General features: G+C 51.3%; 78 protein-coding genes (2 of these 78 only partly in view). 64 read left to right on the top strand and 14 right to left on the bottom strand.

All coding sequences use genetic code 11. The features are described from left to right. The 3 genes in view from APU02_RS24565 to APU02_RS24560 are tightly spaced (at most 16 nt apart) and all read right to left on the bottom strand, a layout consistent with a single transcriptional unit that may run on beyond the window. Positions 1-68, bottom strand: the beginning of a protein-coding gene (locus APU02_RS24565) for an H-NS family nucleoid-associated regulatory protein (RefSeq protein WP_000651490.1). Its footprint begins 352 nt before the window's first position; only the first 68 of its 420 coding nucleotides appear in the window; the start codon lies at positions 66-68; its stop codon lies off the left edge, out of view. 1 nt (position 69) lies between these two features. Then, a complete protein-coding gene (locus tag APU02_RS25655; RefSeq protein ID WP_000919078.1) occupies positions 70-363 on the bottom strand; it encodes a hypothetical protein in 294 nt (97 codons plus the stop codon). 16 nt (positions 364-379) lie between these two features. Then, the gene (locus APU02_RS24560) at positions 380-1,363 is read right to left on the bottom strand and encodes a ParM/StbA family protein (protein WP_000077457.1); all 984 of its coding nucleotides are present in this window, start codon (positions 1,361-1,363) and stop codon (positions 380-382) included. 498 nt (positions 1,364-1,861) lie between these two features. Here APU02_RS24560 and mobI point away from each other — a divergent pair, with 498 nt between their 5' ends. Genes mobI through APU02_RS24545 form a run of 3 tightly spaced genes read left to right on the top strand, consistent with a single transcriptional unit; the run spans position 1,862 to position 3,778 of the window. Then, the gene (gene mobI / locus APU02_RS24555; RefSeq protein ID WP_001447712.1) at positions 1,862-2,401 is read left to right on the top strand and encodes a conjugative transfer protein MobI(A/C); all 540 of its coding nucleotides are present in this window, start codon (positions 1,862-1,864) and stop codon (positions 2,399-2,401) included. A 4-nt stretch (positions 2,402-2,405) separates the two neighbouring features. Further along, the gene (locus APU02_RS24550) at positions 2,406-2,693 is read left to right on the top strand and encodes a hypothetical protein (protein ID WP_000127321.1); all 288 of its coding nucleotides are present in this window, start codon (positions 2,406-2,408) and stop codon (positions 2,691-2,693) included. Next, positions 2,678-3,778 (top strand): RepB family plasmid replication initiator protein, encoded by a 1,101-nt coding sequence (locus tag APU02_RS24545; RefSeq protein ID WP_001348532.1) that lies wholly within the window; start codon positions 2,678-2,680, stop codon positions 3,776-3,778. The genes APU02_RS24550 and APU02_RS24545 overlap by 16 nt, the downstream gene beginning before the upstream one ends. 1,036 nt (positions 3,779-4,814) lie before the next feature. On the opposite strand, the gene APU02_RS24535 is transcribed toward APU02_RS24545, so the two are convergent. Together APU02_RS24535 and APU02_RS24530 are read right to left on the bottom strand one after the other, a co-directional pair. Further along, positions 4,815-5,249 carry a hypothetical protein gene (locus tag APU02_RS24535; protein ID WP_004201092.1) on the bottom strand — a complete coding sequence of 145 codons (435 nt, stop codon included), beginning with the start codon at positions 5,247-5,249 and terminating at the stop codon, positions 4,815-4,817. A gap of 17 nt (positions 5,250-5,266) precedes the next feature. Further along, a complete protein-coding gene (locus tag APU02_RS24530; protein WP_000946104.1) occupies positions 5,267-6,382 on the bottom strand; it encodes a phosphoadenosine phosphosulfate reductase family protein in 1,116 nt (371 codons plus the stop codon). A 267-nt stretch (positions 6,383-6,649) separates the two neighbouring features. Between APU02_RS24530 and APU02_RS24525 the strand changes: the two genes are divergently transcribed. The 18 genes from APU02_RS24525 (at position 6,650) to APU02_RS24440 (ending at position 16,249) form a co-directional block, all read left to right on the top strand. After that, complete coding sequence (locus APU02_RS24525) at positions 6,650-7,258, top strand: hypothetical protein (protein WP_000849069.1); 609 nt, start codon at positions 6,650-6,652, stop codon at positions 7,256-7,258. Positions 7,259-7,262: 4 nt separating this feature from the next. After that, a complete protein-coding gene (locus APU02_RS24520; RefSeq protein ID WP_000393783.1) occupies positions 7,263-7,784 on the top strand; it encodes a hypothetical protein in 522 nt (173 codons plus the stop codon). Between the two features lie 2 nt (positions 7,785-7,786). Continuing rightward, positions 7,787-8,308 carry a hypothetical protein gene (locus APU02_RS24515; protein ID WP_000648873.1) on the top strand — a complete coding sequence of 174 codons (522 nt, stop codon included), beginning with the start codon at positions 7,787-7,789 and terminating at the stop codon, positions 8,306-8,308. 96 nt (positions 8,309-8,404) lie between these two features. Then, positions 8,405-8,878, top strand: coding sequence for a hypothetical protein (locus APU02_RS24510; protein ID WP_000057876.1), 474 nt, complete (start codon positions 8,405-8,407; stop codon positions 8,876-8,878). After that, positions 8,844-9,182, top strand: a complete 339-nt coding sequence (locus tag APU02_RS24505; protein WP_342761341.1) for a hypothetical protein — start codon at positions 8,844-8,846, stop codon at positions 9,180-9,182. Before APU02_RS24510 ends, APU02_RS24505 begins: the two co-directional genes overlap by 35 nt. Before the next feature lie 4 nt (positions 9,183-9,186). Continuing rightward, the gene (locus APU02_RS24500) at positions 9,187-10,041 is read left to right on the top strand and encodes a hypothetical protein (protein WP_000539391.1); all 855 of its coding nucleotides are present in this window, start codon (positions 9,187-9,189) and stop codon (positions 10,039-10,041) included. Beyond that, on the top strand, positions 10,041-11,000 hold the full coding sequence (locus tag APU02_RS24495; protein WP_000829617.1) for a S49 family peptidase: 960 nt from the start codon (positions 10,041-10,043) through the stop codon (positions 10,998-11,000). Before APU02_RS24500 ends, APU02_RS24495 begins: the two co-directional genes overlap by 1 nt. Positions 11,001-11,015: 15 nt before the next feature. Continuing rightward, positions 11,016-11,876 carry a DsbA family protein gene (locus tag APU02_RS24490; protein WP_000139696.1) on the top strand — a complete coding sequence of 287 codons (861 nt, stop codon included), beginning with the start codon at positions 11,016-11,018 and terminating at the stop codon, positions 11,874-11,876. Between the two features lie 33 nt (positions 11,877-11,909). Continuing rightward, positions 11,910-12,338: a hypothetical protein gene (locus APU02_RS24485; RefSeq protein WP_000591076.1), complete on the top strand. Its 429-nt coding sequence runs from the start codon at positions 11,910-11,912 to the stop codon at positions 12,336-12,338. 57 nt (positions 12,339-12,395) lie between these two features. Then, positions 12,396-12,755, top strand: a complete 360-nt coding sequence (locus tag APU02_RS24480) for a hypothetical protein (protein ID WP_000422769.1) — start codon at positions 12,396-12,398, stop codon at positions 12,753-12,755. Continuing rightward, positions 12,755-13,201 carry a hypothetical protein gene (locus APU02_RS24475; RefSeq protein WP_000919343.1) on the top strand — a complete coding sequence of 149 codons (447 nt, stop codon included), beginning with the start codon at positions 12,755-12,757 and terminating at the stop codon, positions 13,199-13,201. Before APU02_RS24480 ends, APU02_RS24475 begins: the two co-directional genes overlap by 1 nt. Continuing rightward, positions 13,198-13,716, top strand: a complete 519-nt coding sequence (locus APU02_RS24470) for a nitrite reductase (protein WP_000210757.1) — start codon at positions 13,198-13,200, stop codon at positions 13,714-13,716. The genes APU02_RS24475 and APU02_RS24470 overlap by 4 nt, the downstream gene beginning before the upstream one ends. Further along, positions 13,716-13,946 carry a hypothetical protein gene (locus APU02_RS24465; protein ID WP_000972665.1) on the top strand — a complete coding sequence of 77 codons (231 nt, stop codon included), beginning with the start codon at positions 13,716-13,718 and terminating at the stop codon, positions 13,944-13,946. Before APU02_RS24470 ends, APU02_RS24465 begins: the two co-directional genes overlap by 1 nt. Beyond that, positions 13,933-14,790: a hypothetical protein gene (locus APU02_RS24460; RefSeq protein WP_001167036.1), complete on the top strand. Its 858-nt coding sequence runs from the start codon at positions 13,933-13,935 to the stop codon at positions 14,788-14,790. The genes APU02_RS24465 and APU02_RS24460 overlap by 14 nt, the downstream gene beginning before the upstream one ends. Positions 14,791-14,815: 25 nt before the next feature. After that, positions 14,816-15,007 carry a hypothetical protein gene (locus APU02_RS27055; RefSeq protein ID WP_001270409.1) on the top strand — a complete coding sequence of 64 codons (192 nt, stop codon included), beginning with the start codon at positions 14,816-14,818 and terminating at the stop codon, positions 15,005-15,007. A 2-nt stretch (positions 15,008-15,009) separates the two neighbouring features. Continuing rightward, positions 15,010-15,537, top strand: a complete 528-nt coding sequence (locus APU02_RS24450) for a thermonuclease family protein (RefSeq protein ID WP_004201083.1) — start codon at positions 15,010-15,012, stop codon at positions 15,535-15,537. Between the two features lie 57 nt (positions 15,538-15,594). After that, a complete protein-coding gene (locus APU02_RS24445; RefSeq protein ID WP_001043046.1) occupies positions 15,595-15,867 on the top strand; it encodes an HU family DNA-binding protein in 273 nt (90 codons plus the stop codon). An 88-nt stretch (positions 15,868-15,955) separates the two neighbouring features. After that, on the top strand, positions 15,956-16,249 hold the full coding sequence (locus APU02_RS24440; protein WP_001239998.1) for a hypothetical protein: 294 nt from the start codon (positions 15,956-15,958) through the stop codon (positions 16,247-16,249). Between the two features lie 26 nt (positions 16,250-16,275). On the opposite strand, the gene APU02_RS24435 is transcribed toward APU02_RS24440, so the two are convergent. Beyond that, complete coding sequence (locus APU02_RS24435; RefSeq protein ID WP_000124640.1) at positions 16,276-16,578, bottom strand: XRE family transcriptional regulator; 303 nt, start codon at positions 16,576-16,578, stop codon at positions 16,276-16,278. A gap of 4 nt (positions 16,579-16,582) precedes the next feature. Further along, positions 16,583-16,933 (bottom strand): type II toxin-antitoxin system RelE/ParE family toxin, encoded by a 351-nt coding sequence (locus tag APU02_RS24430; protein ID WP_000270043.1) that lies wholly within the window; start codon positions 16,931-16,933, stop codon positions 16,583-16,585. A 162-nt stretch (positions 16,934-17,095) separates the two neighbouring features. Between APU02_RS24430 and APU02_RS24425 the strand changes: the two genes are divergently transcribed. The 4 genes from APU02_RS24425 to APU02_RS24405 all read left to right on the top strand — a co-directional run bounded on the left by APU02_RS24425 (position 17,096) and on the right by APU02_RS24405 (position 19,024). After that, a complete protein-coding gene (locus tag APU02_RS24425) occupies positions 17,096-17,644 on the top strand; it encodes a hypothetical protein (RefSeq protein ID WP_001061573.1) in 549 nt (182 codons plus the stop codon). A 340-nt stretch (positions 17,645-17,984) separates the two neighbouring features. Then, complete coding sequence (locus tag APU02_RS24415) at positions 17,985-18,179, top strand: hypothetical protein (protein ID WP_000343597.1); 195 nt, start codon at positions 17,985-17,987, stop codon at positions 18,177-18,179. A 10-nt stretch (positions 18,180-18,189) separates the two neighbouring features. Continuing rightward, entirely contained in the window at positions 18,190-18,561 is a 372-nt protein-coding gene (locus tag APU02_RS24410; protein ID WP_000516918.1) for a hypothetical protein, read from the top strand. Beyond that, positions 18,554-19,024, top strand: a complete 471-nt coding sequence (locus APU02_RS24405; RefSeq protein ID WP_001281821.1) for a hypothetical protein — start codon at positions 18,554-18,556, stop codon at positions 19,022-19,024. Before APU02_RS24410 ends, APU02_RS24405 begins: the two co-directional genes overlap by 8 nt. Positions 19,025-19,038: 14 nt before the next feature. Here the strand turns inward: APU02_RS24405 and APU02_RS24400 are convergent, their stop codons facing one another. Then, on the bottom strand, positions 19,039-19,374 hold the full coding sequence (locus tag APU02_RS24400) for a hypothetical protein (protein ID WP_000683477.1): 336 nt from the start codon (positions 19,372-19,374) through the stop codon (positions 19,039-19,041). A 96-nt stretch (positions 19,375-19,470) separates the two neighbouring features. Between APU02_RS24400 and APU02_RS24395 the strand changes: the two genes are divergently transcribed. The 22 genes from APU02_RS24395 to APU02_RS24285 all read left to right on the top strand — a co-directional run bounded on the left by APU02_RS24395 (position 19,471) and on the right by APU02_RS24285 (position 34,389). Then, the gene (locus APU02_RS24395) at positions 19,471-19,959 is read left to right on the top strand and encodes a DUF1643 domain-containing protein (RefSeq protein ID WP_001273096.1); all 489 of its coding nucleotides are present in this window, start codon (positions 19,471-19,473) and stop codon (positions 19,957-19,959) included. 2 nt (positions 19,960-19,961) lie between these two features. Then, positions 19,962-20,459, top strand: coding sequence for a hypothetical protein (locus APU02_RS24390; protein ID WP_000062185.1), 498 nt, complete (start codon positions 19,962-19,964; stop codon positions 20,457-20,459). 561 nt (positions 20,460-21,020) lie between these two features. Further along, positions 21,021-21,953, top strand: a complete 933-nt coding sequence (locus APU02_RS24385; RefSeq protein WP_000434070.1) for a hypothetical protein — start codon at positions 21,021-21,023, stop codon at positions 21,951-21,953. A gap of 73 nt (positions 21,954-22,026) precedes the next feature. After that, on the top strand, positions 22,027-23,490 hold the full coding sequence (locus tag APU02_RS24380; protein WP_060571464.1) for an AAA family ATPase: 1,464 nt from the start codon (positions 22,027-22,029) through the stop codon (positions 23,488-23,490). Positions 23,491-23,551: 61 nt separating this feature from the next. Next, positions 23,552-23,944 carry a hypothetical protein gene (locus APU02_RS24375; protein ID WP_000018404.1) on the top strand — a complete coding sequence of 131 codons (393 nt, stop codon included), beginning with the start codon at positions 23,552-23,554 and terminating at the stop codon, positions 23,942-23,944. Between the two features lie 48 nt (positions 23,945-23,992). After that, positions 23,993-24,187 (top strand): DUF2997 domain-containing protein, encoded by a 195-nt coding sequence (locus tag APU02_RS24370; RefSeq protein WP_000757530.1) that lies wholly within the window; start codon positions 23,993-23,995, stop codon positions 24,185-24,187. A gap of 44 nt (positions 24,188-24,231) precedes the next feature. After that, a complete protein-coding gene (locus APU02_RS24365) occupies positions 24,232-25,365 on the top strand; it encodes a hypothetical protein (RefSeq protein ID WP_223369384.1) in 1,134 nt (377 codons plus the stop codon). A gap of 11 nt (positions 25,366-25,376) precedes the next feature. Beyond that, positions 25,377-25,724, top strand: coding sequence for a hypothetical protein (locus APU02_RS24360; RefSeq protein ID WP_000039129.1), 348 nt, complete (start codon positions 25,377-25,379; stop codon positions 25,722-25,724). Continuing rightward, positions 25,721-26,149 carry a hypothetical protein gene (locus APU02_RS24355; RefSeq protein ID WP_000988988.1) on the top strand — a complete coding sequence of 143 codons (429 nt, stop codon included), beginning with the start codon at positions 25,721-25,723 and terminating at the stop codon, positions 26,147-26,149. The genes APU02_RS24360 and APU02_RS24355 overlap by 4 nt, the downstream gene beginning before the upstream one ends. Beyond that, the gene (locus APU02_RS24350) at positions 26,142-26,705 is read left to right on the top strand and encodes a hypothetical protein (RefSeq protein ID WP_000004671.1); all 564 of its coding nucleotides are present in this window, start codon (positions 26,142-26,144) and stop codon (positions 26,703-26,705) included. The genes APU02_RS24355 and APU02_RS24350 overlap by 8 nt, the downstream gene beginning before the upstream one ends. An 11-nt stretch (positions 26,706-26,716) precedes the next feature. Next, positions 26,717-27,286 (top strand): hypothetical protein, encoded by a 570-nt coding sequence (locus APU02_RS24345; protein WP_001256126.1) that lies wholly within the window; start codon positions 26,717-26,719, stop codon positions 27,284-27,286. A gap of 2 nt (positions 27,287-27,288) precedes the next feature. Then, the gene (locus APU02_RS24340) at positions 27,289-27,834 is read left to right on the top strand and encodes a hypothetical protein (RefSeq protein ID WP_000435225.1); all 546 of its coding nucleotides are present in this window, start codon (positions 27,289-27,291) and stop codon (positions 27,832-27,834) included. A 116-nt stretch (positions 27,835-27,950) separates the two neighbouring features. Continuing rightward, the gene (locus tag APU02_RS24335; protein ID WP_000268394.1) at positions 27,951-28,889 is read left to right on the top strand and encodes a chromosome partitioning protein ParB; all 939 of its coding nucleotides are present in this window, start codon (positions 27,951-27,953) and stop codon (positions 28,887-28,889) included. Next, positions 28,889-29,086 (top strand): hypothetical protein, encoded by a 198-nt coding sequence (locus APU02_RS24330; protein ID WP_000532167.1) that lies wholly within the window; start codon positions 28,889-28,891, stop codon positions 29,084-29,086. The genes APU02_RS24335 and APU02_RS24330 overlap by 1 nt, the downstream gene beginning before the upstream one ends. A 237-nt stretch (positions 29,087-29,323) precedes the next feature. Beyond that, positions 29,324-29,566, top strand: a complete 243-nt coding sequence (locus APU02_RS24320; protein ID WP_001096360.1) for a hypothetical protein — start codon at positions 29,324-29,326, stop codon at positions 29,564-29,566. Positions 29,567-29,568: 2 nt separating this feature from the next. Next, positions 29,569-29,931, top strand: a complete 363-nt coding sequence (locus APU02_RS24315) for a hypothetical protein (RefSeq protein WP_001258026.1) — start codon at positions 29,569-29,571, stop codon at positions 29,929-29,931. Beyond that, complete coding sequence (locus APU02_RS24310) at positions 29,924-31,168, top strand: site-specific DNA-methyltransferase (protein ID WP_000098294.1); 1,245 nt, start codon at positions 29,924-29,926, stop codon at positions 31,166-31,168. The genes APU02_RS24315 and APU02_RS24310 overlap by 8 nt, the downstream gene beginning before the upstream one ends. A gap of 13 nt (positions 31,169-31,181) precedes the next feature. Next, complete coding sequence (locus tag APU02_RS24305; protein WP_001053910.1) at positions 31,182-31,631, top strand: hypothetical protein; 450 nt, start codon at positions 31,182-31,184, stop codon at positions 31,629-31,631. Beyond that, positions 31,613-31,924, top strand: coding sequence for a hypothetical protein (locus APU02_RS24300; RefSeq protein ID WP_000380893.1), 312 nt, complete (start codon positions 31,613-31,615; stop codon positions 31,922-31,924). The genes APU02_RS24305 and APU02_RS24300 overlap by 19 nt, the downstream gene beginning before the upstream one ends. Before the next feature lie 173 nt (positions 31,925-32,097). Next, on the top strand, positions 32,098-32,883 hold the full coding sequence (locus APU02_RS24295; RefSeq protein ID WP_001151305.1) for a ParA family protein: 786 nt from the start codon (positions 32,098-32,100) through the stop codon (positions 32,881-32,883). A 3-nt stretch (positions 32,884-32,886) separates the two neighbouring features. Further along, positions 32,887-34,068 (top strand): KorB domain-containing protein, encoded by a 1,182-nt coding sequence (locus APU02_RS24290; protein ID WP_001207227.1) that lies wholly within the window; start codon positions 32,887-32,889, stop codon positions 34,066-34,068. A gap of 48 nt (positions 34,069-34,116) precedes the next feature. Continuing rightward, the gene (locus tag APU02_RS24285) at positions 34,117-34,389 is read left to right on the top strand and encodes a helix-turn-helix domain-containing protein (RefSeq protein WP_000703827.1); all 273 of its coding nucleotides are present in this window, start codon (positions 34,117-34,119) and stop codon (positions 34,387-34,389) included. 52 nt (positions 34,390-34,441) lie between these two features. Here the strand turns inward: APU02_RS24285 and APU02_RS24280 are convergent, their stop codons facing one another. Together APU02_RS24280 and APU02_RS26640 are read right to left on the bottom strand one after the other, a co-directional pair. Beyond that, positions 34,442-35,077, bottom strand: coding sequence for an N-6 DNA methylase (locus tag APU02_RS24280; RefSeq protein ID WP_000074431.1), 636 nt, complete (start codon positions 35,075-35,077; stop codon positions 34,442-34,444). Between the two features lie 91 nt (positions 35,078-35,168). Continuing rightward, positions 35,169-35,312 carry a hypothetical protein gene (locus APU02_RS26640; protein ID WP_000939033.1) on the bottom strand — a complete coding sequence of 48 codons (144 nt, stop codon included), beginning with the start codon at positions 35,310-35,312 and terminating at the stop codon, positions 35,169-35,171. A gap of 326 nt (positions 35,313-35,638) precedes the next feature. On the opposite strand from APU02_RS26640, the gene APU02_RS24275 reads away from it, so the two are divergent. From APU02_RS24275 to APU02_RS24225, 10 genes are all read left to right on the top strand, one after another. Further along, positions 35,639-36,016, top strand: a complete 378-nt coding sequence (locus tag APU02_RS24275) for a hypothetical protein (RefSeq protein WP_001125904.1) — start codon at positions 35,639-35,641, stop codon at positions 36,014-36,016. After that, positions 36,009-36,290, top strand: a complete 282-nt coding sequence (locus APU02_RS24270) for a hypothetical protein (RefSeq protein ID WP_000044823.1) — start codon at positions 36,009-36,011, stop codon at positions 36,288-36,290. The genes APU02_RS24275 and APU02_RS24270 overlap by 8 nt, the downstream gene beginning before the upstream one ends. After that, positions 36,265-36,939, top strand: a complete 675-nt coding sequence (locus APU02_RS24265; protein ID WP_000344149.1) for a hypothetical protein — start codon at positions 36,265-36,267, stop codon at positions 36,937-36,939. Before APU02_RS24270 ends, APU02_RS24265 begins: the two co-directional genes overlap by 26 nt. Continuing rightward, positions 36,932-37,438 (top strand): hypothetical protein, encoded by a 507-nt coding sequence (locus APU02_RS24260; protein ID WP_000566443.1) that lies wholly within the window; start codon positions 36,932-36,934, stop codon positions 37,436-37,438. Before APU02_RS24265 ends, APU02_RS24260 begins: the two co-directional genes overlap by 8 nt. Then, on the top strand, positions 37,423-37,755 hold the full coding sequence (locus APU02_RS24255; RefSeq protein ID WP_000348669.1) for a hypothetical protein: 333 nt from the start codon (positions 37,423-37,425) through the stop codon (positions 37,753-37,755). The genes APU02_RS24260 and APU02_RS24255 overlap by 16 nt, the downstream gene beginning before the upstream one ends. An 8-nt stretch (positions 37,756-37,763) precedes the next feature. Continuing rightward, positions 37,764-38,264, top strand: a complete 501-nt coding sequence (locus APU02_RS24250) for a hypothetical protein (protein WP_000647188.1) — start codon at positions 37,764-37,766, stop codon at positions 38,262-38,264. A gap of 3 nt (positions 38,265-38,267) precedes the next feature. Next, positions 38,268-39,695: a DNA cytosine methyltransferase gene (locus APU02_RS24245; RefSeq protein WP_000936897.1), complete on the top strand. Its 1,428-nt coding sequence runs from the start codon at positions 38,268-38,270 to the stop codon at positions 39,693-39,695. Continuing rightward, positions 39,695-40,351: a hypothetical protein gene (locus tag APU02_RS24240; protein ID WP_000268552.1), complete on the top strand. Its 657-nt coding sequence runs from the start codon at positions 39,695-39,697 to the stop codon at positions 40,349-40,351. The genes APU02_RS24245 and APU02_RS24240 overlap by 1 nt, the downstream gene beginning before the upstream one ends. Positions 40,352-40,406: 55 nt before the next feature. Further along, a complete protein-coding gene (locus APU02_RS24235) occupies positions 40,407-41,024 on the top strand; it encodes a hypothetical protein (protein ID WP_000464630.1) in 618 nt (205 codons plus the stop codon). Between the two features lie 232 nt (positions 41,025-41,256). Beyond that, a complete protein-coding gene (locus APU02_RS24225; protein ID WP_000746034.1) occupies positions 41,257-41,535 on the top strand; it encodes a hypothetical protein in 279 nt (92 codons plus the stop codon). A 90-nt stretch (positions 41,536-41,625) separates the two neighbouring features. Here APU02_RS24225 and APU02_RS24220 read toward each other — a convergent pair whose 3' ends face one another. From APU02_RS24220 to APU02_RS24205, 4 genes are read right to left on the bottom strand one after another with little or no spacing between them, the layout of a single operon-like run. Then, complete coding sequence (locus APU02_RS24220) at positions 41,626-42,114, bottom strand: hypothetical protein (protein WP_004201072.1); 489 nt, start codon at positions 42,112-42,114, stop codon at positions 41,626-41,628. A 14-nt stretch (positions 42,115-42,128) separates the two neighbouring features. Next, positions 42,129-44,321, bottom strand: a complete 2,193-nt coding sequence (locus tag APU02_RS24215) for a DNA topoisomerase 3 (protein ID WP_000366823.1) — start codon at positions 44,319-44,321, stop codon at positions 42,129-42,131. Next, positions 44,321-44,554 carry a hypothetical protein gene (locus APU02_RS24210; protein WP_001191890.1) on the bottom strand — a complete coding sequence of 78 codons (234 nt, stop codon included), beginning with the start codon at positions 44,552-44,554 and terminating at the stop codon, positions 44,321-44,323. The genes APU02_RS24215 and APU02_RS24210 overlap by 1 nt, the downstream gene beginning before the upstream one ends. After that, positions 44,536-45,153: a hypothetical protein gene (locus tag APU02_RS24205; RefSeq protein ID WP_001249395.1), complete on the bottom strand. Its 618-nt coding sequence runs from the start codon at positions 45,151-45,153 to the stop codon at positions 44,536-44,538. Before APU02_RS24205 ends, APU02_RS24210 begins: the two co-directional genes overlap by 19 nt. Positions 45,154-45,320: 167 nt before the next feature. Here APU02_RS24205 and mobH point away from each other — a divergent pair, with 167 nt between their 5' ends. The 7 genes in view from mobH to APU02_RS24170 are tightly spaced (at most 49 nt apart) and all read left to right on the top strand, a layout consistent with a single transcriptional unit that may run on beyond the window. Further along, positions 45,321-48,293: a MobH family relaxase gene (gene mobH / locus APU02_RS24200; RefSeq protein ID WP_001326173.1), complete on the top strand. Its 2,973-nt coding sequence runs from the start codon at positions 45,321-45,323 to the stop codon at positions 48,291-48,293. Continuing rightward, positions 48,290-50,155 carry a conjugative transfer system coupling protein TraD gene (gene traD / locus APU02_RS24195; protein ID WP_000178857.1) on the top strand — a complete coding sequence of 622 codons (1,866 nt, stop codon included), beginning with the start codon at positions 48,290-48,292 and terminating at the stop codon, positions 50,153-50,155. Before mobH ends, traD begins: the two co-directional genes overlap by 4 nt. A 49-nt stretch (positions 50,156-50,204) precedes the next feature. Further along, positions 50,205-50,750 (top strand): hypothetical protein, encoded by a 546-nt coding sequence (locus APU02_RS24190; RefSeq protein WP_000228720.1) that lies wholly within the window; start codon positions 50,205-50,207, stop codon positions 50,748-50,750. After that, positions 50,707-51,336 carry a DUF4400 domain-containing protein gene (locus APU02_RS24185; RefSeq protein ID WP_000743449.1) on the top strand — a complete coding sequence of 210 codons (630 nt, stop codon included), beginning with the start codon at positions 50,707-50,709 and terminating at the stop codon, positions 51,334-51,336. The genes APU02_RS24190 and APU02_RS24185 overlap by 44 nt, the downstream gene beginning before the upstream one ends. Before the next feature lie 9 nt (positions 51,337-51,345). Continuing rightward, positions 51,346-51,792 (top strand): hypothetical protein, encoded by a 447-nt coding sequence (locus APU02_RS24180; protein WP_000122507.1) that lies wholly within the window; start codon positions 51,346-51,348, stop codon positions 51,790-51,792. A 9-nt stretch (positions 51,793-51,801) separates the two neighbouring features. Next, positions 51,802-52,179: a hypothetical protein gene (locus APU02_RS24175; RefSeq protein ID WP_000869297.1), complete on the top strand. Its 378-nt coding sequence runs from the start codon at positions 51,802-51,804 to the stop codon at positions 52,177-52,179. After that, positions 52,179-52,259 carry the start of a hypothetical protein gene (locus tag APU02_RS24170; protein ID WP_001231464.1) on the top strand. It continues 582 nt past the right edge of the window, so 81 of the gene's 663 nt are visible here — the first part of the coding sequence; it begins with the start codon at positions 52,179-52,181; its stop codon lies off the right edge, out of view. Before APU02_RS24175 ends, APU02_RS24170 begins: the two co-directional genes overlap by 1 nt.

The raw sequence follows: 52,259 nt of genomic DNA, 5'->3' as shown, positions 1-52,259 counted from the left end.
AACTCTGCGATTATTAACTCTCTACGTTCAGCCGCTGATAGCGTAGAGAACTCCTCGTGGTCTTTCATGTCATACGGAGCCCATCAGTTTTCCTTTAAGTGAATCACGTTGAGAGTTCAGTTTTGCGTCAGTCTGCACTGGCGAATTTTGATGCTGTGCAGGTTGACTCTCTGAACTCTGTTGCTCAAAAGACCCAATGTTGCCAGAAAATCGAAGAGAATAAAGACCCAATAGAGCAAGGGCGCGGAGCCGATCACTACGCGCCTTATGCTGCATCTGGGACAGTTCACGATAGAGCTCCGGAAAGGCTTGCTCCGATATGTTCAGATTAGATATTTTTCCATCCCATTTGCTACCAGCCACAACGACCTCCTATCTATCAGCCGCAGAACCAGAAGCCCCTGGCATTGGATGCCACGGATTCGTTGGGCAGTACGATCCTGCTCTTAGGGAAAAGCTCCTTGGCCGCATCTTGGTAAGCCTCGGCACCGCCGCCAGCCAGCAGAACTACGTCAGCATCCATCCCGTCCTCACGCATTGACTTCCGCATAGGGATCAAGGCGTTTTGAGCGACTTTGGTTGAGGCTTTCTTGAAGTAGTCTTTGATCGATACCTTTTCACCGTAGAGGAAGATTTCGGCCTTACCGGCACGAATAGCTTTCTCGATCTTTTCGATGCCAGGGGCACCGCCGTGGTCTTCCTGAATTAGCCGGTCCGTTTCCTGTAGCAACACCGACATCGCCTTGAGGCTGGTGCCAGATGAGTGATAGCGGACCTCTCCCTCTTCAAGAGCTACCCAGTCTACAGAAAAGAACCCAGGGTCAATTACAACGGTTTTTCCTCCCTGGATAATCTCCAGGAGGTCTTCATCTTTGGTTGAACTTACAACATCCATGTAAGCACCGGCAGGTTGAGGTACAACCACGACAGACTTAACCGCTACCGATCGTTTTGGCGTGATCTGGTGTTCGCCCTCAAGCCGAGCTTTCAACGCCTCTCTGCGCTCTACGTCCATGTACTGACTAACAGGCAGGCCAGTCACCAGCACATCGATCTCCTTCTGCTCGGACATCAGGAGTGCAGCGTAGAAAAGAGCCTTGTATGGATTGGTCGAAGGATAGTCGCCGTGAAGCTCACGCTCCCATCCTTGCAATCGGTCAGGCTCGACGCCTGCAACCCATTTCTCTCCATCAATCACAACCTGAATGCAGGTCCCTGCACCGCCAGTTAACTGTTGTGGCATCAGTTCCAATGGACCTGCCCCCACCGGCATGACGACTGTGCGAGCTTCCTCACCTTTATACCCCATTGCCATTTTCAGGTTGGAGTAACCAATATCCAAACCCAGAACAAATTGACTCATGAAATCCTCCAAAGATTGCTTTTAGATTGCTTTTCGATTGCTTGCCGCGTGTTGGATAGAGAATAAGGCTAAAAGCGGGGACAGATGGCCTGTGTAATTGCCCAAAAGGGGCATATAGGTTGCTTTTCGGTGGCTTTTTGATCGTTGAGTAAGGGAACCTATGGGAACGCTGCACGGATAGGCTCAGATAAACAGACCTTACCCTCGCATCGAGAACCGCTTGCCCTCCAGCATCGAGAGACGGTGGTAAAGAGGCATTTGGAATCTTTGATGCCATATCCAATATATCTGGAATCTTTACATATAGATTCATATTTAAAGAGGCTGTGAAAGAATAAGAGCATCAAGATTCCAGATAGATAGAGGGAAATTTGACAAATTCCAAAGATGGGTTAGCCTAGTGACAGAACTAGATTCCAGTATTGGAATAATCAGCTTTAAATTCCAGATAGATAGTTATGTGGATAGGAATTGGATAGGAATTGGGAGGGTATTGAGGTGAGTCTACCAACAGAGCGATGGCTAGATCTGCTAGATCCGAAGCTCGAAGAAGAACGATCCGAGATAACAGAGGATCTGCTAGAGGCAGAGGGACGAGAGTTTGTTGCAGAGGTACGGAGCAAACTGGATCACGCCTTAGCGGTTCTTGCTGTCGAGGCGCAGCAGGAAGCGGACATGTACTGGAACGCGCACAAATCAGCGCGTGAAGAAGCGTCAGAGGACGAACAAGGGCGTGTCGGTACACGGGTTCGCATTCTAGGCGTATCACTCGTTGCAGAGTGGTATCGCAACAGATTTGTCGAACAAGTTCCCGGACAAAAGAAAAGGGTTCTATCGACACATATCAAGAAGGGTCGCGGTCATGCCTACAGCATGTCGCACTTCAAGAAAGAGCCTGTCTGGGCACAAGAGTTGATCCAGCAAGTTGAAACCAGGTATGCCGTGTTAAGACAACGCGCCACTGCCTTAGCAAAAATTCGCCGGGCGCTAAACGAGTACGAGCGCCAGCTAAACAAGACACATAGCGACGAGGTGTGACAACATGACAGCATCTGTAGCGGCCACTGAATTGGCGAAACTGGGGAAATGTGAAGCGATGATCAAGAAAGTCGCCAGCCATCCTCGCCCTGCCCTGTCAAAGCGCCCACAATCGCCACAGGGGACAGATAGCACCCTTCGGGGTGAGTTCGCTCATTTCCGATATGAAGCGGCAGCCCTGCGTTTTATGAGCGGCACTGCGGGGGCTAAGCGTCGCATCTACCAGCTAGTGTTTTCAGCGACGGTAGCAGCGGGAGCATTGACAATGCTGGCGGCATGGACCACCAGCTAGAAAGTATCGACGGAACAATCATGAGCAAGAGAACCAAAGACAAAGACCTGGAGAAACTCGACGTAATCAAAGACTCACCGCAAATGAGCCTGTTTGAGATCATTGAATCTCCGGCCAAGAAAGACGACTACTCCAACACCATCGAGATCTACGATGCGCTGCCGAAGTACATTTGGGACCAAAAGCGTGAGCATGAAGATTTATCCAACGCTGTAGTGACACGACAATGCACCATCAGAGGCCAGCATTTCACGGTGAAGGTGAAGCCAGCCATCATCGAGAAGGATGACGGAAGAACCGTGCTGATCTACGCGGGACAGCGAGAGGAAATCCTTGAGGATGCTCTACGCAAGCTCGCAGTGAACGGGAAAGGCCATATCATCGAGGGCAAGGCTGGAGTCATGTTCACTCTGTACGAACTCCAGAAAGAGCTCTCGAAGATGGGTCACGGTTACAACCTGAACGAAATCAAGGAAGCAATCCAGGTTTGTCGTGGCGCAACACTCGAATGTATCAGTGATGACGGCGAAGCCTTCATCAGCTCCAGCTTCTTCCCGATGGTGGGACTTACCACCAGAGGTGAGTTTCGCAAGAAAGGCGGGAACGCCAGGTGCTATGTGCAGTTCAACCCGCTGGTAAACGAATCGATCATGAATCTGTCGTTTCGTCAGTACAACTACAAAATCGGAATGCAAATCCGCTCCCCTCTTGCACGGTACATCTACAAGCGAATGAGCCACTACTGGACTCAAGCATCGCCAGATTCGCCGTACACGCCATCGCTTATCAGCTTCCTGACACAGAGCCCTCGTGAATTGAGCCCACGGATGCCGGAGAACGTCAGAGCTATGAAGCTCGCTCTGGAGGCCCTCATCAAACAAGAGGTCATAAGCGACTACGACGCGAACCAGATCAAGGATGGCCGCAGAGTCATCGACGTGCGGTACGTCATAAGGCCTCATGAGAACTTCGTGAAGCAGGTGATGGCGTCCAACAAGCGTAAGCAGCAGACAGAGCTACGGGCCATCAAGCAAGGCATGATCGACCACGACATCATTGATGAACCCCAGCGTAAGGGGAGGTAGCCACCAGAAGCTCCCAATACCCCAGGGAAAAGAAAGATAGGCGCGTCAGCGCCTTTTTTTATGCCAGAAGAAAGCGCACAAGGTACGCCCACAAGGAAAGACCGGAAACGGAATGCCTCCGCATATGGGGGAGCTGCACGGATAGAGCGAACGTGACCCCAGATGCTTCGTGGGCTGAGGCTCGATATATGGGAACGTTGCACGGTAGTTGCAAGCCGAGTCTCAGTATCGTGCAAGCGTAAGCCACGACGAAGGATAAGTGCCATGCTGCTCCAGTGGTTCCCGTAGAGTGGTTCCCGTAAGGTATTGATAGTTAAAGGGTGAGGATGTGGGGGACCTGCACGTTATGAGATTTGATATGTGGGTACGTTGCACGAAAGCAGGTTCTGAACCTCTCGATATATGGGAACTCTGCACGATTGACGAAGCAGAACAAAGATTGACAGATCAGGACAAACCTAAAAAGGCAGTCAAAATGACTCCAATAGTCCATAAAGTGATCGTGCTCACATAAAAAGAGGCCAAAAGTTATCCACATTTCCTGTGCATAAACGGGGTTTTGGTATGTGGGAGCGCTGCACGATCACATGTGGGTACGCTGCACGGAGCAAAAAACGACCAAAATTGATATATGGGAACGTTGCACGTTAAGAAGAGAATATATGGGCTGACTGCACGTATAACCTTAGACATGTGGGAACACTGCACGAACACCAGTTCTGATATGTGGGAACGCTGCACGAAAGCTCTGTTTTGTAAGGATTTTGTGGAAAAAAAAGGGGTTCCGTGTGGATAACAGTGGATAAGATCCAAGGGTATGTGGGGGCGTTGCACGGCAACCTATGGGTTCGCTGCACGGCAACCTATGGGTTCGTTGCACGGAATAAATATGAAAATGCCAGCAATATCAATGCGTTGAATGACAACTCAGAGCGCCTAACCTGTTTTTAACCGCTTTTAATCCTTTATACAAAGATCTAAAGATCTTTATATTTATCCTTTTGATCGCTGAGCAAAAAATAATCAACACTGTTTTTTAGAGAAAAGTCTCGTATGCAAGGCCGAACAGGACGAGTATCACTAACAAGATAAGCATCGACAGCACAAAGTAACCAGACTCGTACACCACAGCTTTGATCACAGAAACGACGCTGATCGATCTTCCAGAGATCCTCCCGATGATCCAGTGAAACGCAACGAACGAACCAAGCCCACAGATCAGCACCACCGCTACGGAGACAAGTGCATGTTCCCTCAGGACAGACTCACTAAGGAAACCATACTGCATCCCCATCAATACAAGCCTGCCAATGCCAAACCCCAGACCCAATGCAACAGCTCCACGAACCAGCACAACCTTCAACGACTGGAGCCATGTCAGTTCAAGATCCATCCCCTTACGGGAAGACCGACGCACCAGCACCATAGATATGCCCAGCCCCAAAAACACCAAAAAAACAAAATCCAACATTACCACCTCTGCACAAATCAATCAGAACCACAGGCCTCTCGGCCAAATGCGCCACCAGGGAGAACCCACTTCTGCCCCTCCGGCACAAAAATCGGGAGCGTGTAATCCTCTCTGGATACCTGCTCCAATGCCTCAACATCACTAATCTGTATCGGCGCAACAGCAGAACCTAAATCTATTACGTCGATTTTTTTTCTTGATACCGTCACACCAAAGGTTTGTTCATACTGAGCAATCTTCCCAGCTCGTTCAGGCCAGTAGTGACGGATAGTGGACCAGATACGCTGTGAGTTGTAGATGCAGGTCATACACGAAGACCGGCTCCAACCAAGGCGATAAGGGACTGGGGCCAGAATGCGGTGACGCTCGATTACTTCCCATACCTCTTCCTCAGTCCAATGAAGAACGGGCCTCCAGGCATCAACTAACCGTGCAGTCTTCCCATATCTTCTGTCACAGGCATGAGCCTCAAGCTGGTTGTACTTGGATCTGTTTGCACTTTCCTCCCGGCGCTCACCAGTGATGAAAAGGATCTTCTTCCCCTTGAAGCGCTCCTGGTTATTAAGAGCTCTGCGGCCAACATCGATCTTCAAGGCTGATGAACACCACCTTGTTTGGAGTGATGGCGATTGCTGAGGGAAACGAAGGCGTGTACCAGGCTTAGAGCGCTTATGGTCTCTAGGCAGCACCAGAAGCCCCTCAGGCGTCTCTACACGATGGGGGTGGCTATAGGCATTGTCTTTGAGCATTTCGCCCTCAAAGCCGCCCTCAAGCCACGAGAAGTACATTGGGACACCCAGTTCTTCCCCGAGCTGACGACAGTAATCACGCATGAAGGCCCAATCCATCAACGAACTACCTTCCTGACCATCAACATCATGGTGCCAGAACTCCACCTTTGACTTATCAACACCCATGTCCACCAGCCGCAAGTACGCAGCAATCGAGTCCTTGCCTCCAGACAGGCAAACAATGATGTGGTCGTACAAACTCAAGTCCACATCCGGCGCTGAGAAGTACGTTGTTCTATCGTCACAACGCTGACTGGAAGATATACCGGTAAGAACCGACTCCAGTGATGGCAACACCACCTGGTCATCGAACAAATCTCCTTGGTTTTCTCGTCTCAACATAAGTCGCTCTTTTTTCTTTACTGGGTTGTTTTTATGATTTACAGTATTATAAAATGATGCTGTGAAAAGTAAAGTTTTCAGAACGACCAGTCACTCAGGAGAACTTGATAAGCACCAGAAAGCAATCTAAAGGTGGTTTTTCGGTGAGGTTAGTTCAGGGGCAACCTGTCTTGCTGATTGAAAATCATCAAGAAGTGGTTTTTTGGTGTGGTTACGGTTTGAGGGGGTGAGTATGTGGGAACGTTGCACGGTTAAAGGGGGCCGCACATGAAAACGATAAAGCGGTTCATCGTATGGGTGAATTACGGTCTTGAGGGTTGGAGCATTTTCGGATCGAGCGATGACTGGGATGAAGCGGTATCCATCCGTTCGGAAGCGATAGACGAATGCAATATTGATGAGGAAGACATCATCTTGGCAGAAAACAAAAACGAGCTGGTGGTAAAACCTGCGGCCAAGCAAATGACGGAGTGGCACCGGGAACTGGAAGCCGTCCTTATGACCTTGGATGACTGCCAGATGGAATGTGACGGCATGACATGGGCAGTAAGCCACCTACTCAATGACGCGGGTGTACCTCATGACTGCATGTATGGTTTTGTGCGAAACGAACAGACCAAGGACATCGTGACACCGCATTTCTGGGTTGTCCTGGATGATGGGTGGTTGGTGGATCTGAGGCTACGCATGTGGCTTGGCGATCACGACAACATTCCTCACGGGGTATTCCATCCCGATAACGAGCCAGGATTTTTCTACAAGGGAGACCCCGTTCAAAACCATAAAGGGATGAGACTGGGCAAAGCCGTCCTGGACATCATGACCGACGGAAAAATTTCACATGTGAAAGTTCCTGAACGACAAGACGGAGAGTAATAGCGTGGAATTTGATTACGACAAGTCAGTATCAAACGCACATCTTGAGGCCGCAGGCTGGGGTATGGATGCCTTTAATCACTCCAACCCATTTGAGAGCCATGTCATCTATGTGCGTGACTACCGCAACGATCACATCCGCCTGTTCACCATCAAGAAGGCTGACTTCGACACGATAAAGCTGCCGCTTCACCTTACCTCCGACATGCTGGCTTCGGTGATCGCTGAGTTCGTATCGAAGGCAGCAAAAGGGAAGTTGAATACGAAGGAGTCCGATACGCTGGCTCCTGCCTTGGTTGGCTATGCCAAATCAACAGAAACCTACCGGAGCTGGCGGAGAGTGTCTGGAACAACAGAGCGATTGCATATGGTCATCAATATCTACGCGGGTTCTGGATTGCTGAGACCTTTCATCGCTCGGGCTCCTGAGACCGTCCTGACGACCCAAGAGCTACTGGTCTTCTCATCACAGGTTAAGAACATGGATGTATCCAATCATCCAGAGTGGTTTAGGGGCCTGAGGTAGTCATGAAGGCAGTTCTCTGGATATTCGTCCTTATCATTGCACCTTTCGTCATTGCGAAAGTGGACCAGTGGCGCAAACGCGGCATTGGAGACACCTGGGCGTGGTGGAAATCAGAGAACATGCCTTATGAGCTGCGCTCGGCCACTCTGTTTTTATCCGAACAGGACATATCAACCACACAGCCGGTGCCCATGCACGGCAGGGTTGATCAGGTGTACAAAGCCAAGAATGGGGTTCTCATTCCCTTGGACACCAAGCTGCGCCAGGTAAACCACATCTATGAGTCGGACATTATCCAGCTCTCGGTTTACCGGGTAATTCTGTCACACAAGTACAAGGCACCCGTTGCCAAGTACGGCTATGTCCGAACCGTTGTTGAGACAGCGGACGGGGATAGAGTCCGTTACATCAAGACAAACCTTCTCAGCGAAAAAGAAGTGGTCAAGTTGTGGCACCGCTATCAATCCATCCGTTCTGGTCAGGTAAAAACCTCCTGTTCCTGTGGCGGAAAGTTTCACATGTGAAAGTTCTGGATTGAATTAGGGTTGCCCGAATTGGGCAGCTAGGCGGGGTTGCATTTTTGAAAAGTCCTGTACGCTGGTTGGTATAGGAGGTGAATAGTGGCCCAGCTTAAACATAACCGCTTCGTCATGTTGGGGTCCTTGGTAGCGACGGTCGTAGCTGCTGCGAATGGCTTGAGTTTTCTCACCCTTATGGCTGGTGGAATGACCCTTATCCAGTTCATGGCTTGGAAGCAACAAGATGCTGTCCGTAGCCGGTTTAAAGCTGCGAAGGATGCGTTTGAAGCGTTGAACGTTATTGCGTTCGACAAGCACTGGGTAGGTTCAACCGCGACGGTCGCCAAAGTGTCGAACATGATCACTCCGCCCGAACGACTGGATAAGCCCTGGGCGGTGCAAGTTCTGGCCGTAACCAAAGGTGGGACGTGGTTCGCAGTGGATCTGCAAGTGACCGGCACTGACAAGGTTCAGATGCTTAGCCTCCACCAGCTTAGTGAAAAGGCGGCAAAGACCATGCTGGCCTTCGACCTCGAAGTGTATGAAAAATTTTTCGGAAAACCTGATGTTGCATGAGGACAATGTGATGGAAAAAGTCAAAAGCGTAGATGCCGTGGAGTTCACGGCAGCAGATAAGAAGGCGATGACCCATGCGGCATACGCCCAGTGTTTCTTCATTCTGGCCCAAGTGATGGCATTCCCTTCCCTAGGGGTGGCTGGCGCTATGGTTGCTGCTCTGTGCGGCATGATGCCGTGGTTGACCAAGTTCGCCAAAGAGGCTCCATCGAAAGCCTTTGGCATGGTGATGGCTTCACTCTGCCTTGCTCCTGTGTACGGGAAACTCTGTGAGCTGGTGGTCCACGCGATTCAGGGAGCTTGAGCTTATGGGGGTAGTACGAGTTCCCTACCTCTTGGCTGAGCTGAAAGAACGCGGATGTGCTGATGAATCTGCTCTGGCGCAGGTTATGCAGCCTGGATGCCGAATTGGAGAGGAAGACCTACGGAAGTTGGCCGCAAATTTAGGGCTTGAAGTTTCTGAGCTGGCACCAGCGCCAGAGAACGCGGCCAACACCCGGTTCAAAGCAAAGCTGAGAGGAGGTTTGGCCTCCTTTCTTTTTGAGTACGACGGCTGTTTCCGACATGCCGAAGGCTCCAGCCATGCAGAAATGTTGGGTATCGAGCAAGAAGACGATATTGGTCTTCCGAGTCGAGCTGCTGACGCCATGCTCCTGGAAAAGATGCTTTACCAGGTAATCGCTCGGGCTAAGTACATGCTCGGCAAAATCGACAGCAAGTTTGTCAGGTCAGAACAAGCAATCGAGTTCCGTGAGCAACTTGCTCCTGGGATCTTCAGGCCAGGGTACAGAGGTTTCCGATTCAAGGAGGCTGCCGCTGGTGATTTGCCTACAGTCATGATTGACGGTCGGAAGTTCAATTGCGTTGCCAGTATAGCCAGAGCGCATGGACTTGATCCGGTAACGGTGCGTAGGCGCATTGCGGACACAAGGAAGGCCGCAGACAAACTCTCCAATGATGAGTGGAAACTCATCCTCGCCAAGAAAAAAGGTAAAGGGAAACCCTTCACCTATCTGGACAGGACCTACAGCAACATTGCCCAGTTCTGTCGTGAGCATCAGCTCAACACCAACCTTGTTTACCAGAAAGTCAAAGACCGGGCTGATAGCGCTGATGAAGAGTTCTGGGGACAGATAATCGAAACATGCAAAAGGAAAGACTAATGGCAGAAAACAAAGAGATCCCCTGGGAGAAAGAGCTCATTGAGAAGTACATGTTCACCCTGCATAAAGAGCAGGTGAAAGACCGGCGCTGGCGGACCATGTTGCGTGTGCTTCGCGCATCAGGTTTCGTGCTTCTCATGATCGGCTTCATCATTTTGGCATCTAATCCGGGTGGGATGCCGTGGCAAAGCGCCAAGGCTGGAGCCCCTCACACCGCGTATATCAACATCCGTGGTGAAATTGCTGCTGGCACACTGGCCGATGCTGATCACCTTATCCCGTCCATCCAAGCAGCATTCGACAACCCGAATTCACAAGCTGTCGTGCTTCGCATAAACAGCCCTGGCGGTAGCCCGGTTCAAGCAGGACGGATTTATGAAGAAGTGAAGGCGCAGCGAGCCCTTCATCCGGAGAAAAAGGTCTACGCCATCATTGATGACATCGGTGCCTCTGGCGGTTATTACATCGCCTCTGCTGCGGATGAAATCTATGCTGACCGCGCCAGTCTTGTCGGTTCTATCGGCGTCATTAGCTCAGGGTTTGGATTCACCGGCTTGATGGACAGGCTCGGCATCGAGCGCCGGGCAATCACTTCCGGAGAGCACAAAGCGCTTCTCGACCCATTCTCCCCTCTTACCTCTGATATGAAGAAATTCTGGGAGGGCGTTCTATCGAAAACCCACCAGCAGTTCATCGAACGAGTGAAGGCTGGGCGGGGTGATCGACTGAAAGACGCCCCAGAGGTGTTTTCTGGATTGCTCTGGAACGGGGAGCAGGCCAAAGAAATTGGGCTGATTGATGGCCTGGGGAGTTTGAACTCCGTGGCGCGAGACGTCATCCACCAGAGCAACTTGGTGGACTACACACCAACCGAAGACATCATCCGGCGACTGACCCAACGAGCGAAGCTCGAAGCCAGTTCCTTCGTGCAAGAACTCAGCGCTGTGAAAGTTTACTGATAGGAGCAGTTTGACATGACAGAACAAAGTACCAAATCACTACGTCTCGGGGTTTTTGCCGCCATTATTTTGGGGCTCGTAGGAACCGGGTTCGGAATCTACCAGCTCGTGAAAGAGAAGGATCTGGCGCAAGAGATCGCCAACGTGAAGTCCACGGTCAACCAGGTGAAAGATGCCGAAGGCGTCACCTTCAAAAGCAAGGCAGAGTTTGAGGCTGCTGTGGCCGAAAGCATCAATAAGTTTGTCGCGCAGAAACAACAAGCCGACATCGATCAGAAGTATGCCCAGTTCGAGGCGGCACCTGAAAAGGTCGAAGACGGCAAACACATCTATGGGGACCTTGGTGCCCGATTCACGCTGGTGGAGTTCTCTGATATGGAGTGCCCCTTCTGTAAGCAATTCCACGACACGCCCAAGCAAATTGTGGATGCCAGTAAAGGCAATGTGAATTGGCAGTGGAAGCACATGCCTCTCGACTTCCATAACCCGGCAGCTCACAAGGAAGCGTTGGCCGCTGAATGTATTGCTGAACAGAAGGGCAACCGTGGCTTCTGGGTCTTCGTGAATGAGATTTTCCATCACAGCAAAGGCAACGGTGCCGGTGTTTCTGACTTGGCCTCTGTTGTCACGGGTGTTGGTGCTGATCTGGATGCTTTCCGTGAGTGTCTCAGCTCTGGCAAGCACGAAGATAAAGTTCAAGCTGACATCCAGAAAGCCAAGAGTTACGGCGTTAATGGTACTCCAGCAACCTTTGTTGTAGACAACCAGACAGGCAAGAGTCAGCTACTCGGTGGTGCTCAACCGGCACAAGCCATCATGGCGGTGATGCGAAAAATGATGATTGAGTCGCAACAAGACGACTCAGCGAACCAATAAAAACTTTCACATGTGAAAGTGGAGTGAGAACTGATGATCAAGATTACAACTAAATTGGGGTGCCTTCTGGCGGGGCTGCTTGTCCTGTCGGCTTGCTCAAGCGTCCCTCAGACAAGCAACGAATACACGAAAGCCCTGGATGATACCAAACAGGTATGTGCTGCCTGTGCTCTGGTTGGTAATGACCTGCTGGTTGCCCTCAACAAGTCATGCGACAAACCCATAACCCCGGAGACTCTAACCAGCGTCATGAACAGTAACTCGATGTTTGCCGCCATGATGGCAATTAACTCCATTGGTGGAACCGACCTTTATCAGGTTTACCGTGATGCGGCTATCGACACCCTGCGATGCAATGAGATGGACACTTGGCCTGAACGGACCAAGGTGCGTTTCCAGCAGCCCGACATGCAAAAGGCGCTGGCCTTGAGGGTTTCTGTCAGACAGCAGAATGCAAATTAACTTTCACATGTGAAAGTCAGGTCCCTCAGGGGCCTGATTTCACTATGAGGTGTACCAATGGAGTTACAAGAAGCAAAAAATGCTCTCGATAGCCTTCACCCCCACAAGGCCTCAGCCCCTTTGAGGCTTGTCATCCACCAGCCTGGAGGGATTGGTGGAACCCCTACCGTAGGGGTGAAAGCAATTCATGCTGGGTTTGATTGGGACAGCAACACCATCCTGATCTACCCGGAAGAGCAGCTCACCCGGTTGACGCCGGATGAGGTCGCCGCCATCACGAAGTCAGTATCGAAGGGACAGTCCTGGCATTCATATCAGCAGTTCAAGAAGTATCGGGAGCAGTTGGCCGAAGCCACGGAGGAAATTAATAGGCTCAGGGCTGAGCTGGGCAGGTATCAGAATAACGGGAGGGGGTAATGCTAAAACGCGGAATTATCAATCTCGCTGCTAGTTACATCATTGTTGATGCCCTACTCCGGAATGCAGCAATTTGGATCTTTGGCTTGTCCTTCTCCATTGGTGGCACTTACGTCGCTGGCGAGGCCAGTACATGGGGCGTTTACCTAGCCACTTCTGGTGCAATGACACTCTGTTCTGTCGTAACAGCCTACCTGCTCGTGACCTATCACCGCTGGGGGCTGATGACGGCCAGGGTCTGGCTGCTATTGAGTGCCTGCCTAAACGGCTATGCCGTCTATTTGAGCAGCCACAACATCCAGTTGGTGGTGGCACTGCTTTCCAGCCTGTTTATTGCTTTGTGGATGCTCAAGACCCTTGAGCAACCAGCAGTGAAGGGGACGTACAAGGTAATCGCTGATCTTCACCGTCAGCTATGGGGAATGTTGAAGGGACAAACACAATGACGACGAATACTCAAAACGCGAACGCCAACCAGGTTCGGTCTTTACGCGACATGCTTGTCCCCGCCCTGTTGTTCTATGTGGTGATGACGGCCATGTTTGTGGGTCTTGACGCATTCATGGATAAACCCACCAGCATGAACCTGCCATTTATGCCGTTCCTTGTCTCGATGGTGAGTTTTACCAGTGACGCACGTCGAGCGTGGGACTGGCGGAACGGGACCAAGGTTGTGGCCGTATTGACTGCGGTAGCCATGCTGTTGGCATTCATCTATCAACTCGCGGTCGGAGAGGTAAATCTCTTAGGGGTTGGTATATACCCGGCCACAGCCATCCTTCTGTTGGCAATCACCTGGGTGATTCGCGCTATCGGAAAGACGGCTCCTTTCCAGTTCCTGGGGAGACACCTGGCGCGGTTTGGTGCATCGAAGTGGGTCCAGCGTACCGCCGCAGTCATTGTGCTCGCGGGTGGCCTTGCCATCACTGTCTATGCCTACTGGCTTAACCACGGGAGCTGATGATGATCATTGCAACGAAGAGCGGCTTGCTGGTGGCCGCAGAACTAATCAAGGAAGAGGCCGGGTACTGGCTACTACAGCCTCGTGACCAAAAGACGCCGGTCAGAGTGAATAAGCAAGATGACAATAAACGCGCTTTCACGCATATGGGAGACGCCCTTCGCTGGGCAGGTGATCCTGAGCTTGCAAAGCAGTTCGATGCCGAGGGGGAAGAACATGCAAATTCGTGACTACATGACAAAGTTGTTTGAAGCATTTGGTGATGTAGAAGAAGTCACCCGAGAAATGCTTCTGGAGCAGGCGGAGCTCATTCATACGATCAGCGATAAGTGTCAGAGCACAGGCCTGTTTCTGGATAGTCAGGTTCGTTTCAACCAGTTCGTTCAAGAGATTGAGGCTGACGACAATGTAGAGGATCGGTTGCTTCATGCTTGGTGCTGGGTAATGGACCGAATAGTGAAGGCACCAACATCCTTTCACATGGATGGGGCTGTGATTTTGACAATGCCTCTGGTCGCCAGATACCTGCCACCAGTTGAACGGGAGCCGGAAACCATCGTGGTGAATCTCGATGAGGACTACAAGGCTCCTGTAGGCAACCAAACACTCTGCGAGCTCATTATGGAACGGAGGCATTGGCCGCAAGGTGCAACGTGCGCGACCCAAGAAGCGGATGGTGAAATCCTCTACTGGGACGCCCCGGTTCAGGTAGTAGAGGAAGGCAGAAAGGCCGCTGGCAAGCATGGCATGATGGCTGAAATAGGATTAAAGCATCAAGTAGACTTTTGGTTTTCTGACATGGCCGAAACTCGGCTCGCAACCGATTGGAACACCGCCGTCATCACACCTCACTGCTTGCTACTTTCCTATCTTGATGTGCTCCAAAAGAACAAAGTGCCGTTTGATGAGGGGGTGCGGCTCGCTGCCGAATGGGTAACGCAACTTGGTGGGGAGTCTCGTAAAGATACCGAGGAAGAGCCGGAAGCTGATGCTACGGTGCTTTCCCTTGGGCGAGCCACAGCTCATTGCTTTAAACCTTATCCGGACACACAAAATTTCTATTACGAGGCCTAAGCCTCACCCAAACAGGAGGATCAACATGCGATACCAGGTATTTAAAACGAAGGAAGGGGGCCTGCCGGTGTTTACTGCACCGTGGTACTGGTTGGCCTCTGCCATTGCTCACTGGTCATCTCTTAACTGGGATGCCTGTCGAATCGTAGACAGCAAGGCGGATAAAACAATGCTCTGCTGGGCCAAGGCTCTACCGGCTGCAAAAAAGATGGAGTGATTATGAGGTTCGGTTTTGCAAAAAAGACGGGGATTTCAGCGTTCCTATCAGCAATGCTGGTGCTGGCTCCTCATGTGTGGGCAGAGACCTTCACTGCAAAGGTTGTGGGGGTGTCTGATGGTGATACGGTCAAAGTGCTAACGGAACAAAGCTGCGATACCGGAAAAGACTGCCGGAGTGGCAAGATCCAGTACCGAGTAAGGCTCGCGGAGATCGATACTCCAGAGAAAAAGCAGCCATACGGCTCAAAGGCGAAGCAGGCCTTATCAGATCTGGTGTTTGGTCGAATGATCAAAGTGGAGCAAATCGACAAAGACCGTTATAGCCGCCTGGTTGCCAATCTCTATGTCGATGGCAAATGGGTCAATGCCGAAATGGTCCGTTCTGGGAGTGCGTGGGTGTACCGGCAGTACGCCAAAACACCGGAGCTGTTCAAGCTGGAGACCGAGGCCAAAGCCGATAAGCGAGGTCTCTGGGCATTACCGGAATCGGAGAGAACTCCCCCTTGGGAGTGGCGAAGAAAGCACTAACCACACCCCAGAGTATGCAGGTGTAAACAGTAACCAAGAAAACAAACAGGAATAACGATGAACAAAAGCGAACTGATTATGAAAGTGGCCGAAGACGCTGATATTAGCAAAGCAAAGGCCGAAGCTGCGGTAAATGCGCTGATCAACTCAGTGAAAGAGGTGCTTAAAGCGGGTGGGACAGTAGCGCTTACTGGGTTTGGTACTTTCCACGTTAAGGAACGCGCAGCGCGAACCGGACGGAATCCCCAGACTGGAGAGAACATCCAGATCGCGGCGGCCAACATTCCTGGGTTCAAAGCTGGTAAGGGGTTGAAAGACTCCGTGAACTAGATCTTAATCATGTGACACATGAATAAGGTTTACATAAGGCTCCTTTCGTGGGAGCCTTATTCATATCAGACATGAATAAGGGGGCGGAATGAGGTTGTCGTCAACTCAAAAGGACGTTTTGTTCATTCTATACGCAATTGAGGCCGGTGGAAAAGCCGAGCCTGTACCAGGTGTAAAAATACTGGAGATGATCAACTCAGCTCGCCAGAGCGGTATTCATGGAACGAACTTCCGAACGTCATGCCACACGCTGGTGGAGAATGGCCTGTTGAACAAGTACCGGAATGCTTCTCTAAAGCTGGCCTTTAGGCTGACCGACGATGGCAGGGAACGTGCAGGAGAGATATACCGCAAACGGCTGGAGGAAGTGCAAGATAAGTAATACGCCCCATAACGGGGCGTATCGAGTTAAACGGCAAAGCCGTAGTGGGTGCCGTCCGGAAGTTCAACATCGAGGCGTAGCTTGCCACCGGAGGCCTCAACGTACCGCTTAATGGACGACAGCTTGAGATCTCGTCCAGGTTTTTCCATCTCGGAGACTGTCGGCTGTCTCACACCCAGAGATGCAGCAATTTCCCCCTGGGTAAGGTTCATGCGATCACGAAGCTCTGCCAAGTGGATGTTCAGTAACATCTCAGTGGCCGCTTTCTGTGCTTTGGCAACAACCTCAGGCTTTTCTGTTGCCAGCATTTGGTCAAGAGTTCTTGCCATAACGTCACTCCTTCTTCAATTTATCCAAGTGCGCCGCAAACTCGCGGTCTGCAATTGGGATCATTACTTCATAAAACCTTTTCTCGTCCCCGGTCTTGTTACCGGCGCAGAGAAGAATCCCCTTACGCTTTGGATCGAACGCAAAGAATGCCCTGATAGGATCTCCTTTGCTTTGGACCCGCAGCTCTTTCATGTTGCTGTAGGATGAACCGTTAACAGTATCCGCGTATGGTCTCGACAGCATGGGACCTCTATCTCGCAGCACCATCATCGAAGCCAGCACGTTGGCTCTATCGGTATCATCCAGTGCATCGAACCACTCATCAAAGGTGTCAGTTGTCTCGATGACCCACATGGTTTCTCCTTACTTAATATAGGTGCAATCCTATATAGATTCAAACCTATAATCAAGAAAAATCGGCGGCTATGGGGGACGAAATGCCGGTAAGTAGTCATGTGACTAAAATAGGGGGTAGAATAGGCCTCAATATAGTCATGTGACTAAAAGGTGTACTGAATGAACAACCTGCCCCTACTGCTCGACGCAAGAGAAGCCATTGACTACTACCACCAGCATCCAGACATGACTGATGCAGAAAAGGCCTATGTGGTCGCGTTCCTAAGCGGAGAGGGGCGCTCAAACAGTCAGATCAGAGAGGAACTGGGGATTGAGAAGGTATACACGGTTACACACCTGAAACGCGCCGGTACGCTGTCGGAGGAAGAGCTCACACTCTGGCTCAGAAATCCACGCAAGATCACCCTGGGACATGTGAGAGCCGTGGCTAAGTTACCTATCAGCAAGAGAGAAAAGCTCCTGAGGGATCTCCTGCATACCAGGACACCGGTTCATACATATGAGGCGATAGCGAAGGGCAAAGAAGTGGATAGGGATGCTGACATTAAGCGTCTGGAAACCCTGATGAGCGATGCGACGGGTAGGCCCATCAAAATTCGCTATAACCCCGCGAAGCGCTCCGGGGAGCTGACGCTGGGATTCTTCACGCTCGATGACCTGGATGACGTGTGCAAGGCTCTGGGGTTTGATCCAAGCGAGCAGATGTAAACCAGAAAACTTTCACATGTGAAAGTCTTGCAAGGTGTCTTTTTATTGTTTACAGTATCATAAAATGAATCTGTAAAGGTGCGCGATGAATGTGCTTCCAACGAAAAGCTGGCCTTGGGCGTTATAACTCAACCAGACCTGAGTGGCTGGCGGCGTACCGAAACGCAAGATGTATGAGAAGCTCAGGTAAAGAACCTGATGCTTCTCTTTCCGGGATAGCTTGGAAGGCGCAACTCATTGTTGCCCATGAAAGAGGCAGAATTGACAGCCTGGCTGTCCCTTTGGATGCCAGATTGATAGCAAAGAACCTCATCGACGAGATCCTTGCTGAGGAGAACTGATGGACGAAAAAATTACCTACGAAGAAATGCTTGAACAACTCGACCAGAAAGGCATCCGCGTCACCAACGGGGCGAGACGGCTTTATGTCGCGTTGAACAACGGAGTCAAAGCTGAGGTGCTGGGTAACTGCGGTCCCGCCACAATCAGCTTGGTTGACGGGATGATTGTTGTGGAAGAGCAGACTCTCCACTAAGGGCAGCAGCATGGGCAAAAAAGTACACATCATTTGTGGAAAGTGCGGCAGTGACGAGATGAACTTTGTCATCAATGGACACTGTCCAGACGATCCCCAGAATGTTGCCAGTATGTCCTGCTCAAATTGTTGCGAACTGACAGGCATAGCCGAGTGGTCGGAATTTAATGGACGTGAGCTGAAAGGTGAAGCCGTCGCCCTATCAACACCGGCAAACGTGAATGCTCTTCTAGGATTGCTTCGCCAGGCGATGGACAGCGTTGAGTATCGCCTCTATGGCGGGGGCATGTCATTGAGCGGTAATGATGCTGCCGAACTCATAGACCTCCAGGAGCGAGCTGAGAAGGTCTTGTCTGTTCTTCGGAGTGATCAGCATGAGTGATTTATACGAACCGCTTGAGTTTGTGTTCTGCGGCTTTAGGAAAGGGGACGCTGGGCTCTTTATCTCGGTAGCCACTTTGCGCGATGGTGTTTTAGGCCGTGAGATGTATTTCTCAAAGGGAAAAAGCAAAAGGCGCTGGGTTGTCGGTGGCATTTACTCAGGGGCCTCGTTTTCGGACAACGGAGCAAAAGGTCTGGATGATGCTCATTACGTTAAAGCATGGGAAGTGCAAGGCGACAAGATAGAGTGGCAAGCAAAAAGCGAGCAAGCCGAAGCCTTGGCGCGAAGCGAGAAACTTGAAGCCGACGATAGGAAGCGCAATGAACTCGAAGAGCTGATGCTACCCATCAGGAAGCAATATGGGGCATTAACAAAGCGACGTGATAGGGCAGGGGCCGCAGCTCTTGAAGAAGCTGTCCTGAGAGCGCTGAGAGCGCCCATCAGGAAGGCTGAGGAGAAATAACCGTGGAGCCAGTCTTAGCTAAAGCATTCGCCGGTTTTAAAGTCGTAGCTGTAAGTGCCCATCAGATTGGCTTTTCGGCTTTTTTTGCCATTGGTGTTTGCTGGCGCTTTAGGGGTCGCAAGTACGCCATAGAACAGGATACCAACAAGTGCCGCTTGCCACGCGAAAACAGCAACCAGAATCCAAAAAGCAGCAGCCAGAACCGGCAGTTTGTGCAGAAGGTTGAGCACCGGCTTGGCCCAAATCACTGCCGGGATAGCCAGCACTGCGTAACCCCAGTTGGTTGCCTCAAGCATAGCCAGGCCAAGAACAACAACAGCCATCAGCGCGATATTCAGTACATGTTTCATGGTCATCTCTCCTTTTCAACTTACACTTTTATCCTATCACAGCATTAAAAAATGCAACTGTGAAAGGGCGTTTTTCATTCAAAAAGAGGTGACACTTTGAGTGCAATTATCAGCAAGTGCGGCATGTACAGATACCGTCTGGAAAGGGATGTGCAACCCGAAGGCCTTGTGTTCGGTTATTTTGGTGTAAACGGCTCTACGGCCACGGCCACCGAGGACGATCACACGGTCAGAAAGTGGATAGGGTTTACCAAGGTCAACGGAGGGAGGCGATTCATAGTCGGTAATGCTTTTGCTTTTCGGGCGACCGACGTTCGAGAGCTGGCTACGGCGGTTGATCCTGTCGGGCCTGAAAATGAAATCCACTTGGAAAGGATTATTCGGGATGCTGATGTCTTGGTGCCCTGCTGGGGGAGCCGAACTAAGCTGCCTAAGTCTTTGCATGTTCATTTGGACAGGCTTTTAGAGCAGCTCGTTGCATCTGGGAAGCCGGTATTGGCATTTGGCGTGACTGGTTCGGGGGACCCGAAGCACCCACTAATGCTTGGATATTCGACAAAACTTGTGCCCTGGGGAGGAAAATAATTATGTCGATGCTTGAAGCACGTTACTTCGTGGCAAAGATAAGCGATGCACAGGCCGTGCTCTGCGATGAGGAGCTGGCGACACTGGAAAGGCTGATCCGGAAGGTTGATGATGGCCGCAGAGCAAATGGCAAGAGCTCGCTTACTTGCGTTGTTGTCGAAGAAGATTGGCCGAACTGGCAGCAAACGGTTGACTCTGTACTTTCACTTGCTGACGGGAAAGACAACGATTGGACCAATGCCACACCAGAACAAATCAAGGCCTTTTGGGTCGATGACTCAGTTTGGAAAACTCTGGATGGCCGGGATAAATGGATTGAAGATCTCGACCTGCTGGTGGACGGTTCCCCGGTGGCTTCTGAGTGGGAACCTTTTGGCTTGGAATCAGGGCAGTCTGTCGTCATACGAGGCGGATGGATAGAAGGGAATGCCTTGAGTGATGATGGCGTACCGCTAGTGCAGGCATTCGTCGCTTGGAAACAGGGCCAAGACAACCACTAAAGGAAAATTACTTCGGAAGGGCGGCTATGGCCGCTTTCTTTTTAATATTTACAGTATCACATAATGATACTATGATGTTGTTAATTTACTTGGGGAGGCGCTTATGCTCACTGCTAAATGTATAGGGTGCGGATGCACCGATGATCACGCTTGTGTTGAAAACGGTCAACCGTGTCACTGGCTTCGCGTGAATAGAGTGGAAGGTATCGGGGTCTGCTCTTCGTGCCCGGATGCTCTCAATCAATTCGCATCGACCAGCCAGGAACAAGCAACTGGACAGGATGACTACCGGAACAGTCCAGAATGGAAGGATTTTTCATCACGCATTGGTAATGCACTATGCGGGGGCCGGAGCAAAGCAAAGTAAGGTAAAAACGGCTATGCCGTTTTTTATTTGTCTATTACGGCATCACATTATAAGCCTGTAAATGCTGAATCTGTAATTGCCCAAAATGGGCGTGAGCAGGGGCGGGGTGTGAGGTCGTTCTAAGGCAAAATACTTTGTACTGGCAGAACAAAGAAAGAATGAACTTTCACATGTGAAAGTTTTTGGGGTACGGGATGGAACAAGCAATTCAAAGTTACTTGGCTGACGACCGGCAATATCAAGACAGGATTACCGCAGCTCTCAGCCAGGTTGAAGAGAAAGGTGCAGAGTACGAAGCTCTTTGCCAACAGCGTGCTCAGTTGGGGATCTGGCAAAAAATTATAACGTTCTGGCAGTTTCGTCGAGACATCGCCGTTATACGTTCAGCACTAAAAGGCCATAACAGCGATTTGCGGTATTTGCGCCGTGGGAGAGACCAGCTCAAAGAGGGATTGGTTTCTCGGGCCGTGAAGCAAGCGATTGACGGTAGCCAGATTCTGGAACGAATCACCCAAGCTCAAGATAGGCTTGACGCCGCATCTCGACTCCACGAGAGCAACAAGCGACTGGTGGACATGGGGCAAAAAGCCTTACGTGAAATCAGTGAGGCCTCTTCCAGTATTTCATCAGCACAAACAATGGAGGTTCTCGACCTTGTGACTGACAACAAGGGCATTTCCGTCATGTCGTCGATGTCAAACTCCTCGGCCAGCAGTGAAATAGACGATGCGAAGAGAGCTGTGAAAGCCTTCGCAAATGCGCTGGGGGATCATCGTGACATTGTGGGCTCACTGCACCACTCAATGGCAACTGAGTTTATCGATCTGGGTATGGACTTTGCCGGTTTGAATGATGGTTTCGACTTTGGGAGCGTCTTCTCGCTGTTCAGCTTGTCGTCTGCCAGTTCCTCTCTGGACAAAGTAGAGTCTCGCGTTGAATCTCTGATGCCAGATCTAAGACGAGCCGCCTCCAATTCGGCAGCAGAGTATGCCCGTGTTAACGAAGAGTTCTTTGGCCTAAAACAACAGGCCTGTTGCCAAGTGCATGAGTTGCTGGTGACAAATGGTATAGACGTGTCAGTCAAGCGCGTTGAGTCCGCCGTGAACAGCTACAGAGTTGGAAGGTGATATTTACAGCATCATAAAATGAACTTATGATGTGAGGTGATCAACAAGTCGAAATTTATTTAAAGGATAAGCGATGAGCGATATTACACGGCAAATGGACAAACTTGAGATTCCAATCAAGTTGTCCTTTCCAGTCATCAACGTTAGCACTTTTGAGCTGGGCCGTGCAGAGAGCGTTTTCTCTGACATTGCAAAGAAAGTCGGCAAGCACTTTATTGTGATGCCATTCAAGAAGCTGCCCGATCCAGGCACGATGAAGGCAATGGTGGACGAGTCCAAGAAGTCCTCCAAAAACGGTGTTGTCGTGTTCGACACTTTCTTTTTCGACCGACAACGTGCAAACCCGGAAACACTCCCAGCCCTCAAGTCATCACTGACCTATCTGGAGAATGAGGGGATCAACTACATCATCGCTGGCAAAGACGTCTTCAATGAAGAGTTCGTTTATCACATCGATCTCCCGGCTATGAGCAATCAGGAAATCCTGAAACTGCTCCAGACCTGTGAAGATAACGTGAAAGATGGTGGAGTCTTCGAGAGCAACGAACGTGCTGTCATCGCAAACCACGCCCTGGGCTTGTCACACACCCAGATGAAGAACGTCTTCACCTATTCCGCTTACTTGAAATTCAAGGGTGAAGAATACCTGGGCGAGATCCGAAAAGAAAAAGCTCACATCTTGCGTGATGTCGGCCTCGATGTGCTTGAGGCCATTGATATTGGGAATGTCGGTGGGCTCGAAAACCTCAAGGAGTTTCTCCAGATACGTAAAGCCGGTTGGGACAAAGACCTTCCGGTAAAAGGTGTCCTTCTGGCCGGTGTACCTGGTGGTGGTAAATCGCTGACGGCAAAAGCCGCTGCCGGTGTACTTGGCACTACCTTGGTTCGCCTGGATATGGGCCGTTTCTATAGTAAGTATCTCGGTGAAACCGAGCGCCAGTTCAATCGTGCATTGCAGACCATTGAGCAGATCGCACCCGTTGTTGTGTTGATTGACGAGATGGAGAAGTTTTTTGGTAATGCCGATGGCGAACACGAAGTATCCAAGCGCCTGCTGGGCTCTTTCCTCTACTGGCTTCAAGAGCGCAAGGAGAAGATCTTCATTGTGGCGACGGCCAACCGGGTTCAGTCGCTGCCTCCTGAATTGATGCGAGCTGGCCGCTGGGACCGAGCATTCTTCATTGATCTGCCAAGTGTGGCTGAGCGCCAGAAGATTTTCGAGATCCACCTCGCCAAGCAGAAGGCCAACATCGCCGCGTTCGATATGCCTACGCTACTGCGTACCACCGAGGGATACACCGGGGCAGAGATTGAACAGGCCGTCATTGACGCGATGTATCTGGCGAACGCTCAGGACAAAGAGCTCAACAATGAAGCGCTGGTGGATGCGGTCACTCGCATTACCCCGACCAGTGAAACTCGCCGAGAAGACATCAACCAGATTCGCAGTTTGCGGGATCAAGGCTTCTATCCGGCCAATAACTTCGATGTTCAAGAGCAGAATGGCTCTGGACGAAAACTCGCCATCGAGGACTAAGCGATTAACTTTGTCATGCCGGAACACGGCATGACCCCCGAAACAACTCAGGAGTGATGAGATGAGCCATATCGTAAAAGGCAAGGTGCAGGTCGCCTACAAAGACAAAGAGCTGCTGTTGAAGGCTCTGGAGGGAGTTGGCGTCGTTGTTGAAAACGAAAAGCTATACCGCGTGGGCGCTGGCTACACCTTCGAGAAATACCCGATTGTTCTGATCGACCAGAACAACAAGGAGCACCGGATTGGCTACAAGGAAAAAAACGGTGTTTGGGAGCAGTACCAGGAAAACTACGGCTCTTATGGCCGCTGGACGCAGCAGGCAAGCAGCAAGGTGCAGGATCGCTACATTGCCTTCCACTACGAGCAGCAGTTGAAAGAGGAAGGTTTCAGCGTGACGGTGAAGCAGCATCACGATGGCACTTTGGAACTGGAAGCTGAGGAAGCTGTTTGGTAATAGCGCCAAGGCAATCAGATTAGTTGAACTTAACGACGAGGTGACAAAGTGAAAAAGGTAAACATCAAGATCAAGGGCGGCAAGATTGCTGCCGATTTCACGGGGTTTCAGGGTAAGACCTGTGAAGCGCTGGAGCAGCGTATTCGCCCGGAAGAGCTCGAAGTCGAAGAAAAAGAGCTGAAACCCGAGTACCACTTCAATGCTGGTCAAACCCAGCACGAAACGGAACAGAACGAATGGTGATGAGAAGGACAGGGCGCGTCCCCCTTCTTTTGCTGGTTGGTCTCATGGTCGCAGCTCCTGCGGCCTTTGCCAGTGACTTTGTGACTGGCGTAATGGTGGGGCAAATGCTCTCAGATGACTCAGGCAGCAAGAAGGTAGAGGACACTGGCCCGGAGAGCAAAACGGTCATTGATTACCATGACGGTCAGCCAGTTGTGACCAAAGTGGAGGCCTTCAAAAGCAATAAATGGCGCAAACTGGATGGCCCTCAGGGCGGCTATTTTGTTTGCCCAGGTGAATACCGTAGCTATTCGGGAAGGCTGCGTTGTCGCGTCCATGATGACGGGCTCAATGGCTTTATGGGCGGTATGACTGATGCTCAGGAGCTACCGCTCCAAGAAGCTCTGACCAAGTTGGAAGGTAAACCCATCTCCCTGCAAACCATTGAAGTCCACGGGAACAACCTGGCAGTCAAATACCAGTTAGCACCACCAGCACAAACGCACGTCAAAACTCAGGACCTGGGGGTGGTTAAGCAAGATGGTGAAATGCAGAAGGTTGCCAGCCAACCACCAGCGCTATCCATAGAGACTGCACCAAAGAGTGAACCTCCCAAGCAGATTGGTGCTGCACAAGACACCGACCGCAATACCAGTGCGTTTCAAAGTCCGTTCGAGGAGGTAAGTGACTCCATGATCGGTCTAATGGATAGCTCTTTCGTCAAAGTCATAGCGGGGTTGATGCTGGTGTTTGGGGTTGCTAGTGGAATTATGAGGCAGAGCCCATCAGGAATTGTGATGGGGATAATGCCTGCAATTATGATCATGACCGCGCCAACGGTTATTCGTACCATGTTCGATACAGGCGCGGCCAGTACCAAGCCAGTGGAAGATAGCGGAAGCTCATTTCCTTTCTTCTTGGTGGCAATAGTGCCGGTGCTGATTTTCTTTGCCTATAGAGCTTTTATGAACAACCGGAGCGACTCCGAAATTGATGAGTTGTTAAGAGAAGCCCGACGTGCTGAAAGGGCTGAACGACCAAGCAATGAGCCTCCCTCAGTGGATGAACTCCGTGAGCGCCAGCAACAAAACCCAGAAAGAGAACCGGTGGTTGTCAGCTCATCAGCTCCGGCACCAAAGGTGCAAAAGGAAGAGCCAATCGAAGTACAGCCAGGCAAGCGCAAAATTATTTTGGATTAGTGGGGTAGGTTATGAGCAAAAAGCGCATCGTAATCAAAAATGGTGAGGTCTGCGGGTTTGCCGATGAGGTTTCCTTCAAAGGCCTTGAAGTGCAGGAATACAGTAAAACAAGGGTTTCGCGCATCGTGCCGACGAGCGGCATTCTAATGATTGCGTTCTATGTTATTCGCGGACTTTGTTCAGACGAGTCAAAGATTGCGGCATGGACTCGTGTTTGGCGTTGCCAGTGGAAGGTGCTGATCGACGGTAAAAGCTATGGACCATTCAGCAGTCGTGCGGATGCTATCTCGTTCGAGAAGGACGAGATCTACAAACAAGGCAAATTCTTTGCCGATGCCACTCACGAGGCGGCAGTATGATGACACGGGCGGCTATGGCCGCGCTGTTATCCGCGTTGGTAATAGGCCTTGTGTCTGATTTGTCCGCACAAGAGCTGGTGGTAAGCCAGGTGGCTATAGACAAGTCCACTGAGGTGGAGAAAGAAGCTACCTTCCACAACCGCAAGTGGGTGTTAAGGACGGGGCAGGTTAGTGGATTCTTCATCTGCCAAGGAGATAACAAAGACATTTACTACCGGCATGACAGGGTGGGCGCTCACTGCCAGAAGACATCGACTGGGTGGCGCAATGTACTGGGTCTCAGGGACGATGTTCCGGAAGTTGAGCTGAGCGTGTACCTGGGGACCGTTGAAGGTGTCCCCGTGAAAGTCCTTCATCAGGAAGTGGATGGTTACGATCTGAAAGTGCAGTACAAGGTTGCACGTAAAGGGTCAGCAAATGAGTGAGAGTGTGCGTCGGTCAACGCCGATGGTAAAGATTAAAATCCTGCCGAGTTTCGTAGGGGTTCCCTTCCCGTCGGTGCTACTTATCGTTGCGGGGCTCCTTAATGGCCCTTTGTGGGGCTTTGCCGCATTCGTCTTTCATATCGTCATCAAGCGGTACATCTACAGAGAATACCGGAGGTTGCCATATCCGATGCCAACCGGCTCAAGGCCTATGGATGAGTTGAGCGAGCTCCTTGTAAAGGGGATACCGGAGGAATTTTTCCGGCGGCTTGACGCAGCTTGCAGCTCTGATGCGTCAGTACAAATAACCTGCCCAAAGAAATACCGGCTGCTCAAAATGTCGTTGAATCGCTATGCCAACCGCGCTGGTTGTTACCCGCAGTTCCGGGAGGGGGATGAAATAGCGATTGAGGTAACAGAGCAGAGACCAAGAAAAGCAGGAGCAGGGAAGGGCTTTCCAAGTATTCAAGTTCTGAAAGCGTCAGAGGGTGTTCTGAGTGAACCGGAGCAGCCTATCGAAATTCAGAAAGATAAGCGCAAGATTATCTTGGATTGAGGTGGGTTGGAATGCGGTCATTTTTATACAGAATATTGCTTCTTTGCTTCGTCATTATCGTCCAGATAGGGCTAATCGCCATTGATGCGAGCCCGTTGGTTGTTGCTATGTTCCTCTCGCTAACAGCTTTAGTCGCTGGGGTCTGGATGGCGTACCTTCATTCCCGATTTTTGATGGCGGTGACTCCAGTAGTTATCTCTGTGCTAATGGCGACCCTCGCCATGAAAATGTTTGAGCCGAGACTCTTTGTTTCTGCCAGCGAAAAAGGCTGGTTCCCTTTGTCATTGTTCGTCTCGATACCGTTTTACTTCTACTTGAGTTACTTGCTTGAGATAGAGGAGAAGAGACGTACATTCCGGGCCAATGTGATTGGGTTTTTGCGTGGAGTTTCGGAAGAGATCCGTCGTTCAACCAGAGAGCATAGAGATCAAGGTGAGATAAGACACGGTGGAACAGAGCTGGGGAGTATTGACGAACTACAAAGGGGCGAGGCCAAAGAGCCAGAAGTCATCAGCTCTACATCGGACCAGAAAGAACAAGGCACTCCCAAGCGAGACAAGAGAAAAATCATTCTGGACTGAACATGGAACAAATCAGAAAAGGCTTAACCCTCGAATACGCAAAAGAGAAGCGTGAGAAGCTCTTGGCGGAGCTCAAATCAGATGAACACTACAGCCAGACTGAAACAGTAGCCTATGGGCACCACGACCCGCTCAGCGTTCCTGTGGCAGCCTGCGATAGTTGTCATGGCCGGGCGCAAATGCAGAAGGTTATAGGTCCTCCTGTGCGCTGGAATATGGTCTGCCTGGGTTGTGGGAAGGCGATCCAACAAATCCAGAAACGACCGTGGCAAGCAGCAATGGCGTGGAACCAAATTAACTTGGGAACACAGGACTACAGACAACTGCCCCTCTTTGGACTTGGGAGTCTGTCTCCTGAATCAGCAAGACAGAGAATGGTGGGAATACGCAGGAACCTGGAGCTGAGAAAGAGCCTCGCCGGTATCGAGAGGACGATAGCCCACAAGGAAGGTCAACGCCCACCAGGGAAAGAGTACCAGCAACGACTGGAAGCATATCTGCAATGGGCCATGCTGGCGCTGAGGTTGCTCAAAGTCAAAGCAAGTTAGTGGTGAGAAGGAAGAGAGAACCCGGTACTGTAAAGCGCCGGGTTTTTTATGCCGCCCTGTTTACAGTATCAAAAAGTGATGCTATAAAGTGAGCAAGTCACAAGGAGAACCAACGAATGGCTGTTATCAACTCACTCCGCGCTCTCAAAGGCGTAACCGCCCCCGAAGAACTGAAAAAAGGGGATGGATTCACTATCTCTCCTCAGCTTCTGCTGGAGGAAGAAGGGTTTAACACCCGTGGCGCTTTCTGCGAGGACTACTACGAGCGCCCGGACATCAAAGCTGGTATTCGAGTGCTGGCCGATGCTTACAAGCGTGGCGACTATGTTCCGCCGATCATCGTCAAAGTTATCGACGGAAAGGTGTATGTCCGTGAAGGTCATCGCCGTCGCCGCGCCATCCTGCTTGCTATAGAGGAAGGTGCCGACATCCAGTTCGTGCAGGTCGTAGAGCACAAGGGCGATGAAGCCGAACAGAGCCTTCTGATCGCCACCAGCAACGATGGGCTCCCTCTTTCTCCACTTGAGCGAGCCGTGATCTACGCTCGGCTTGCAAACTGGGGGTGGAGCGACCAGATGATTGCCCAACGTGTTGGCCGCTCGGCTGAGCACGTTCGTATCGCCCGTGCCCTTTTGGAGATGCCTCTGGAACTGAAACGGATGATTCAGGAAGGCTCTGTGGCTGCCACCTACGCTCAGGAGCTCTACAACGAGCACGGCACCAACGCTGTTGAGATCCTGAAAAAGGCGCAGGAAGAACAGGCCAGTGGCAATGACGGCAAGAAGGCCCCGAAAAAACTGACCAAAAAGTCTGTCGAGAAAGGTCCCCGCCTGGGCAAAAAGGTGGTTGAAGCCATGCACCGAGGCGTGAGCTCTATTACCAGTCGTCTGGACAACATCAAGCCGAACGATGACGGTGAAACGTTCACCCTTACCCTGAGCCGGGAAGATGTTGATGCGTTTCAGGAGCTGAAAGCCAAGCTGGCGGAGCTGGAGCCCAAAACTGACGAGTCCAATGAAGACCAGCAAGAGCTGGATTTGGCGGGTAATCAGTAATGGGGCGCTGTACTGTTGAGGATGCCATCCAGTTGCTGGAAGGGGGAACCATTGTTGCGGTCGTACCGGCGTCATCCGGACCAGATACGCTGGTGGTTTCCTCTATCAGGCTTGAATCCGGACTGACAGTACAGTTTTCCCCTCCAGCGGCAGCCAGTGTCAGTGTTCAGCTCGCGGAGCTCGATGATGAACAGTGACAAGAAATCGTCTGAACTAGCCAGACTGAGGCGTCAGCATCAGCTAGTTTGCTCTGTCATCGCAGCCTTGCTCATCTGTGCAGGTATATATGGGACCGTTGCACGTTTGGGCTTCATCCTGATGGCGCCATTGTTTGTTATCGCCTTAGGTGTGTTAGTCGATGCGTTCCTGCCAAGGGTAAGTTGGTTCTTCTGTGTGCGGGACGTGAGAGACATATTTGGGTGGAGAAAACGATAGTGGCGAAGTTGAAGGTTTATGGCGGGATCACTTATGGGGCCGAGGGGCAGTTCAGAACTGTCGTTGCGGCCACAAGTAAGAGCAAGGCTGCTTCAATTCTGAATATCACGATTTACCAGATGAATAGCTGGTGGACGGAGACTTTTAACAAGTACGAGGTCGAGGCGGCGATGTCTGAGCCGGGGGCTATTTTTTCAAAGCCTCTCGATGGCAGAGACCCATTTGTAAAGCAGGAAGGATAATTGTGAGAAGTGTTTTTGTATGGTTGAAGGCCGGGGCAATACTGGCTTTCCTATTCTTCGGTATTGCTGGTGCTGTCAACCGGGTCTATTGGGTTAACAGCCAAGGTTTGAGCCAGGGGTCGATGTCATCCACATTGGTTAAAGAAAAGTTTGGCCTAGACCTTGGTGCAATGTGCCGTTATGACAAACCCCAGCATGTCGAGTTCAAAGTCCTTCCTGATCAGACAATCCAGTTCCGCTGCTCATGGTTTGAAGGTGGCGGATTAACCTGGTGGCCTTTCTACACCGAGCATGATGTAAAGAGCGCCGAGGCGACCTCTGTGCTCAATGACATATTCCAGGGTACGGAGGGGCATGATGAGTAGCCAGCTAGAACTCTTTCATGTCCAAGAGGCGTATGCCAAGGCCGATAAGCCGTTATCGAATGAGGAGCTCTACGATTCGGTGGCAGAGCTCGCTGGAATCCCGAAAAGCGCTCTGAATGAACAAAGTGAAATTGGCAAGGCAAAGGTCAAGCGGAGCAAGCTGAAAAGACAGATACGCTGGTATCAGCAAACCCTCAAGTCGATGAACCTTCTCCAGAAGGTGGACGGCGAGCGGGGTGTCTGGGAGCTCTCAAGCAAAACCAAGAAGGGCCTGCATGAAGCGCTAGGTGGCGTTCGACTGGTCGCTTATTCAACAAATCTTGGGCTGGCGGTGTGGTCAAACAACAAGAGCTTTTTCTCTGACCTCGATGAGCCGGTGCATCTGTGTGTGACATCTCCGCCGTTCCCGCTCCGTATACAGCGTGGCTATGGAAACGTTGATGAAGCCAAATGGGTGGATTTCATTACTCAGGCACTCGAACCGATAGTCAAGAACCTGGTGCCAGGAGGAAGCGTTGTCCTGAATGTCAGCAATGACATATTCGAGGCCAAGAGCCCCTCCAGATCTCTCTACGTTGAGCGAATGGTGCTGGCGCTCCATGATCGGCTTGGGCTCTCTCTCATGGATAGATGGCCGTGGATCAACCTGTCAAAACCACCAAGTCCGACCCACTGGGCTTGTGTGAACCGTTACCAGTTGTGTGCCGGGTGGGAGCCTGTTTATTGGTTCACCAACGACCCTGACAGGGTGCGTTCTGACAACAGAAGGGTCCTGATCCCTCATACAGAGAAACATCAGAAGCTGATGGCCCAAGGCGGTGATAACAGAGTGGTCAGTTATGGTGACGGGGCATATCGACTGAGAGGGAACGCATTCTCTAACGTCACGGAAGGACGGATACCGAAAAACGTTATCCAGCGCGGCCACCGTTGTGCGGATACTCTGGAGCTTCGGAGAATCGCTAGAGAACTGGGGTTGCCACCGCACCCGGCAATGTTCCCAACAGACATACCTGAAATGGCTATCCGCTTTCTGACGGAAGAGGGCGACCTTGTTGTTGATCCGTTCAGTGGGTCGAATAAGAGCGGGTTGGCCGCAGAAAGGAATAACCGGCGCTGGATCGCCTGTGACATCATTCTTGAGTACATTCGCACCCAGGCGGAAATGTTCACCGGCTTTGATGGATTTTGGATGAACCCGGCCATAGCAGCAGTGGGCGGGGGAGCGTTGAATTAAGAGAACAATGCCCATGAATTTAAGTATTATCGCAAGAGTCTTGCGCCAATTGGCAATTATTTTTGTCCTCTCCGTGCTTCTTGTGGCCGGATATATCTACTATGCCGGTAAACAACATCAGCAGGCAGCAATCAACTTTTGGGGTGAGCAATACCAGCCTGATGCCATCTCGACGCAAATTGATTGGGGGTTTATCGGTAATTGGGTTATTCCTCGCGGGGGGCCAATTATTTCTCCGGGCATTGCTGGAGTGTGTCCCAATACACCACTTCCCGTTGTGCCTCTTAAAACTGGTCCTGATGGCCGGGGTTATGTTCTCTGTGGCATTGGAAGTGAGGCTGTCGCTACCAGCTTTGATGTCAATGACATCCAGGATGAAGAGATACGAAACACATTAAAAACGATGTTTGAGGAAGAATTTGAAAAAACTGTTAAGGGGGATAAATGGACACTCAAGAACTGAACCACATGATAGCTGAGGCCTACAGCCGGGATTTGCAAAAGCCTGAGCTGGTATCGTTCAAAGAGGTGAGTCGCTGGGGGCGTAAGTACGGTTTCCCCGTCGTATGCACTCTGGCCGATGAAAGTGAAGAAAAGCAGATTCACTGGGCTGCCAGTTTGCTCATTCAAGTAGCCGGTACTTGGCCGCGAGAAGATATGCCGGAATTGCTCACACCGGAACGGGGCTCCGCGCTGTTCAACGATGCGATGCAGTTATTGGCGAATGGGCTTGGAGCAGCAAATCAATTGCGCTGACAGCACAAACCTTGTCAATAAGCGGCCTTCATGGCCGTTTTTTTGTTTAAAGTTTGTTTTAACAGAACCATAATTAGATATTGCAGTATCATTTTATGATCGCTACAATCTTTCACATGTGAAAGTTTGGGGGTGGTCTTGATCACCTGCGAGAAACCAAAATAGAGGTGGGTATGGCAAAAGTAATCAGCTTCGCCAACCAGAAAGGCGGAGTGGGTAAGAGTACCCTCTGTATCCAGCAGGCCTTTTATCTGGCGTTACAGAAGAAAAAGAAAGTGCTGGTCTTGGATATGGATGGTCAGGGGAACACGTCCTCTCGACTGGCCCCCAGACGAGAGCTTGAGGATGGTGACTACGAGCCCATCCTCACTGGAACCAAAACCGCAGAGCTGTTCGCTTACGAGCTGGACGGCATTGAGGTCATGCACTGCCCTTGCGGTGCAGACCTCATTCATACGCCGAAGAATGACCCGGATCTGTTTGAGATGGAGGCTGTGCCTCTTGACCAAGCCATGAATCCGGCTCGCCATTTGGCTGAGCTGTTTGAGAACTACGACTACGTGCTGATTGATTGTCCGCCTAGCCTCGGCAGAAAGCTGGTGGCAGCGTTGGTGATGTCTACCCATGTGGCATGTCCGGTAAAGCTCTCTGGCTTCGCTGTGGACGGCGTAGAAGGTCTCCTGAACACGATTATTGGTGTGCGCGAGGCATACAACCAAAATTTGGAGATCCTGGGCATCGTGATCAACGACATGGACCGCTCTGTCAATCACGACAAAGCCCTCAAGTCGCTGGAGAACACAGTTCCGGATCTGCTGTTTGAGAACAAAATTATGCACCGGCCTCCGCTCGATACGGCGACGACTGATGGCATCCCTGTCTGGGAGCTTCGCTATGGACATGTCGCGGCCAAAGAGGTTGAGGCGGTGTTGGAAGAACTATTAGAGAAGGTGGGCTAAGCGATGGCATTGAACAATTTAAAAGGCCTGTCCGAACTTGCTAAAGCCGCCAAAGGCAAGAAAGGCAAAGAGGTTCTTACCGTACCTGTTGACGACGTTGTATCCAAGGTCCAGGTTCGTAAGCGCTTCCGTAACATTGAAGAGCTGGCGGCAACCTTGCTGACCGAAGGGCAGCAATCTCCGATCATCGTGTTCCCGAAGAATGAAGAAGGCAAGTTCGTCATCCAAAAAGGGGAGCGGCGTTGGAGAGCGTGTAAACACGCTGGTATCGAGACCATTGACCTGGTGGTGAATGATAAGGTCCAGAACAATTTGGACGAGACTGCTGGTGAGCTGATCGAAAACATCCAGCGGGATGACTTGACTCCGGTAGAGATTGCCGAGGCGTTAAACCTGTTTATTGAAGAAGGTTGGAAGCAAAAGGATATTGCTGATCGGCTCGGTAAGAATATCACTTTCGTATCTACGCATCTGTCGTTGCTCAAGCTACCTGACTGTGTGCGTGAGTTATACGATAATGAAGTATGTTCTGATACAGAGACCTTGAATAACCTTCGTCTCTTGTTCGATCTGAATGAAGAAAGATGTCGCGCCGTCTGCGCGGTGGCTATGTCTGACGGGATTACTCGTAAACAAAGCCGTGAGCTGCTGAATGATGCCAAACGTATCAAAGACGAAATGGAAAAAGGCCCACTGACTGGCTCCCACCAGAATGATGAGCTTGGCGCTGGCAACACCGACGAGCAATCCCTCAACTCGGGTGGGGATGGTACGTCGGAACAAACCGGGAATGACGACCTGAACCTTGCCCAGGAGGAACTGGAAGGGGGTAAAAATTCCAATGGTCAGGACGATGATGACGAAGACCCTTTGCGTGATGAAGAGGGTGAGCACAAAGATCCTGTCAAGCAGCCAGATAACAGCGGCAAGGACAAAGATGAAGAAGGCGGTGATGCTCTTCCTCCTCTGCCGAAGGACAAGGAATGGAAGAACGTCCGGGCTGACAGTTTGATTTTTGCTGTCAACGTTAACCTGGATGGCGAGACCAAACGTGGAGTCATCATGACCGACCGTGTTGCTCTGGTTCCGTCTACTGTCTGGGTTAAAACGCTCGATGGCGAAGGCAAGGAAAAGCATGTTCATGTGCCTGTGTCAGACATTGAACTCCTGAGTGTCGAAGGCTAATAAAGGAGGCCCAGCCAAAGAGGTTGGGCCTGTCAAGAACAGGTGAATATGAAGATCTCACAGGACATGAAAAGAAAATTTGCTTTGGTGAATGCCCTGTCTAAAACGGAGAAGCCAAGTCTCCAAGACCTTCACAAGGCAACAAATATTCCTGAATCAACGATCAAGAGACAGTTGTCTGCCCTGCGTGATGAGTTCGGAATGAATATCTTGTTCGTCAGGGAGTCTACCGGCGAACGAGGTGCCACCGGCTACTACATGCTGACAGACTGGGGGATCTTAGACAGGTCTTCGTTCTTGAACCGGTACGGAAAACTGTAAGGTGCCATAGAGCAGCGCATTGAATGCAAAACCCGCCAATCGGCGGGTTTTTTTATGCTGCCACGGTAGCGGCGGTTGCTGGAGGTTTTTCGGCGTAGTAGGCGATGTTCTTGGTTCGTCTGCTAAGGGTGTCTATGCCGACGATACTCAGCGTTTTGGGAGTGGTATTGCGGGACTCGAAATAATGGAATAGCTGGATCATGCAGCACTTCACCATCAACGGATCGATGTCTTCCAGGTAGATTGAGGCTTCTCTCAATGCTTCGGGACCGTGGTTCTCGATCAGGTTTTCCATCCAGTGAATGGCGTTGATGCCAGAACCACAGCAGGGCTCATAAAAGTCTGCCGAAGACTGTGAGCCAACAATGAGTGACATCAAGCGGCCAATCTCTGGAGGAGTGGGGAAGTAATTGGTGCCCTTCTTGTGGAAGCCAGACATGCTTAGGACGTAACCCAAAACATCGCTGGTGGGGTCGCGCTTAATGGCGGCAGACAGGACGTGAGAGAGCTCGAAGGCGACCGGCTGAAGTTCTTCCGGGATCTCCTCCTTGGCTGGGTATAGGCCAGTCTGCAAGTATGCCCACTGGTCAATAAAGGCCTCAACAAACCGAGATGTGCCCATTCTGTATCGGGACTGCTCGATGAGAGATAAAGCCTTGGATGTAAGTTGCTGTGTTTCTGGTGACATAAGCGCTCCAGTTTGTTCTGACGAAACATTCAAGAGGTAGAAACGAAGAACCCCGCCGAAGCGAGGTTCTTTGCTTTCCTGCCTGATCGCCTTAATGCCGAAGCAAAGACGTCTTGATAAAGTCGGGGCAACCGGACATTTCCCGGTCGATGAAGTCCTGACGTTTCGCCAGCGGCCATTTCATGAACGCCGCGAGCGGGATGCGCTTATTCGTGTTAGTATTGCCTTGCAGCATAACAAAGCTCCTTAATTGCTTGATTGTGTTGTAAGGGCTGCAACGAAGGTCGAAGAGCGATGCGGCCCTTATTTATGATTATTACAGCATCATAAAATAATATCAAGAGACAATAAAACGATACCAAGAAACAAAACTTTCACATGTGAAAGTCTCCCCGCTGTCCACCTCGCACACTCCAAACGCCCAAACGCCCAAATAACTTGTCTATCTGCCCAAAATGGGCGCGTAAGCGTCCGATAGAAAGTAATTGTTAGTGAGATATTGACTACACGGAATATGGCTATATCATAGAATCATAAAATGATGCTGTAAAAGTGATATGTATGCCAAAGCAAGCAAATCATCTCCGTTTGAAGAAACCTTGCGCCAACTGTCCATTCCGGAAGGAGGGCGCTATCGAGCTGGCCCCTGGGCGATTAGAAGGCATCATCAACGACATCGTTGAAAACGACATGACGACGTTTCATTGCCACAAGACCGTGCACTCAAAGTCAGGTGGTGAATGGGATGAAGAGGGTAACTATGCACCTTCGGGACAAGAGTCGATGTGTGCCGGTGCTGCGGCTTACTTGATGAAAATAGGCAGGCCGACAGTGGCTATGCGAATTGCCTTTGCGTTTGGTGATGCAAAGGTGTCCGACTGGGACGAAGCTCAAGAGCTGGTTGTCGAGCCTTTGGTACAAGGGGACCGAAATGAGTAAGCGATATGCGGTAGTGCCGCATCCGAAACTGAAACGAGAGTACAAAGGTCGGCTGGTCAGAACTACTCGGGTACTAAAAAACGGCTGGGGGTTGATCCCTCTAGGGGCTGTGGCAACGGTCACGCATCAGTCTCCCAAGGGATCAGAACTGACCTTTGAACCATGCGACTGCTGCGGCCTGAAAGCCATTATCAGTCATGTAAGCATGGACTCCATTGAATTTATCGAACCGATTACTGAGGAAGAAGATGGACGAGAACAAGCTCAACATTGAAACGGTCGATGGGCACAACGAGCTGGTAGTCAGCTTTTTGTCCAGAATGGTAAGCCTGAGTGACGAGGAAAAGCAGACAGTATTGTCCTGCCTTCCGGACACCGGCAAACAAACAATCACCCAGCTCTATGAGGCGCTGCGTTCTCAAGGGCACCAGGATCTTGCAGAGAAAGTCGAACCATACCTCCAGCAGGGGGTGTTTGGGCCGATCTTCGATAACGCCAAGTCCAAGGTGTTCGTTCGGGACGAAGCGCCTTTTTTCCTCATGGATGAAAATCCTTTGAACTGGGATGACGCTAAAGCATTCAATCGCCTACGTATGAGTACGACCTGTGTTCTTGGCCGTGGCGGCTGGACTATCGGTGAGCGCTTTGATGACCGCTTTGATACCGAGGTGGGCGGAACACAGCTTATCGTCACTCAGTCACTCAACGAAAAAGGTGAGATTGAAGGAGGACTTCCTACCTCGATGTCGCTGAATGACTTTGCTGAGTTCCCTAAACAGCCAAGGCCTCCTCAAATAGTCGATTACCAGGAAGACAAGCGATACACGCTTGAGGAAGCGGAAGCTATCCCTGAGCTCGCACCAGTGGTTCAGCGTCTGAAAGAGCGCATCGAAGAGTATGAGGAGAGAAGAGCCCATGATTGACCTGACATGCCGCCTTTGTGCTGGTTCCGGTGTTTATGACTTTTCCCCTTCCAAAGAAACCTGCGGTATGTGCCAAGGGCATGGGAAATTTGTTGACGCCAAAGCAATGCTGGTGGCTGCCATCGAGCTGGCAAAGAAGCAACGCGAGCCTGTCATTGAAGTGGTAATGGGGTTGGTGCTCCAGGGTGTGGATGTTAGAGGGAAGGAGCCTGGAGAGCGGTTCAAGGCTGCTCAGGCCTTTAACGCCCCAGGGCACAACCTATTACGATACGGGTGGGATGCTTGGGAGCTCTATGCCCTCCATGAGGGTGTAAGTCCAGAACTTGCATCGCTTGGCCGAAGTGTGATGCGCGAGTGGCATAGCCATTCATGGGGCCGGTTCAGTGGAGAGGTAGGCTTTAACGCCGCCGAGATCATGATCAAACAGGCCAAAGACAACCCAGAAAAAGCAGAAGAGCGCTGGGCGTTCCTGCTTAGTGAAGAATGGATGGTGGAGTAATTGTCGTGACAGAACAAACCAATAAGAAATTGATGCTGGATGAGTCTCCAGATATGCCCCTGCAATTCAAGTGGAGAAAGTTTGGTGGTGCGATTTTTACTGCCACGCAAACAATGGAGCACGTCAAGGAAGGACGTAAGCTCGGGCCGACTCCAGCAGGGATGCTACCTCAAGAAGTGTGGCTGAACCGCCTGATCGCTATGGAAGAAACCCTGCCACGAGGGAAGTTTTTTGACAGATTCCGCCGCCGCGACAAAAACGAGCAGTATGACTTGGCCGCCGATCATCTCCGTCTTGTCGGACAGAAAAAGCGATAGGGGGATAGATGAAAGCCCAGGCATACCCACCATCAGTCATTCGTAAAGGCGCTGTGTTGTACGCAGCCCTTTATTACATCTCTGATGATGATAAAGCAAAGGTCGAGGTTACAGAGTGGATAGTTCGCTCTATTCAGAAACGACGCAACTCAACCAGCGATCAACGCTATGTCAATCTTGCCCAAAAGTTAGATGGGATTACGTGGGGGAAAAGGTCACGGAAGAATGGGGACTTTGGTTGGTTGCCATCTATACCGAGCTGGTGCTTGAAGCAGTTCCGGGAAGGTGGCGAATTGCCTTTTGGCGTTTATACGACGCGACTGGCCGCTCTCAAGTTTGCGAAAGTCAGCTTGCAGGAAGAGGTCCAATATTGCGAGGCCGAGCTGAAAAAGGCTCAGACAGAAGAGGATACTCAGGAACTCCAAGAGGAGCTGGCGGAGAACCAGAGACTTCTGAAAGCTGCTGGAGCAATGGTGAAGCGCGAGCAAAACAAGAAGAAAAGAGGTTGACCAATGTTACCGATCGTCTCCCCCTCCGTAGTAACCAAACAACTTGCGTTCAATCGAGTAGGCGATAAACGCAAGGTTAGGGTTTCGTCCAACTTTTTGGATGTTATGGGGTTCAAGCCAGGTATGGGCATCGCCGTTGAGCCAGGGGAGGGGATGGGCGGTTTTTCGGTGATCCCAGCGACCGATGAACTACAGACACACCAGGTTTATCAGCGCCGGTATCAACCAAAGAGTCGCTCCAACAACCCGCTGGAAACCGTTATTGAGTTTTCTGGACAAGGGCTCATAGATAAGTGCTTCCCTCGCTATACAGAGCGTTTCCACGTCGAAATGCGAAAAGGTCGAGTAGTCTTCACTCCCGTCGCAAACAGAGCCTTTGCCATTGCTGATCGGTTCAGAAAAACCAGCCCTTTCCGTGCCTTTGTGGCATTGACTGGCGGGGTAGACATTCATGTTATGGAATCGCTTGGCTGGAAGGCTGAGATTGTTTTGGAACATCGTCCAGTTGAAGCCAGAGACAGAGCATCCGGGCGGAACCTGAGTGAAGTACATGCGCTCAATACGCTGGTGAACAGCTCCCCGCGTATCCTGCTGAATGAAGACATTCATCACCTGGAGCTGGATCGCCTTGGAGCCTTGCTGGCGGAGTGCCCACCAATTGGTTTGGCCCATTACTCGTTGGGGTGTGATGACCACTCAAACGCCAAAAGTCCAAGGGACAAAGAGCGTTCTCTTGAAGATCTCTCCACCATGCTCGACATGGTTTACCCGGCACTAAAACAGATCGAGGTCGTGAACCCTGCCGTCGTGCTGGTGGAAAACGTCCCGAACTTCAAAGCATCCGGAGCCGGGGCGATGATGGGAACGACACTGCGGCGGATGGGGTACTTCCTCACTGAGATGGTCTTGAACGGTCTGGATTTCGGCGCGTACCAGGGGCGAGAACGCTATTACATGGTGGCGTCGGTCTTCCCTGGGTTCGTTCCACCGAAACCTGAGCAGAGAGCTGGTGGACGATTGTGGCCGGTGATCGAGAAGCACCTCGGGGATTGTGCAGACGTCACAGCGTTGAAGTCAATTCAGGCCAGAGAGTCAACTTCTCGCAGGATGCCTGCGTTCTTGACGAGAGAAAGCACCAGTTGCCCGACCATCCTCAAGTCTCAGGATCGTGGGGTAAAGGATGCAGTGTACATCCAAGACGGTGGCCGCATTTACAAGCCATCGGTCGATCTGGTTCAGGAGTTGATGTCGATACCTGATAGCTTTGATATTTCGTGGATGGCAAAAGAACAAGCGACAGAAACACTTGGGCAGAGTGTGGATTACAGATTGCATTCAGCGGTCATGGCCGCAGTTCGGGATCACCTGAATGTGAATTGCGGTCGCCATACCGTGGTGCAGCACGGTATCAGAAGTAAGGAAGGTAAATAATGGCAGTCATTTACTACGGCGAGGGAACCCATGACGCCGGTTTCGTCGGGTTCCGTGTCGCACGAACAGTTGGGGTGGCGGATGATTACCGGCAGGAATACTTCTCCTTGAGAGAGTATTCCTACGCAACAGCTCACCGGCTGGCCTACAGCTTGGACCGAAAGTGGGAAGCTGAGGCAGAAGAGGTGAAGCGTCAGAATAAGACTTGTAAGCGGCGACGCAACTCCGGGCCAAATATCATTGCTGAGGGGCTGAGGGCTTATATCAGTATCGAGAACCGGAGCCGGATGGGGGTGAAGAGAACCTACTTCGCACCTTGTTTTCTCGTCACAAAGCCAGGCTACGGCAATGGGGATATTGTTTTCAGGATTTCCACTCATGGCTACGCAGAAGCCTACGAAAAGGCGGTGGAAAAATATTGTGAGATCCATGATTTGACGGATGAGCAGTATGTTGAGTTGCTTGACCGTATGCCGAGTACAGAGGTGTTCACTGGATACCTGCTGAATGCTCTTTTAATACGCGGTCATCGCGCCACAAAAGCTGAAATACTGAGTAAGCTGGGGGCTGCGAAGAATGAAGATGACATCACCAATAGCAAAGGGAAAAGCGGCCACAACAGAGTGCGTTGCCCAGAGTATCGGTGGGCGCAATAACAGCGCCAGATGTTCAAACCATGTTTTATAGCAACACCTCTTTGGGGGCGGAATTATGTTTTTTGATAACAAAGTAGAATCTCACTCGCTCGTAATGGGAGCCAGCGGGAAGGGCAAATCGGTCTTGTCCGAACAAGTGCGGAAAAACGCGAGGCTGCGCGGTGATCTGCTGGTGGATACTGAGATGTACCGTGAAGGTCGAGGGTTGAAACCATACGAGCATGAGTACGCTCGTCGCTTAGTTCTGGGGCTAAGTGGACCGTTGCCGCGTGAACTGCGTGGGAAGCCGGTGACGGTTATCTCTGATGTGTCCAGACCAAAAAAGGTAAAGCGTCAGCCAAAGCAATTTGTTAAGACCGTAAATGGCGTCACCCTTGAACGCCAATTGGTGGCAGATGCAAGAGACCAGTTGGAAATGCAAACAGGCGTCTGGCTCAAACAACCTCAGCTCATCGAGCTGATGGAAGAGTCGGGCATAGACGAAACTCTAGCCGATTTTGGTGAGGCTGAAACACAGATCCGAGAAATGCTGGCGGATGCGTTGGCGATGAAACTGGTAGGGCGCTCATGGCCCAAGTGTGGAGCCCTCTATAACGCGGCAGAAAAGTCCGACGTTAACTTTTCCTCCGAGCTTGATGCTGCGGCAAAAGAAGCTGGATACATGGTTCGCTGAATGGGATTTGGTGTGGACAAGATAGATCGGCAAAGTTGGCTCGTTAAATTCAGGCGAGCGAAGTGTCAGGACACTTTAGACACGATGCGGGATGCGGCCATTCGCAACTATGAAGGGAATATTCGTGTTATCGCGGATATTGTATTGGCCCATGAGGCGAGAGAGACAGAAATTGAAAAAGGGATGTTTTGTCTAATAGTTAGATAGTCTGATGAGCTATCAGGTGGTGATTATGAAAAAGAGAATACTTCATCTGCCCGTAAAAAAGATTTACTTCGATCAGATCAAATCTGGAGAAAAACCAGATGAATATCGCCTCGTCACAGACTACTGGATAAAAAGACTAGAGGGGCGCGAGTATGATGAAGTCCATGTTAAGTGTGGCTACCCAAAGGCTGGAGATATGTCCAGGATAGAGATTCGTCCTTGGCGTGGCTTCTCAAGGAACGTCATAACGCACCCGCACTTTGGAGATTATCCGGTTGAAGTATTCGCCATCCATGTGAATTGATTTTGGTATTCTGATTTAAAACTATTGTAGCTCAGGTATCAAAAGAACTTGGGTAATTAAAGATAAGGGGCCGACGGCCCCTTAATTGTTTTAGTTTGTGAATATTGAACAATCGAGGTGGGATAGCGCTTGTTCGTAGCTACCTTTGTGGTTCGTCTTACGCAGTGCCACCAGCTCAACAATCAATTGGCTTAAAGCCAGTGATTGAGGCTCCCAGACGCGCTTGCATTTGTCAGCCATGTTGGCATTTACGTCTGTAATGACGTAGAGGAAATCAGGGACGTCTTTCAAGGTCCCCAGGCCTTTTGCCATATCAACAGCCTCAGGGTTTTGATAGCTTCGAGTGGCGCTCAGGTCATCGTGGGAAATATAGCTGGCAGATGTCTCAGCGAAACCTAACACCATGCCTTTTCCTGCGCTTTTTGCAATGGCCGAGCCGATAGCTAGAGTTGGCATGATGGCCTGACCTATTTGGCGGGTAGATGCAGTTGCCAAGCCTGAGGCGATGTTCTTCCCGGCATCTTCGGCAGTGGCAGAGCTGGTTGTGAGCATCGCAGTTAAAATGATTTTTCCAAACATACTTAATTCCTCTATCAATCCATAAAGTCCGACTTTTTGAAGGGCATAGTGCCTTTGCAATCGGGATACGCTGTGCAGCCCCAGAACTTAGAGGCTCGTTTCTTGCCAGGGGCTTTTCCTTTCCTGAGACGCATCGGGCTACCGCAATCTGGGCAGTCTGGACAATCCTCCGCCGCGATACGTTTCTCGGGTTTCCCTCGGTTGTCTGGGAACGTCTTCTTGCAAGCCTCGTTCTGGCAGCCCCAGAAAAAACCGTTCTTCCCTTTGATCCGGTGCATCTCTCCACCGCAGTTGAAGCATTCGTGTGAAGGAGGCTTCGCGCCCTCGAAGGCTTTAGCCATCGCGCCACCTTCTTTGGTCAGAACCGGTGCGGCCACTTTGAGCTGCTCAACCATTTGGCAGATCCAGGTGGAAATCTGCTTCATGAAGACAGACATGTTCCCGGAGCCGGAGGCAACTTTCTCAAGCTCCTGCTCCCAAGCCGCAGTCATGCCGGGTGATTTGATGGCTGGTGGAAGCACTGCTATAAGCGCATGAGCCTTATCAGTTGCAAGCAGTACCTTTTTCTGACGCTTGAAGTAGCCTTTATCAACAGCGCCCTGGATGATGCTTGCGCGTGTTGCTGGAGTGCCTAAACCGGCTGTGTCTTTGAGGATTTGTTTGAACTTCTCCTCAGTCACGAACCGGGCAATGTTCTCCATCGCGGCAAGCAATGTGGCTTCGGTGAAGTGCGGTGCTGGCCGCGTCATTTTGTTTGCCAGCTCGGCCCCATTCAGCAAGGCAGGTTCGCCCTGGCTAACCCTGGGGAGCTTCTCTTGTTCAACCGGCGCGTCGGTGTCTTCCCCCTCGTCCTTGGGACTGCTTTCACTATCAGAAGCAAACAAAACCTTCCAGCCTTGTTTGGTAGGTGTCTTACCAGCGGACGCAAAGAGGTGACGCCCACACTGCACCTCGATGGAGGTTTTGGTGAACTCGAACTCGCTGTAGAACTGCGCGATGTAGAAACGACGGATGGCGTCGTAAAGATTGAACTCGATCTCAGACATGGCACTGATGTCTGTTCTGGCCGGTGTTGGAATGATCGCGTGGTGCGCGGTCACTTTGGCGTCATTGAATACCCTGGCCTTGCGATGAGGATCTGCGCCAGCCACCAGCCCAGAGACGTTCTGATCGGACAAAATGAGCGCCTGGAGAATGTCCGGAATGTCTTCCTTTTGGCTCTCGGGTAGATAACGACTGTCAGTACGAGGGTAGGTGGTCGCTTTGTGCGTCTCGTACAGAGCTTGAGCTGCATCCAGTACCTGCTGAGCTGTGTATCCCCATCGTTTGCTCGCGTATTGTTGCAGCGACGTTAGATCGAAGGGGAGGGGGGCTGACTCTTTACCTGGTTTGGTTTCTGCTTTGCTGATAACAGCATTGGCACCATTGACCTGGGAGGCTACCTGCTCGGCATAGGCCTTATTGACGCACCGGCCTTGCTCGTCACTGCACTCTTCTGGTGGTATCCATTGGGCGGCAAACTGTCCATTCTGTACGGACACGTTCACACCCAGAGTCCAGTATGGTGAGGGGGTGAAACCGGCGATCTCTCGGTCCCGTTGACAAACAAGAGCGACGGTTGGGGTGATAACCCTGCCAACGTGAAGAGTGTGGTTGAAGCCGACATCTCGGGCCAGCACTGTGTAGAGGCGGCTCACGTTCATGCCTACCAACCAGTCAGCGCGTTGCCGTGCCAATGCGGCGTAGTAGAGTGAGACCGTATCCTTGCCATCCTTTACGTTGTTCAGCGCTTTCTTGATGCTTGACTCATCGAGAGCCGTCAAACAAACTCGGCGAATAGGGCCAGAGTAGCGGAATCGATCCAGAAGCGAACGGGCGATAGCCTCACCTTCTCGGTCGTAGTCCGTTGAGATGTAGATGGTGCTCGCCTTTTTGACCAGTCCCTCAACAATTTTGTACTGTTTGAACGCACTCTTGCGAACGTTGTACCGCCATGACTCTGGTGCAATAGGGAGGGTCTCCAGTGACCATGACTTGTAGCGTTCGTCATAATCGTCTGGCATATACAATTCCAGCAGGTGGCCGAACGCCCACGTAATAACGCGGTTTCCTCCATCATGGAGAAATCCATCACCTCGTTGGGAGGCCTTCATTACGCCAGCCAAATCTTTTGCCTGAGAAGGCTTCTCGCAGATATAAAGGTCCATTAAGCAGCTCCTCTCATCTTTGATTCCAGATTCGCCAGCTCAGTCCAGCTTTGAGCCAGACCTTTGACTTCGGGGTAGTCTCTGGAGAGGTTTTCGAGGACTCCAGAAATGACATAGGCCGCTTCGCTGGAATTACCCCTCGAACCGGCCTCCTGGAGCATGATTAATAAAGCGTCGAAGAGCTCAGCCTTACGGCCTAGCTCTGTCTGGTTTCTTATTTCAGAGCTTTGCATGGGTTCACCACTGAATAGGGACGCACGGACTCGCGCACAATGCGGCGATCTGCGTCAGTTACAGCCTGACTGGTGCAAAAGTGCGTCCAGGCATTCAGATAATCTTTATAGGTGTGGGTAGGTGGTATGCAGCCGGTTACAACGTCCTTGGGGATGTTTGTGGTTCCCTCGGCTTCCACAAAGCGCCAATCGTGCTCGTCCATACCTTTGCCACCATCGCAATAGCGTTCCCAGCGTGACAACTCGTACAGCGAGTAGCCTTTGCCTTTATTCATGGACTTGAAGGTATTGATGGCTTCGTTGACATCCCCGTGCTGTTTGATCCCTGCTGGAGTTTTATCTGAACCAGCGGAGTCATCTTTGACCTTGTTCATCGTTGCGCTGACATTACCGTCGCCCAGCACATGGATATAACCAGGTTGACGTAATGCAGCACCACCGCGCCCCATGTTGTCCCATGCCATCGACAGTTCCCGGCTAACTCGGGCAGGTTTGTCATTTTCGGCAGGGGCAGTCTGGGGCTGAGGCTTTTGCTCGGGGGCGTTAGAGGCACACCCGGCCAGAATTGCCACTCCCAGAATTGCTATCAGTTGTCTCATCGTGTCGTTCCTCATAAAAAATTGTCGATGAGCCCATTCTAAAAGGGGGGGGATGGAAAGCTGGTTTCTCAAACTGCCCAAATTGGACAGATAGGCGTGTGTGCGATCTAAAGGTGTTTTGAGAGCATGTAGCGACGAGAAATACGATAGGAATATGGTCAACCTACATGCTGAAAGCCCTTAACAAGTTATTTGGTGGGCGAAGTGGAGTGATCGAGACCGCGCCGAGCGTCAGAGTGTTGCCGCTTAAAGACGTGGAAGATGAAGAAATCCCTCGATACCCACCTTTTGCCAAGGGCCTGCCAGTGGCCCCACTAGACAAGATACTGGCAACCCAAGCTGAACTGATTGAGAAAGTGCGGAACTCTCTCGGTTTCACTGTGGACGACTTCAACCGGCTTGTTTTGCCGGTGATCCAGCGGTATGCCGCGTTTGTTCACCTGTTGCCAGCTTCCGAATCACACCACCACCGTGGCGCTGGTGGTCTGTTCCGACATGGGCTTGAAGTGGCCTTCTGGGCAGCTCAGGCATCTGAGTCAGTTATCTTTTCCATCGAGGGGACGCCTCGTGAACGCCGTGACAATGAGCCGCGTTGGAGACTGGCGAGCTGTTTCTCCGGGCTGCTGCATGATGTGGGTAAACCGCTCTCGGATGTGTCCATTACGGACAAAGACGGGTCAATCACATGGAACCCGTATTCGGAGTCACTTCATGACTGGGCACACCGTCACGAAATCGACCGTTACTTTATCCGGTGGCGCGACAAGCGACACAAAAGACATGAGCAATTCTCGCTGCTGGCGGTGGATCGAATTATTCCGGCTGAGACTCGGGAGTTTCTGTCCAAGTCTGGCCCGTCCATCATGGAAGCGATGCTGGAAGCTATCTCAGGAACCAGCGTCAATCAGCCTGTGACCAAGCTGATGCTTCGCGCTGACCAAGAGAGCGTCTCACGGGACCTTCGCCAGAGTCGTCTCGATGTGGACGAGTTCTCCTATGGTGTGCCTGTCGAGCGGTACGTGTTCGATGCCATCCGCCGCCTGGTTAAAACCGGAAAATGGAAGGTCAATGAGCCAGGCGCGAAAGTCTGGCACCTCAACCAAGGTGTATTCATTGCCTGGAAACAGCTTGGGGACCTTTATGACTTGATCAGCCACGACAAGATCCCCGGTATTCCACGAGACCCTGACACACTGGCCGACATTCTCATCGAACGTGGTTTTGCTGTACCAAACACGGTGCAGGAGAAGGGTGAACGTGCGTACTACCGCTACTGGGAAGTTTTGCCTGAGATGCTCCAGGAGGCGGCGGGATCGGTGAAGATCTTGATGCTCCGACTCGAATCAAACGACCTGGTGTTTACGACTGAGCCTCCTGCGGCTGTTGCTGCGGAAGTTGTTGGTGATGTTGAGGACGCTGAGATTGAGTTCGTTGATCCTGAGGAAGTCGATGACGACCAAGAGGAAGATGTGTCAGCTCTGAACGATGACATGTTGGCCGCAGAGCAGGAAGCAGAGAAAGCTCTAGCTGGTCTTGGCTTTGGTGATGCGATGGAGATGCTGAAAAGCACCTCAGATGCTGTCGAGGAGAAACCAGAGCAAAAAGATGCTGGATCAACGGAATCATCTAAGCCTGACGCTGGCAAGAAGGGTAAGCCGCAGAGCAAACCGGGCAAAGCAAAACCGAAGAGTGATACAGAGAAACAACCCCACAAACCAGAGGCAAAAGAGGATTTGTCCCCTCAGGACATTGCCAAAAACGCACCACCTTTGGCAAACGACAATCCGTTACAAGCACTCAAGGATGTTGGGGGTGGACTGGGGGACATCGACTTTCCGTTTGACGCATTCAGCGCATCGGCAGAGACAGCCAGCACTGACGCAACAAACTCAGAAATCCCAGATGTGGCAATGCCCGGAAAGCAAGAGAAGCAGCCAAAACAGGACTTCGTTCCACAAGAACAAAACTCCCTGCAGGGCGATGACTTTCCAATGTTCGGTAGTTCTGATGAACCGCCATCATGGGCGATTGAGCCGCTCCCTATGCTGACTGACGCACCAGAACAAACAACACCAGCGCCAGCAATGCCACCTACGGACAAACCTAATCTGCATGAGAAAGACGCAAAGACCTTACTCGTTGAGATGTTAGCCGGGTACGGAGAAGCATCGGCGTTGCTTGAACAAGCGATCATGCCTGTTTTGGAAGGTAAAACGACGCTGGGCGAAGTCCTATGCCTGATGAAGGGTCAAGCCGTCATTTTGTACCCGGATGGCGCTCGGTCGCTGGGTGCGCCGTCAGAGGTTCTCTCGAAGCTGTCCCACGCCAACGCGATTGTTCCAGACCCGATTATGCCAGGTCGCAAAGTTCGTGATTTCAGCGGAGTGAAGGCAATTGTACTGGCGGAGCAGCTTTCAGATGCAGTCGTAGCGGCCATTAAGGATGCCGAGGCGTCAATGGGGGGATACCAGGATGCCTTTGAGCTCGTCTCTCCCCCTGGCTTGGATGCAAGCAAGAATAAGTCTGCACCGAAACAACAAAGCCGAAAAAAGGCGCAGCAGCAGAAGCCTGAGGTTAACGCCGGTAAACCCTCGCCTGAACAAAAGGCGAAAGGTAAGGACTCCCAGCCACAGCAGAAGGAGAAGAAGGTCGATGTTACTTCTCCGGTTGAAGAGCCGCAGCGCCAGCCGGTCCAAGAAAAACAGAACGTGGCTCGCCTTCCTAAGCGGGAGGTTCAACCAGTGGCTCCTGAGCCCAAAGTTGAGCGTGAGAAGGAATTGGGACACGTCGAGGTGCGAGAAAGGGAAGAGCCAGAGGTTAGGGAGTTTGAGCCGCCTAAGGCGAAAACAAACCCGAAAGACATCAACGCGGAAGATTTCTTGCCGTCTGGTGTTACGCCTCAGAAAGCACTCCAGATGCTCAAGGACATGATCCAAAAACGCTCGGGCAGATGGCTCGTGACACCTGTCCTGGAAGAGGATGGCTGCTTAGTAACCAGTGACAAAGCCTTCGACATGATTGCCGGTGAAAACATCGGCATCAGCAAACACATCCTCTGCGGGATGCTGAGCCGGGCACAGAGACGGCCTTTGCTCAAGAAACGTCAGGGAAAACTGTATTTAGAGGTAAATGAAACATGACAATGAGTTATGACCCGCTCGCCTACGAGATGCCGTGGCGGCCCAACTATGAAAAAAATGCTGTAGCAGGCTGGCTTGCCGCCTCCGGCGCGGCTTTGGCCGTAGAGCAAGTCAGCACGATGCCTCCGGAGCCCTTCTATTGGATGACGGGGATCTGTGGCGTGATGGCGATGGCTCGTTTGCCAAAGGCTATCAAACTTCACCTGCTCCAAAAGCATTTGAAGGGGCGTGATCTGGAGTTTATTTCTATTGCGGAGCTCCAAAAGTACATCAAGGACACGCCGGACGATATGTGGCTTGGTAGTGGGTTCCTGTGGGAAAACCGCCATGCCCAGCGCGTGTTTGAGATCCTGAAACGCGACTGGACTTCCATCGTAGGGAGAGAGTCCACGGTCAAAAAGGTTGTCCGGAAGATACAGGGTAAGAAAAAGGAGCTGCCAATCGGCCAGCCCTGGATTCACGGGGTAGAACCCAAAGAAGAGAAGCTGATGCAGCCACTCAAGCACACTGAGGGGCATTCGCTGATCGTTGGGACCACCGGCTCGGGCAAGACCCGTATGTTCGACATCCTGATTTCACAGGCCATTCTGCGTGGGGAAGCCGTGATCATCATAGACCCGAAAGGGGATAAGGAGATGCGGGACAATGCACGACGTGCCTGTGAAGCTATGGGGCAGCCGGAAAGATTCGTCTCATTTCATCCAGCATTCCCGGAAGAGTCGGTGCGTATCGACCCTCTGCGTAACTTCACCCGCGTGACTGAAATTGCAAGTCGTTTGGCAGCGTTGATCCCGTCCGAAGCAGGGGCCGACCCGTTCAAATCATTTGGATGGCAGGCACTGAACAACATCGCTCAGGGCTTGGTCATCACTCATGATCGTCCCAACCTGACAAAGCTCCGCCGATTCCTTGAAGGTGGCGCTGCTGGCTTGGTCATCAAGGCCGTTCAGGCTTACTCAGAGCGAGTTATGCCCGACTGGGAGGCAGAAGCAGCGGCTTATTTGGAGAAAGTCAAAAACGGTTCGCGTGAGAAGATCGCTTTCGCGTTGATGAAGTTCTACTACGACATCATCCAACCTGAGCACCCAAACTCTGATCTGGAAGGCTTGCTGTCGATGTTCCAGCACGACCAAACCCACTTCTCCAAGATGGTGGCGAACCTCCTGCCGATCATGAATATGCTGACGTCCGGGGAGCTAGGCCCTCTGCTGTCTCCAGACTCATCTGATCTGAGCGACGAACGCCAGATCACTGATTCCGCAAAAATCATCAACAACGCTCAAGTTGCTTATCTGGGGCTCGACTCCCTGACCGACAACATGGTTGGTAGTGCTATGGGGTCCATCTTCCTGTCAGACCTGACAGCGGTTGCCGGTGACAGATACAACTACGGCGTCAACAACAGACCCGTAAATATCTTTGTTGATGAGGCTGCTGAGGTGATCAACGACCCGTTCATCCAGCTCCTGAACAAAGGTCGCGGTGCGAAACTTCGTCTTTTCGTTGCAACTCAGACTTTTGCTGACTTCGCAGCTCGACTGGGTAGCAAAGACAAAGCGCTCCAAGTGTTGGGGAACATCAACAACACGTTTGCTCTGCGTATCGTCGATGGTGAAACACAGGAGTATATCGCAGATAACTTGCCGAAGACCCGGCTCAAGTACGTCATGCGGACTCAAGGCCAGAACTCGGATGGCAAGGAGCCCATTATGCACGGAGGCAACCAAGGCGAGCGTTTGATGGAGGAGGAAGCTGATCTGTTCCCAGCCCAGTTATTGGGAATGCTTCCGAACCTGGAATACATAGCCAAAATTTCAGGCGGAACAATCGTAAAAGGCCGTCTGCCCATATTGACCCAGTAAGAGCAGAGCTATGTGTGACAAGAAGTATAGAAATTACGAGGTAGCCATCATGGTCGATGTGAACCCTTTCGACAGGGTTATGAATGAATTGAAAAGTCGTGGCCGCAAGAACGCTCACATCCTGAGCATCCTCCAATTCGACTGGCCTGCATCGGAGGCCATCATCGAGAAGCTGAGCTGCTACATCACAGACGGGATTAAGGCTAATCAGGAGCCTGTGATTTACCCGATCATTGAAGAAGCTCTGCATCGCTACAGCCAGCTCGTGTTTCATGAGCAGAGAGAGAAATATGAAGACCCGGCCAGAATTGGGGCATTTCTGGAAACCCTGATCACCGAAACCTGCCGGGCGTTGGAAGTGCAAATTGTCGATAGTGGCGGTGATTCATGGTCTGTCGATTCAGGAGAGTCGTTCTCACTGTGGCTTTCTTCCCATCCAGGAGAACTATCCATTAACCCGCAGCCCCATGAGGATGAGACCTCTTTGCGTGGCTTGCTGTATGAGCTCATCACCTGTGAGAGCGTGAAAACTGTTTTAAGGAGAACCGACTATGAAGAAGCCGTGGTTGCTGGTCGCATGGCTGCTGGTTATTGAGTTGCTGGCAATATTGCTGCTGATCCCTGGCGACTGGACAGACAGAGCCATCAAAAGGGAATCCGAGCTGGTGGAACAGAGTCTTGGTGTCGAAGCAAGAGACTGGATACAGAACAAAGCATCTACCTGGTTCAGGTCGAGCGTTATTGATTCAGGATTCTATGAGGGGATGTACCAAACGCTGATCCCATCAGAAGAGGAGCGCCAGAAGTCCAAGGGGATGCAGGACATGGGCAAGGGCTGGTTTGTGTGGGTCAAAGGCCGCATGGAAGCCTTTGTCAACGTCATTTACCAGTTCTACACAAGGTTGGCACTGTTAGCCGCGTGGGCTCCCTATATGCTGATCCTGTTCGTACCTGCGGTATATGACGGGATGATGACATGGCGAATTAAGCGGACCAACTTCGATTATGCGAGTCCGGTTCTCCATCGTTACAGCGTTCGCGGAACGATGTACCTGATGGCCGGATTGTTCATCGCGTTCTTCATCCCCATAGCGCTCGATCCGGTTGTCATCCCGATGACAATGATGACGTGCTGTGTCCTGGTTGGCCTGACGTTCGGCAACCTCCAGAAACGGGTATAGGGAGGGAGGATGAGCTACTCCGTTATAAATCAAGATGGGGTGCATCTGTGCGACATCCCATTGAACGTCTACCAGGTGATACGTCGCCAATCCTTGTCTGCGTTGTGGCTTTACTGGGCGCAGAGCTTGAATTTGGTGAAGGTGCTCATTGCTTGCGTCGGAAAGATGATCTTTGTGATGCCGGTAATGTGGTTCTGGGTGCTGGTGGTGTGCCGCTTGGTTGAACCAGAACGTATCTCAGACGTGTCAGGACTTATCTCTCCGGACGTGATCGGGTGGGCCGCTGGTGCGGCCATCACCCTCATTATCTTTTCCGTATTTACACGCCCAGCGTTGTACGGATACCACAACTTTTTCAAGCAGCATATTTGCTCAAGAGTAAAGCAAGTAACGCCGGAACTCAGAACAGTCACTGGGCCACTGTTCTTTTACCGAAACGAAATTGGAACGATATAGAGAGGAACCATGAAAGTAACTAATAGACTCCAACTGCTGGCACTGGGGCTGTGTATAGCCGGTACTGCCATCGCGGCTCCTGATGTGCTCAATGACGACGCAAAGCTCAAGAACCTTGAGAAGGTGTGTCCCGACTGTCAGATGGTGGCAAAAGATGTACTCAATCTGCGGGTTGAAAACTGCCAGCTCAAAGACACTTCCAGTGCAATGATGATTGGCACCATGCAAAATGACCCTATGTTTTCGTTTATGCTGGCTGTACACACAGCGGCAGGCTCGGAGGCATACAAAACGGTAGTTGGTGCCGCTGGCAACCATGTTGACTGTGAAAACCCGTTGAACTGGATCAAGCTGACCCAGCAAGCGATTAAAGGTGGCAAAGTCTAATGCGTAAGAGAGATTTCTTTTTTGGAGAGGTGTATGAGGGGAGTGGAGGAGCCACTCTACGACTGAGTGATATGGAACCA

The sequence above is a fragment of the Citrobacter sp. 50677481 genome (assembly GCF_001463265.1).
Lineage (GTDB): Bacteria > Pseudomonadota > Gammaproteobacteria > Enterobacterales > Enterobacteriaceae > Citrobacter_A > Citrobacter_A sedlakii.
Note: the sequence above shows the minus strand (reverse complement) of the source record. Positions and strands in the feature narration are given on the sequence as shown.

Coding starts and splice junctions, on each gene's coding strand:
- APU02_RS24560 (WP_000077457.1), bottom strand. CDS start 1,363: ATGAGTCAATTTGTTCTGGGTTTGGATATTGGTTACTCCAACCTGAAA.
- APU02_RS24550 (WP_000127321.1), top strand. CDS start 2,406: ATGACAGCATCTGTAGCGGCCACTGAATTGGCGAAACTGGGGAAATGT.
- APU02_RS24545 (WP_001348532.1), top strand. CDS start 2,678: ATGGACCACCAGCTAGAAAGTATCGACGGAACAATCATGAGCAAGAGA.
- APU02_RS24535 (WP_004201092.1), bottom strand. CDS start 5,249: ATGTTGGATTTTGTTTTTTTGGTGTTTTTGGGGCTGGGCATATCTATG.
- APU02_RS24530 (WP_000946104.1), bottom strand. CDS start 6,382: ATGTTGAGACGAGAAAACCAAGGAGATTTGTTCGATGACCAGGTGGTG.
- APU02_RS24525 (WP_000849069.1), top strand. CDS start 6,650: ATGAAAACGATAAAGCGGTTCATCGTATGGGTGAATTACGGTCTTGAG.
- APU02_RS24515 (WP_000648873.1), top strand. CDS start 7,787: ATGAAGGCAGTTCTCTGGATATTCGTCCTTATCATTGCACCTTTCGTC.
- APU02_RS24505 (WP_342761341.1), top strand. CDS start 8,844: ATGAAAAATTTTTCGGAAAACCTGATGTTGCATGAGGACAATGTGATG.
- APU02_RS24500 (WP_000539391.1), top strand. CDS start 9,187: ATGGGGGTAGTACGAGTTCCCTACCTCTTGGCTGAGCTGAAAGAACGC.
- APU02_RS24495 (WP_000829617.1), top strand. CDS start 10,041: ATGGCAGAAAACAAAGAGATCCCCTGGGAGAAAGAGCTCATTGAGAAG.
- APU02_RS24490 (WP_000139696.1), top strand. CDS start 11,016: ATGACAGAACAAAGTACCAAATCACTACGTCTCGGGGTTTTTGCCGCC.
- APU02_RS24485 (WP_000591076.1), top strand. CDS start 11,910: ATGATCAAGATTACAACTAAATTGGGGTGCCTTCTGGCGGGGCTGCTT.
- APU02_RS24480 (WP_000422769.1), top strand. CDS start 12,396: ATGGAGTTACAAGAAGCAAAAAATGCTCTCGATAGCCTTCACCCCCAC.
- APU02_RS24475 (WP_000919343.1), top strand. CDS start 12,755: ATGCTAAAACGCGGAATTATCAATCTCGCTGCTAGTTACATCATTGTT.
- APU02_RS24470 (WP_000210757.1), top strand. CDS start 13,198: ATGACGACGAATACTCAAAACGCGAACGCCAACCAGGTTCGGTCTTTA.
- APU02_RS24465 (WP_000972665.1), top strand. CDS start 13,716: ATGATGATCATTGCAACGAAGAGCGGCTTGCTGGTGGCCGCAGAACTA.
- APU02_RS24460 (WP_001167036.1), top strand. CDS start 13,933: ATGCAAATTCGTGACTACATGACAAAGTTGTTTGAAGCATTTGGTGAT.
- APU02_RS27055 (WP_001270409.1), top strand. CDS start 14,816: ATGCGATACCAGGTATTTAAAACGAAGGAAGGGGGCCTGCCGGTGTTT.
- APU02_RS24450 (WP_004201083.1), top strand. CDS start 15,010: ATGAGGTTCGGTTTTGCAAAAAAGACGGGGATTTCAGCGTTCCTATCA.
- APU02_RS24445 (WP_001043046.1), top strand. CDS start 15,595: ATGAACAAAAGCGAACTGATTATGAAAGTGGCCGAAGACGCTGATATT.
- APU02_RS24440 (WP_001239998.1), top strand. CDS start 15,956: ATGAGGTTGTCGTCAACTCAAAAGGACGTTTTGTTCATTCTATACGCA.
- APU02_RS24435 (WP_000124640.1), bottom strand. CDS start 16,578: ATGGCAAGAACTCTTGACCAAATGCTGGCAACAGAAAAGCCTGAGGTT.
- APU02_RS24430 (WP_000270043.1), bottom strand. CDS start 16,933: ATGTGGGTCATCGAGACAACTGACACCTTTGATGAGTGGTTCGATGCA.
- APU02_RS24425 (WP_001061573.1), top strand. CDS start 17,096: ATGAACAACCTGCCCCTACTGCTCGACGCAAGAGAAGCCATTGACTAC.
- APU02_RS24415 (WP_000343597.1), top strand. CDS start 17,985: ATGGACGAAAAAATTACCTACGAAGAAATGCTTGAACAACTCGACCAG.
- APU02_RS24410 (WP_000516918.1), top strand. CDS start 18,190: ATGGGCAAAAAAGTACACATCATTTGTGGAAAGTGCGGCAGTGACGAG.
- APU02_RS24405 (WP_001281821.1), top strand. CDS start 18,554: ATGAGTGATTTATACGAACCGCTTGAGTTTGTGTTCTGCGGCTTTAGG.
- APU02_RS24400 (WP_000683477.1), bottom strand. CDS start 19,374: ATGAAACATGTACTGAATATCGCGCTGATGGCTGTTGTTGTTCTTGGC.
- APU02_RS24390 (WP_000062185.1), top strand. CDS start 19,962: ATGTCGATGCTTGAAGCACGTTACTTCGTGGCAAAGATAAGCGATGCA.
- APU02_RS24385 (WP_000434070.1), top strand. CDS start 21,021: ATGGAACAAGCAATTCAAAGTTACTTGGCTGACGACCGGCAATATCAA.
- APU02_RS24380 (WP_060571464.1), top strand. CDS start 22,027: ATGAGCGATATTACACGGCAAATGGACAAACTTGAGATTCCAATCAAG.
- APU02_RS24375 (WP_000018404.1), top strand. CDS start 23,552: ATGAGCCATATCGTAAAAGGCAAGGTGCAGGTCGCCTACAAAGACAAA.
- APU02_RS24365 (WP_223369384.1), top strand. CDS start 24,232: ATGGTCGCAGCTCCTGCGGCCTTTGCCAGTGACTTTGTGACTGGCGTA.
- APU02_RS24360 (WP_000039129.1), top strand. CDS start 25,377: ATGAGCAAAAAGCGCATCGTAATCAAAAATGGTGAGGTCTGCGGGTTT.
- APU02_RS24355 (WP_000988988.1), top strand. CDS start 25,721: ATGATGACACGGGCGGCTATGGCCGCGCTGTTATCCGCGTTGGTAATA.
- APU02_RS24350 (WP_000004671.1), top strand. CDS start 26,142: ATGAGTGAGAGTGTGCGTCGGTCAACGCCGATGGTAAAGATTAAAATC.
- APU02_RS24345 (WP_001256126.1), top strand. CDS start 26,717: ATGCGGTCATTTTTATACAGAATATTGCTTCTTTGCTTCGTCATTATC.
- APU02_RS24340 (WP_000435225.1), top strand. CDS start 27,289: ATGGAACAAATCAGAAAAGGCTTAACCCTCGAATACGCAAAAGAGAAG.
- APU02_RS24335 (WP_000268394.1), top strand. CDS start 27,951: ATGGCTGTTATCAACTCACTCCGCGCTCTCAAAGGCGTAACCGCCCCC.
- APU02_RS24330 (WP_000532167.1), top strand. CDS start 28,889: ATGGGGCGCTGTACTGTTGAGGATGCCATCCAGTTGCTGGAAGGGGGA.
- APU02_RS24310 (WP_000098294.1), top strand. CDS start 29,924: ATGAGTAGCCAGCTAGAACTCTTTCATGTCCAAGAGGCGTATGCCAAG.
- APU02_RS24305 (WP_001053910.1), top strand. CDS start 31,182: ATGAATTTAAGTATTATCGCAAGAGTCTTGCGCCAATTGGCAATTATT.
- APU02_RS24300 (WP_000380893.1), top strand. CDS start 31,613: ATGGACACTCAAGAACTGAACCACATGATAGCTGAGGCCTACAGCCGG.
- APU02_RS24295 (WP_001151305.1), top strand. CDS start 32,098: ATGGCAAAAGTAATCAGCTTCGCCAACCAGAAAGGCGGAGTGGGTAAG.
- APU02_RS24290 (WP_001207227.1), top strand. CDS start 32,887: ATGGCATTGAACAATTTAAAAGGCCTGTCCGAACTTGCTAAAGCCGCC.
- APU02_RS24285 (WP_000703827.1), top strand. CDS start 34,117: ATGAAGATCTCACAGGACATGAAAAGAAAATTTGCTTTGGTGAATGCC.
- APU02_RS24280 (WP_000074431.1), bottom strand. CDS start 35,077: ATGTCACCAGAAACACAGCAACTTACATCCAAGGCTTTATCTCTCATC.
- APU02_RS26640 (WP_000939033.1), bottom strand. CDS start 35,312: ATGCTGCAAGGCAATACTAACACGAATAAGCGCATCCCGCTCGCGGCG.
- APU02_RS24275 (WP_001125904.1), top strand. CDS start 35,639: ATGCCAAAGCAAGCAAATCATCTCCGTTTGAAGAAACCTTGCGCCAAC.
- APU02_RS24270 (WP_000044823.1), top strand. CDS start 36,009: ATGAGTAAGCGATATGCGGTAGTGCCGCATCCGAAACTGAAACGAGAG.
- APU02_RS24265 (WP_000344149.1), top strand. CDS start 36,265: ATGGACGAGAACAAGCTCAACATTGAAACGGTCGATGGGCACAACGAG.
- APU02_RS24260 (WP_000566443.1), top strand. CDS start 36,932: ATGATTGACCTGACATGCCGCCTTTGTGCTGGTTCCGGTGTTTATGAC.
- APU02_RS24255 (WP_000348669.1), top strand. CDS start 37,423: ATGGATGGTGGAGTAATTGTCGTGACAGAACAAACCAATAAGAAATTG.
- APU02_RS24250 (WP_000647188.1), top strand. CDS start 37,764: ATGAAAGCCCAGGCATACCCACCATCAGTCATTCGTAAAGGCGCTGTG.
- APU02_RS24245 (WP_000936897.1), top strand. CDS start 38,268: ATGTTACCGATCGTCTCCCCCTCCGTAGTAACCAAACAACTTGCGTTC.
- APU02_RS24240 (WP_000268552.1), top strand. CDS start 39,695: ATGGCAGTCATTTACTACGGCGAGGGAACCCATGACGCCGGTTTCGTC.
- APU02_RS24235 (WP_000464630.1), top strand. CDS start 40,407: ATGTTTTTTGATAACAAAGTAGAATCTCACTCGCTCGTAATGGGAGCC.
- APU02_RS24225 (WP_000746034.1), top strand. CDS start 41,257: ATGAAAAAGAGAATACTTCATCTGCCCGTAAAAAAGATTTACTTCGAT.
- APU02_RS24220 (WP_004201072.1), bottom strand. CDS start 42,114: ATGTTTGGAAAAATCATTTTAACTGCGATGCTCACAACCAGCTCTGCC.
- APU02_RS24215 (WP_000366823.1), bottom strand. CDS start 44,321: ATGGACCTTTATATCTGCGAGAAGCCTTCTCAGGCAAAAGATTTGGCT.
- APU02_RS24210 (WP_001191890.1), bottom strand. CDS start 44,554: ATGCAAAGCTCTGAAATAAGAAACCAGACAGAGCTAGGCCGTAAGGCT.
- APU02_RS24205 (WP_001249395.1), bottom strand. CDS start 45,153: ATGAGACAACTGATAGCAATTCTGGGAGTGGCAATTCTGGCCGGGTGT.
- mobH (WP_001326173.1), top strand. CDS start 45,321: ATGCTGAAAGCCCTTAACAAGTTATTTGGTGGGCGAAGTGGAGTGATC.
- traD (WP_000178857.1), top strand. CDS start 48,290: ATGACAATGAGTTATGACCCGCTCGCCTACGAGATGCCGTGGCGGCCC.
- APU02_RS24190 (WP_000228720.1), top strand. CDS start 50,205: ATGGTCGATGTGAACCCTTTCGACAGGGTTATGAATGAATTGAAAAGT.
- APU02_RS24185 (WP_000743449.1), top strand. CDS start 50,707: ATGAAGAAGCCGTGGTTGCTGGTCGCATGGCTGCTGGTTATTGAGTTG.
- APU02_RS24180 (WP_000122507.1), top strand. CDS start 51,346: ATGAGCTACTCCGTTATAAATCAAGATGGGGTGCATCTGTGCGACATC.
- APU02_RS24175 (WP_000869297.1), top strand. CDS start 51,802: ATGAAAGTAACTAATAGACTCCAACTGCTGGCACTGGGGCTGTGTATA.